Origin of the sequence: Demequina sediminis (genome assembly GCF_039545075.1) — a bacterium.
In the GTDB taxonomy this organism is placed as follows: domain Bacteria; phylum Actinomycetota; class Actinomycetes; order Actinomycetales; family Demequinaceae; genus Demequina; species Demequina sediminis.
The window spans coordinates 55,724-100,550 of record NZ_BAABRR010000011.1 but is presented as its reverse complement, the minus strand read 5'-3'; the positions used below and the strand labels follow the sequence as shown (position 1 = coordinate 100,550).

At 68.3% G+C, this 44,827-nt stretch carries 37 protein-coding genes (1 of these 37 only partly in view); 18 read left to right on the top strand and 19 right to left on the bottom strand.

Features of this window, described 5'->3' with window-relative positions; all coding sequences use genetic code 11:
- The 8 genes from ABEA62_RS10500 to ABEA62_RS10465 form a co-directional block, all read right to left on the bottom strand.
- Positions 1-1,297 (bottom strand): DUF222 domain-containing protein (locus ABEA62_RS10500; protein WP_345380020.1); only part of this gene is annotated, 1,297 nt, incomplete at its 3' end.
- A gap of 83 nt (positions 1,298-1,380) precedes the next feature.
- Positions 1,381-2,559 carry a Wadjet anti-phage system protein JetD domain-containing protein gene (locus ABEA62_RS10495; RefSeq protein ID WP_286216504.1) on the bottom strand — a complete coding sequence of 393 codons (1,179 nt, stop codon included), beginning with the start codon at positions 2,557-2,559 and terminating at the stop codon, positions 1,381-1,383.
- Entirely contained in the window at positions 2,556-5,864 is a 3,309-nt protein-coding gene (locus ABEA62_RS10490) for an ATP-binding protein (protein ID WP_345380017.1), read from the bottom strand. The genes ABEA62_RS10495 and ABEA62_RS10490 overlap by 4 nt, the downstream gene beginning before the upstream one ends.
- Positions 5,861-6,517 (bottom strand): DUF4194 domain-containing protein, encoded by a 657-nt coding sequence (locus ABEA62_RS10485; RefSeq protein WP_286216507.1) that lies wholly within the window; start codon positions 6,515-6,517, stop codon positions 5,861-5,863. Before ABEA62_RS10485 ends, ABEA62_RS10490 begins: the two co-directional genes overlap by 4 nt.
- Positions 6,514-7,989, bottom strand: a complete 1,476-nt coding sequence (locus ABEA62_RS10480; protein WP_286216508.1) for a DUF3375 domain-containing protein — start codon at positions 7,987-7,989, stop codon at positions 6,514-6,516. Before ABEA62_RS10480 ends, ABEA62_RS10485 begins: the two co-directional genes overlap by 4 nt.
- A gap of 87 nt (positions 7,990-8,076) precedes the next feature.
- Positions 8,077-8,280, bottom strand: a complete 204-nt coding sequence (locus ABEA62_RS10475) for a hypothetical protein (protein WP_286216510.1) — start codon at positions 8,278-8,280, stop codon at positions 8,077-8,079.
- Between the two features lie 297 nt (positions 8,281-8,577).
- On the bottom strand, positions 8,578-8,907 hold the full coding sequence (locus ABEA62_RS10470) for a HepT-like ribonuclease domain-containing protein (protein ID WP_286216512.1): 330 nt from the start codon (positions 8,905-8,907) through the stop codon (positions 8,578-8,580).
- A 32-nt stretch (positions 8,908-8,939) separates the two neighbouring features.
- Entirely contained in the window at positions 8,940-9,413 is a 474-nt protein-coding gene (locus ABEA62_RS10465; protein ID WP_286216513.1) for a nucleotidyltransferase domain-containing protein, read from the bottom strand.
- A 98-nt stretch (positions 9,414-9,511) separates the two neighbouring features.
- Between ABEA62_RS10465 and ABEA62_RS10460 the strand changes: the two genes are divergently transcribed.
- Positions 9,512-10,705 carry an exonuclease domain-containing protein gene (locus ABEA62_RS10460; protein ID WP_286216514.1) on the top strand — a complete coding sequence of 398 codons (1,194 nt, stop codon included), beginning with the start codon at positions 9,512-9,514 and terminating at the stop codon, positions 10,703-10,705.
- Positions 10,706-10,748: 43 nt separating this feature from the next.
- Here ABEA62_RS10460 and ABEA62_RS10455 read toward each other — a convergent pair whose 3' ends face one another.
- The 3 genes from ABEA62_RS10455 to ABEA62_RS10445 all read right to left on the bottom strand — a co-directional run bounded on the left by ABEA62_RS10455 (position 10,749) and on the right by ABEA62_RS10445 (position 13,096).
- Entirely contained in the window at positions 10,749-11,867 is a 1,119-nt protein-coding gene (locus ABEA62_RS10455) for a hypothetical protein (protein WP_286216515.1), read from the bottom strand.
- A 196-nt stretch (positions 11,868-12,063) separates the two neighbouring features.
- Entirely contained in the window at positions 12,064-12,621 is a 558-nt protein-coding gene (locus ABEA62_RS10450; RefSeq protein WP_345380010.1) for a PIN domain-containing protein, read from the bottom strand.
- A gap of 40 nt (positions 12,622-12,661) precedes the next feature.
- Positions 12,662-13,096 (bottom strand): helix-turn-helix domain-containing protein, encoded by a 435-nt coding sequence (locus tag ABEA62_RS10445; protein WP_286216518.1) that lies wholly within the window; start codon positions 13,094-13,096, stop codon positions 12,662-12,664.
- Between the two features lie 106 nt (positions 13,097-13,202).
- Here ABEA62_RS10445 and ABEA62_RS10440 point away from each other — a divergent pair, with 106 nt between their 5' ends.
- Positions 13,203-16,664 carry a TM0106 family RecB-like putative nuclease gene (locus ABEA62_RS10440; protein WP_345380007.1) on the top strand — a complete coding sequence of 1,154 codons (3,462 nt, stop codon included), beginning with the start codon at positions 13,203-13,205 and terminating at the stop codon, positions 16,662-16,664.
- Between the two features lie 106 nt (positions 16,665-16,770).
- Here ABEA62_RS10440 and ABEA62_RS10435 read toward each other — a convergent pair whose 3' ends face one another.
- Positions 16,771-17,034 (bottom strand): hypothetical protein, encoded by a 264-nt coding sequence (locus ABEA62_RS10435; protein WP_286216519.1) that lies wholly within the window; start codon positions 17,032-17,034, stop codon positions 16,771-16,773.
- 147 nt (positions 17,035-17,181) lie between these two features.
- Positions 17,182-18,408 carry a DUF2130 domain-containing protein gene (locus ABEA62_RS10430; RefSeq protein WP_345380004.1) on the bottom strand — a complete coding sequence of 409 codons (1,227 nt, stop codon included), beginning with the start codon at positions 18,406-18,408 and terminating at the stop codon, positions 17,182-17,184.
- 192 nt (positions 18,409-18,600) lie between these two features.
- Between ABEA62_RS10430 and ABEA62_RS10425 the strand changes: the two genes are divergently transcribed.
- The 7 genes from ABEA62_RS10425 to ABEA62_RS10395 all read left to right on the top strand — a co-directional run bounded on the left by ABEA62_RS10425 (position 18,601) and on the right by ABEA62_RS10395 (position 33,458).
- Positions 18,601-20,577 (top strand): hypothetical protein, encoded by a 1,977-nt coding sequence (locus ABEA62_RS10425; RefSeq protein WP_286216525.1) that lies wholly within the window; start codon positions 18,601-18,603, stop codon positions 20,575-20,577.
- Positions 20,578-20,628: 51 nt separating this feature from the next.
- Positions 20,629-22,197, top strand: a complete 1,569-nt coding sequence (locus ABEA62_RS10420) for a class I SAM-dependent DNA methyltransferase (protein ID WP_425558023.1) — start codon at positions 20,629-20,631, stop codon at positions 22,195-22,197.
- Positions 22,198-22,313: 116 nt separating this feature from the next.
- On the top strand, positions 22,314-23,384 hold the full coding sequence (locus tag ABEA62_RS10415; RefSeq protein WP_286216527.1) for a restriction endonuclease subunit S: 1,071 nt from the start codon (positions 22,314-22,316) through the stop codon (positions 23,382-23,384).
- Entirely contained in the window at positions 23,384-24,442 is a 1,059-nt protein-coding gene (locus tag ABEA62_RS10410; RefSeq protein WP_286216528.1) for a 5'-nucleotidase, read from the top strand. Before ABEA62_RS10415 ends, ABEA62_RS10410 begins: the two co-directional genes overlap by 1 nt.
- An 88-nt stretch (positions 24,443-24,530) precedes the next feature.
- Positions 24,531-27,707, top strand: a complete 3,177-nt coding sequence (locus tag ABEA62_RS10405; RefSeq protein WP_286216529.1) for a type I restriction endonuclease subunit R — start codon at positions 24,531-24,533, stop codon at positions 27,705-27,707.
- A 514-nt stretch (positions 27,708-28,221) separates the two neighbouring features.
- Positions 28,222-31,479, top strand: a complete 3,258-nt coding sequence (locus tag ABEA62_RS10400; protein ID WP_345380027.1) for a DEAD/DEAH box helicase — start codon at positions 28,222-28,224, stop codon at positions 31,477-31,479.
- Positions 31,476-33,458 (top strand): AAA family ATPase, encoded by a 1,983-nt coding sequence (locus ABEA62_RS10395; RefSeq protein ID WP_286216531.1) that lies wholly within the window; start codon positions 31,476-31,478, stop codon positions 33,456-33,458. The genes ABEA62_RS10400 and ABEA62_RS10395 overlap by 4 nt, the downstream gene beginning before the upstream one ends.
- Positions 33,459-33,656: 198 nt before the next feature.
- Here the strand turns inward: ABEA62_RS10395 and ABEA62_RS10390 are convergent, their stop codons facing one another.
- The 3 genes from ABEA62_RS10390 to ABEA62_RS10380 form a co-directional block, all read right to left on the bottom strand.
- A complete protein-coding gene (locus tag ABEA62_RS10390) occupies positions 33,657-34,622 on the bottom strand; it encodes a restriction endonuclease (protein WP_286216532.1) in 966 nt (321 codons plus the stop codon).
- A 130-nt stretch (positions 34,623-34,752) separates the two neighbouring features.
- A complete protein-coding gene (locus ABEA62_RS10385) occupies positions 34,753-35,118 on the bottom strand; it encodes an HNH endonuclease (RefSeq protein ID WP_286216699.1) in 366 nt (121 codons plus the stop codon).
- A 116-nt stretch (positions 35,119-35,234) separates the two neighbouring features.
- The gene (locus tag ABEA62_RS10380) at positions 35,235-37,325 is read right to left on the bottom strand and encodes a nuclease-related domain-containing DEAD/DEAH box helicase (protein WP_286216533.1); all 2,091 of its coding nucleotides are present in this window, start codon (positions 37,323-37,325) and stop codon (positions 35,235-35,237) included.
- 236 nt (positions 37,326-37,561) lie between these two features.
- On the opposite strand from ABEA62_RS10380, the gene ABEA62_RS10375 reads away from it, so the two are divergent.
- Positions 37,562-37,747: a hypothetical protein gene (locus tag ABEA62_RS10375; protein ID WP_286216534.1), complete on the top strand. Its 186-nt coding sequence runs from the start codon at positions 37,562-37,564 to the stop codon at positions 37,745-37,747.
- Positions 37,748-37,875: 128 nt separating this feature from the next.
- On the opposite strand, the gene ABEA62_RS10370 is transcribed toward ABEA62_RS10375, so the two are convergent.
- On the bottom strand, positions 37,876-38,265 hold the full coding sequence (locus tag ABEA62_RS10370; protein ID WP_286216535.1) for a DUF2510 domain-containing protein: 390 nt from the start codon (positions 38,263-38,265) through the stop codon (positions 37,876-37,878).
- A 375-nt stretch (positions 38,266-38,640) separates the two neighbouring features.
- On the opposite strand from ABEA62_RS10370, the gene ABEA62_RS10365 reads away from it, so the two are divergent.
- Genes ABEA62_RS10365 through ABEA62_RS10350 form a run of 4 tightly spaced genes read left to right on the top strand, consistent with a single transcriptional unit; the run spans position 38,641 to position 41,119 of the window.
- A complete protein-coding gene (locus ABEA62_RS10365) occupies positions 38,641-38,928 on the top strand; it encodes an SAV_915 family protein (RefSeq protein ID WP_345379993.1) in 288 nt (95 codons plus the stop codon).
- Positions 38,925-39,224 (top strand): hypothetical protein, encoded by a 300-nt coding sequence (locus tag ABEA62_RS10360; protein ID WP_286216539.1) that lies wholly within the window; start codon positions 38,925-38,927, stop codon positions 39,222-39,224. Before ABEA62_RS10365 ends, ABEA62_RS10360 begins: the two co-directional genes overlap by 4 nt.
- Positions 39,221-40,345 carry a hypothetical protein gene (locus ABEA62_RS10355; RefSeq protein ID WP_286216540.1) on the top strand — a complete coding sequence of 375 codons (1,125 nt, stop codon included), beginning with the start codon at positions 39,221-39,223 and terminating at the stop codon, positions 40,343-40,345. The genes ABEA62_RS10360 and ABEA62_RS10355 overlap by 4 nt, the downstream gene beginning before the upstream one ends.
- Before the next feature lie 12 nt (positions 40,346-40,357).
- Entirely contained in the window at positions 40,358-41,119 is a 762-nt protein-coding gene (locus ABEA62_RS10350) for a hypothetical protein (protein ID WP_286216542.1), read from the top strand.
- Positions 41,120-41,141: 22 nt separating this feature from the next.
- Here ABEA62_RS10350 and ABEA62_RS10345 read toward each other — a convergent pair whose 3' ends face one another.
- A complete protein-coding gene (locus ABEA62_RS10345) occupies positions 41,142-41,615 on the bottom strand; it encodes a hypothetical protein (RefSeq protein ID WP_286216543.1) in 474 nt (157 codons plus the stop codon).
- A gap of 136 nt (positions 41,616-41,751) precedes the next feature.
- On the opposite strand from ABEA62_RS10345, the gene ABEA62_RS10340 reads away from it, so the two are divergent.
- Positions 41,752-42,729 (top strand): zinc-binding dehydrogenase, encoded by a 978-nt coding sequence (locus tag ABEA62_RS10340; RefSeq protein ID WP_286216544.1) that lies wholly within the window; start codon positions 41,752-41,754, stop codon positions 42,727-42,729.
- 36 nt (positions 42,730-42,765) lie between these two features.
- On the opposite strand, the gene ABEA62_RS10335 is transcribed toward ABEA62_RS10340, so the two are convergent.
- Complete coding sequence (locus ABEA62_RS10335; protein WP_286216546.1) at positions 42,766-43,977, bottom strand: mechanosensitive ion channel family protein; 1,212 nt, start codon at positions 43,975-43,977, stop codon at positions 42,766-42,768.
- Between the two features lie 109 nt (positions 43,978-44,086).
- Between ABEA62_RS10335 and ABEA62_RS10330 the strand changes: the two genes are divergently transcribed.
- The 3 genes from ABEA62_RS10330 to ABEA62_RS10320 form a co-directional block, all read left to right on the top strand.
- On the top strand, positions 44,087-44,353 hold the full coding sequence (locus ABEA62_RS10330; RefSeq protein WP_286216549.1) for a DUF7218 family protein: 267 nt from the start codon (positions 44,087-44,089) through the stop codon (positions 44,351-44,353).
- A 116-nt stretch (positions 44,354-44,469) separates the two neighbouring features.
- Positions 44,470-44,703 carry a FitA-like ribbon-helix-helix domain-containing protein gene (locus ABEA62_RS10325; RefSeq protein ID WP_286216550.1) on the top strand — a complete coding sequence of 78 codons (234 nt, stop codon included), beginning with the start codon at positions 44,470-44,472 and terminating at the stop codon, positions 44,701-44,703.
- Positions 44,700-44,827 carry the beginning of a type II toxin-antitoxin system VapC family toxin gene (locus tag ABEA62_RS10320; protein WP_286216551.1) on the top strand. The gene runs 298 nt beyond the window's last position, so 128 of the gene's 426 nt are visible here — the first part of the coding sequence; it begins with the start codon at positions 44,700-44,702; its stop codon lies beyond the right edge, outside the window. The genes ABEA62_RS10325 and ABEA62_RS10320 overlap by 4 nt, the downstream gene beginning before the upstream one ends.

Here is a 44,827-nt window from a genome sequence, read left to right as displayed (position 1 = left end):
TGCCTCCCTGGATGGGGGTGCGGGTGGGGTCGACCGATGCTGGTGGGATGAACCACACTTCGGTGGCCGACGTGCGGACGGTCCAGCCGTCGTCGTGGAGTCGATGGTGGCAGCGGGTACACAGCATCAGCCCGTCGCGCAGGTTGGTTTCACCGTGGTCGCGGTCCCATTCGTTGACGTGGTGTGCGTCGCACCACGCCGCCGGGGCGTGACAGAAGGCGCATCCCCCGTCGCGTTCGATCAGTGCGAGGCGTTGCGCAGGCGTGAAGAACCGCACCGCGCGGCCCAGATCCATGGGTAGCGAGTCGCCGCCGCACACCATCGGCAGGATCTGGGCGTCCACCGCCATCAGCCTCAACTGCTTCGCGGTCAGGGGTGTCGCCATCGAGTCACAGTCCCCTACCCCCAGCCCGGTCCGTAGTGCCTCTTCCGACACGCGCACCACCACGGTCGTCGATGCCGCCGTGCCGGGCTGGGTGCAGCGCAGGCCGTGCCTGGCCAAGTCCGCCAGGGCGTCAACACGCATCCAACCGGCCTCCCGCGGATCACGCGACGTGTCACCGGCATCGCGCTTGTGGGCGAACCCTGCCCGTACCCGGGCATCCAGGAACGCGATCAACGGCGCCGCGCAGACAGGATCAAGGAGCCCGTTGACGGCGACCATCCCATCCACGGTCTCCTTGAAATGCAGAAACCTGGCTTCGTGGACGCGTTGTTCACGCTCGAGCGTGTGATCCGCATCCCACGAGGCAAGAACCTGGCGACCGGCGTGACGCAGATCCTCCAGCGACACCTTCCTCGCCTTCACGACCAGCGCCTGCTCCACCTCGGCGCGTTCACCGTCACGTCCCTCACCGGAACACTGGGCAAGGACCTCACTGACCAGTGCCGCCTTCGCCGCCGACACCTCACCCGCCGCGAACGCGTCAGCCACCACCGCACCCCGCGAGCGAGCACCGTCACCGTCACCGTCAGCATTGAGCAGCGTCCCGGCGGCGATCAGATCACGCGCCCCACCCCGCGTCCCACCCATCCCCGCAGCCACCATCGCCACCGCATTACGAAACCCCTGCTTACGGGCCAGGCCGCCGCCGACCTCGGGAGAAGACCTCCGCGCCACCTCCCCCGCCACCATCGCGACCGGCACCTCCACCACACGAGCCAGACGCGCCACCGTGCCCTGCAGAGACACCACCTCCGCATCCGACAACGAGCCCAACTCCCGCCCCTCAAACACGCGCAACCCAGCCACAGCATCGGCCACATCGGCGGCCACGGCAGCGAGGGAAAGTTCCATAAGAACAGTCAACACACAGGGTCAGACAATCACGACAAAACGGACGCCGCCCCGCGCAAAGTCACAGAAATAGCAGGCAGAACTCAATCCACAAGCGCGGAAACGGCAGCCCGCAGCGTGGCGAGCGCCACGTCCCACGGGATCCGCTCCTGCTCGAGCCGCACCCCACCGTGGCGCCGCAACTCCGCGAGCGTGGAAAGTTCGGCCCCGCTGAGCAACCCCAGCTCGCCCGTGAAGGGCACCGGCTCGCGCACCCACAGGTCGCGGTACGCCACAAGCGTCGAGGTGTCCATCAACAGCGACGCGGCCTCGAGCCCCGCCGCACGTGCCCGGTTGAGAATCGCGAACCCCTGCGAGTCCAGGTCCCCCCAATAGAGCACCCGCGCACGCCGGAGCCACGGAATCGCGGCAAGAGCGTCGACTGCGTAGCCCGCTCCGTGAAACGCGATCACCCCGTCAAGATCGGGAAGCTCGAGCAGCGTCTCGAGATTCTCCGTCACTAGAACCACGCGCGGCGCCACCTCGAGCCCAGCCACCTCCCCCACCGGAGCGGTCACGTCGCGCAGTCCGCCCACCGCGAGCGCGGGATCGAGCACGCGCAGGCGCACCAGCACCGGCGCGCCCAGCAACCCCAGCCCAGACCTGCCCGTCACCGCCGATACCAGCCCCGTCACCATGCCTCGATGACGCTCCAGCCACTTCGTGTCGATCCCGCGAATGGGCAGCGACCGCACGCGACGCCCGGACACCGGATTCTCTGCGAGCCACATGACCACGTCGGCCAGCACCGCAAAGTCCGCCGCGGGCAAGAGTGCAACGGAACCCGCATGCCGGCGCAGCGCCGTCTCGACCGCCGCAGAGTCGTCGGCCAGCGGCATCAACGACGCCCGCAGATCCACGCATCGCGACCGCATCACCGCCCACTCGTCCCCCACCGCCTGCCGGGCACGCGACGCGACCAAGACCACAGCATCGGCCCCCTCGACGCGCACGCGCACGGGAACTTCCTGCGCGCCCACGCGCGCCCAGTTCCGCACGCCCCACTCCACGGACACGGGCCACTCCACATCGGCCGTCCGCCACCGCGCGACCCACGCGCGGGCTGCCTCGAGGTCGTCCAGCGCCGCACGTTCCGTTGGCGGGCGCAGTGGCAGCTCGAGCACCGGCCACGGCGCGGCCGCCGCCGCCCAGCCCCGCGCCTCGCGCGCATAGAGGGACGATGCCCGGGTCGCGACATCAAGAGGCGTCACGGGGGCGCTCACTCCCCCTCCGTTTCGAACCGCACGTGCGCCATGCTCGAGGCCCGGCGCGACGGATTCGACACCGACGTCACGGCCCCCAGATAGGGCTCAAGCGTCTGCAGCAGCTTCTGGGGCGTCGCGAGGACCATGTGGAAGCCGAACTCGACGAAGATGTCCATGGCCATGCGCGTGTAGGTGGAGTCGGACTTGTCGAAGGCCTCGTCGAGGACGATGGTCCCGTAGCGCGGCACCGACTCGTCCTCGGACGCGAGCTGATACCTCAGGGCCGCTGCCAGGCAGAACACCACGAGCCGCTGACGTTGCCCGCCCGACAGTCCCGCGGAGGAGTCATGGACCGACCTCACCGTGCCGTCCGCCTCGAGCTCCCGCGCCAGGAACGTCACGTGCTCGCGGGTGTCGAGCACCCTGGCGCGCCACGCGCGATCGGCGGACTGCGAGGACCCGAGCCGAGTCATCACCCGCTGCAGGACTGCAAAGCGCTTCTCGGCGGAAGCGAGTGTCTCCTCCGCCCACGTCCCGTCGACCACCGCACGAAGGTCCGCGAGGAAGTCCTCCACTTCGCCCGTGCGGCGTGTCTTGACCCTGATCTCGAGGTGGCTGCCCGCATCGAACGGCGACCGCAGCAGCGACGCATTGACGGGTTCGACGCGCTCCTCGACACGGCGGGGCGCGCCCAGGATCTCGTCCCGCAGGTGGATGAGCGTGTCGCGCGAACGCTCCCGCAGCAGCCGTTGGAAGTTGCCCTCGTGGTCGGGAAGACCCCGCGCGACAATCCCGTCGAGCAACGCTGAGAAGCCCGCGCGGTCCGCGATGTCGGCGGCAAGGTCGGCCCCCTGTGCGGGCCAGGTCGCTTTGTAGGTGGCTGCCTGTGCGACAAACCGCGACTCGGCGGCGCGCACCCTGCCCTGGGCCTCCTTCACCTCGCGCGCCAAGGCCGCGCCCACCTCATTCGCCGTGCGGTCAATCGTGTCGATCGAGCGTGATCGCCGCACCGCCGCGAACCGGGCGTCCACCGCCGCGGCGTCGCCGGGGTCGAGAGCATCGACCTCGGCGACGGTCGCAAGGATGTGGGCGTAGCGGTCGCGCTCGCTCTCCGCGCGCAGGTGCGCGGTCTCGGCGGCACGCGCGACCACCAGAAGCTCCTCGTAGGAGGCCTGCGCCTCGCGCTCATGCTGCAACGCTCGGTCGAGGTCGCTGTCGGGCCTCACGAGAGTCTCGAGCTCGCGGCGCAACGCCTCGACCGCGCGTCGCGCCTGGTCAGCATCGAGGCGCGAGTACTCCATGGCGGCCACGTCCTCGAGGGTGCGGCGGCGCTCGAGCACCACCTGACGGGCCCGGTCCGCGGAGGCGACCGCCGCCTCGCGCGCGGCCAGCTCGCGGCGCGCGGCGCCCAGACGCTCCTGCAGCACCTCGACCTTGGCGTCGTTGGAGCCGCCCAGCACCCACGTCGCACGGTCATCCACGGCGTGGCGGTCGTTCTTCTCGTAGCGATGCGAGGAACGCTTGTAGAGCCCGGCGCGCGTCACGCCGCGCGCGACGGCAGCGAGCCCGTCGGGCCCGTCGACGCATGCGACGTCGAAATCCCGACCGATGCGCCGATTGAGGTAGGCCGCATAGGGACCGTCCGCGACGGTCACCTTGTGCACCAGCGAGGAGGGATCGGACACCCGGGGCGGGGCCTCCACCTCGAGCGGGACCTCCTCGAGGACCAGGCGCACGCCCAGGTGCCTGCCGTCGACCAGGCGGCGCACCGCGCTCATCATGTCGGCCCGCACCAGGAGCGCGGTGGACAGCGGCGCCAGCACCCGCTCGATGGCGCCCCTCCATTCCCGATGCTCGTCGCGCACGTCGATGAGCTCGCCCGCGAACGGCAGCGAGCCCTCCGGCACCCCGACCTCGCCCGCGATCCATTCGCGCACCCGCAAGAGTCCGGCGTCGAGGTTGGAGCGGCGGTGCCTCAGCGCGTCCAGCTCCGTGACCAGATGGTCGACGGCACGCCGCGCGGCGGAGTGTGCGTCGTGAAGTCCGTACTCGATGGCCGAGGGCGGCGGCTCCTCCAGCTCGCGCCGCGCGGCCACGACAAGTTCGGAGAACTCGGCCGCCGAGCCGGGCACATCGATCCCCGACGCGCGCAGCCGCGCCGCAAAACGCTCGTGCTCCGCCGCGACCTCTCCCACCCGCCGCGACGCATCCTCGATGCGCGCGCGCAACTGGGTGGCCTCAGTGCCGCCCATCCGCGCCGCCGCTATGCGCGCGGCATCCCACGCGCCGTGCGCCTCGCTCGCGGTCGCACGGGTGCGCTCCACGTCCTGGGCGGTGGTCGCGAAGGCCACCTCGGCATCGTGCAGCGCCTGCTCCGCCAGATCCCGCTTGACCTGGTCCGCGTAGCGCTGGACCAGCTCACCCAGCCGCTCAGCCTCGACCACCGTCGCGGAGGCCTCGGCGAAGTCACCGGCTGCATCCACCGCGACCCGCAGGTGATCGGCCTGGCGGCGCAGGTCCACCACGTGTTCGTAGGCCTCGCGCAGCTCACCGAACTGCTCGACGGCGTTGTCCGCACGCTCGAACGTGCGCGGCAGGTCGAGCATGAACTGGCGGAACAGCGTGTCGAGGGTGCCCAGGTTCTTGGCGGCCTGGGTCTTGTGGAGCAACTTGAGTGCGTTGTCGCTGGAAATGCCCAGTAGCGTCCGCATTCTCGCGTAGAACCCGCCGTGGGAGCCCCCTGACGTCACCACCACGGGACTGAGCGCAGCCTTCAGCTGGCGCACCTCGAGGCCGCGAGCCGCGTAATCCCTGAAGTCGAGCAGTCCCTCGCGCCCGCGCGTGATCACGCACGCATCGCTGACCGCCTTCTTGTCGGTGCCCGTGCCGCGCGCGTGGAACAGTCGCACGAGCGTGACCGGCTCCGACTCCAGGTCCTCGAAGCGCAGCAGGATGCCCGACCACGTGGCGCCCCCGCGCAGGTACGAGGAGACCGTGCGGTCCTCGAACTCGTCCGCCTCCTTGCTCCACGCTCCGCGCACGTAACTGACCAGGCTGCGGTCCTCGCGGCCCGCACCCTGGTCAAGGGCGGCCGCATTAAAGGTGATCCATTTGTCAGGAGTGAGCACGGCGGCGATCGCGTCCAGGATCGAGGACTTGCCCGATCCGGAGGCGCCCGTGAAGAGGTGACCTTCGCGTGCCACGTCCACACCATGGTGGCCATCGAACGTTCCCCAGTTAACGAGTTCGACGCGCGCGAGCCGCCACTGCGGATGCCGCGCCGCGTTCGCAAGCCCCAGCCCCAGATCGAGTTCGGCGGTCATCGCTCCTCCTCGCGCACGGACTCAAACGCCGCGCGCAGCTCGCGCACGCGGTCCGCATCGATGAGCAGCCGCACCACCGGCGAGATCTCCGCCCTCCCCTCCTCGACGGTGTGCAGGACGCGCAGGCTGGTCACCATGGTGCCCCACGAGGAGTTCAGCCGCTTGACGAAGTCGGCCTCGTCGCGGTCGGGGGTGCGGAACACCTGGAGCTCCTCGTAGAGCTCGTCCTGTCCCACGATCACGCGGCCGTGACCGTCGTCGTGGATGAGCCGCTGTCGCAATGCCAGCAGCATGACCGTGTCGAGGTACGTCAGCGACCTCGAACGCACCGCGACCGGGGCATCGTTCCCCTCCCCCGCCACCGACCTCACGAACGCCACCTCGGCGTCGGTGTCGAGCACCAGGTCCAGGAAGAGGTCGTTGAGACGGGAACGGATCTCCGTCACGTCGGCGAGCAGCGCCGCCCAGTTCTGGGGCTCGCGGTCGCGCGACAGGTACGGGCCACGGACCAGGGACAGCAGCGCGCGCCGCGAGCCATCGACGAGCGTGCCGGTGTCGCCCGGCCACAGCCGCGGCCGCGCGTTGAAGGCCTCGCCCGCCGCAGTGAGATCGGGAGTGAGAGGCGACGTGGGGTCCTGCTCGGCCTGGCTCATGGGATCCTTCCGGTGAAGACGTGGCGGGCGACGCGGGCGCGGCGGCGGGCGCCGTCGGCACCGGTCCAGTGGAGTTCCTCTGGCTCGGCTTCGGCAGGGACGATGCCCCAGCGCGCAGCGAGCGCGAGGAGCCCGACCACGCTCGCGACGCCTTGGGTAGCGGGGTTCACCGCAAGCACGTCCCCCACCGACACGACGGCCGTGGCGTCGTGTGCGCGGGCACGGCCGAGGGCGGCGTTGACATCATTCGTGAGCTCGTCGAAGTCGATCTCCGTGGCGCGCGCCAGCGCGCGCAGCGCGGCGAGGTCAGCGACCTCACCCGCGTGGGCCTCGACCTCGCGCGGCGCGTTCATCTCGGCCGGGTCGTGGAGGGTGAGGGCACCGGCACTGCGGATCTCGACGTGGGTGAGCGCGAGCTCCACGCCCAGCTGCGCCCACGGCTTGATCGCGGACGCCGACTCCCTCGCCTCGCCCAGTGCCTCCTGGATCAGCCCGCGAAGCACGCGATCACGCTGGTAGTCCTGTGAGCGCACGTAGCGTCGCAGGCCGCGCGCGAACTGCGTGATCACGTCGTGAATCTCGGCGCTGCGGTCCTTGAGGGTCGTGAGGAACTCTCGCAGGGCGCGCCGCTCGGCGATGCTAAGCGCGCGGGCGAAGTCGCGTTCGAGCACATGGCGCACGTCCTCCTCGAAGGCCGTGCCCAGCGCGGGATCGAGCACGAGCGCCGAAAAGCCCGCGAACGAGCGTCCCGCGTCGGACTCCGCGATGAGGTCCACACCGCGGAACACGTCGTCGAGCACTTCCCGTTGGGACTCCCCCGACTCGAGGATCCGCCGCCGCAACAGGGTGTTGAGCTGCTCGAACTCGGTGCGAACGCGCGCAAAGTCGTCGGGGACCTCGGCCGCTTGAGCCAACAGGTCCTGAACTCGCTCCGTCGCGCGCTCCCCCGCCAGGGCATCGTCCCGACCCTCCTCGATGGCGGCGATGCGTGCGTCGATCGCGGCGCGCTCCTCTCGCAGGCGCGCGAGCCTGCGCTCAGAGGAGGGATCGGTGTCGATCGCGAGTTGGCGCAACTGCGCCGACAGGCTCGCGAGGCGCGACTCTGTGAGCGACCGGCGCGGCGCGTCGCGCGACTCCAAGAAGCGCAACGCCGCCAGGCCCGCGCCGGACAGCTCGAGAGTCTCGGTGCGCGTGTCGGGGGTGGTCCGGCGGACCAGGAACCCGGCGTCGCGCCACGCCTTGACGTAGGCCTGCGCCGTCTGCGGCAGGCTCAGCCCGTGGGTGCGCAGGTCGTCGAGATCGGCATCGATGCGTTCGTAGAGGTCCTCGGCATCGCGCCTATTCGCGTCGCCGTCGAGGTGTTCCTTGAGGAGTGCGGCAACGATCGCGGCGTTGTCGGCGCGCAGCAGGCGCCACGCGGCATCCTCCTCGAGACGTTGGAGGAGGCGCAGGGCGCGTGCGGTCGCTGGCACGGTCGCCATTGTGGCGCACGGGTGTGACAGGCCGGTAGCGCGGGACGATGCGCCGCGAACCCAGTCGCTCGGCGGCGCGCGCCCTCGTCATGGACCGAAGGCGCCGATCGCGACCACAGTGACCCCATCCGCCCACCGGTCTGACTGACCAGTGCCGGTGATCACCGTGAGCACCGGCTCTTCGGCGTCGACGCTGCGCACGAAGCCGCGCAGGCTGGCGGCGGCAGCGTCGACGGTGTCGGCGCTGACGAGCGCGGCGCCAGCGCGCCAGCACATCGTCAAGTTCAGCACCGGCAGTACTCGGAATGTCGCGCACCGAGCCTGCCCAGTCGTCGATGTGGGCGACCCTCAGTCGTCAATGTGAAGAGCGATGAGTAGTCGATGCGTGACCGCCGCCGGGGCGAAGCCCCGGCCCTCGAGCTCTTTGGGCACGCCTCCCACCGCGCCACTACGAGACCGTTCAGCCGGTCGCCGACGCCGCGTGGAAGGTCGCTGTGAGGTCAGCGGCGCCGCGGATCTCCGTGGTGATGATCGCGTCGGCGTGCGCACGGGCCCAGTGACGTAGCCAGCAGGTCAGTTGCCCGCGCGCTACGGAGGAGAACGTCGGATCTCCGCGGCTGCGGCAGCGATCAACGGCGCGAGCGCGACCCTCCACCTGGGCAGGTCAGTGGCCAGCGTCGCCCACGTCATCGACCGGTTGATCTGGTCATATTGATGGACGACGAAGTTGCGGTTGGCGATGGCCAGGGCCCAATCGACCCCTGGCGGCGCGACCACGCCAAGCCGCGCAAGCCGGTTGGCGGACTCACCGAGCTTGATCATGAGCGAGTCCCCAGCCTCCTGAAGGATGTCGTCGCAGTGGTACGCATCGGGTCCGCGCGCGACGATCTCCTCCGCGCGGTGGAGCCACGCCTCCATGTGGAGGATCTCCTTCGCGGCGCGCAGGTGCATTACAGCGGCACGGCTTCACGAGTGACATCGTCGTCGATTCCGGGGCGAATCCCTCCATAATCGACCAGGTCAATCTCCCGTCCAAGTATGTCGACCAGGAGTTGTCGAAAGCCCACGAACTCCAGCGACGACGTCCCCTCGGGCGCCTGGACCAGGAGGTCGATGTCGGACTGCTCTGTGGCAACTCCGCGTGCAACCGACCCGAAGACCGCAAGTCGTGCGTAGCCTCGCTCGGCCGCGAGTGCCTTGATCACCGGCGTCGCCGCCGCCAGCAGCTCGCGTGGATGAACGCCATCGAGTGCAGGAGCCGACTTCAGTTGCTGGCTCACCGCAGGCTGCGAGATTCCTAGGGTGGCGGCGATCTCACGCTGCGACATCCCAGTTGCCGCCATCGCCCGCAGGACGAGGATGCGACGCACGCGCGCAGTCGCCTCGTCGCGTCGCGCGTCGCGGTACTCGGACTCGAGGCTCATAAGCCCAACTTATCAAGCCCCGCGCGCGACGGACAGCCTTGGGGATAACTCCCCCGCTATTCTCGCCCTATCGGGCACCACACGCTGAGGGGGCTGGAATGGCCGGATTCGCCGTCGTCGATCTGGAGACCACCGGCTTCGCATACAACCACTCCGACCGCGTCTGCGAGATCGCGGTCGTGCTCGTCGACCCAGAAGGCAAGCGGGAGGACTCGTACACGACGCTGATCAATCCCCAGCGCGACCTGGGCGCGCAGCACATCCACGGAATCGACGCCAGGGACGCGCGTCTCGCGCCCACATTCGGCCAGATCGCCGGCGACCTCACGGGCATGCTCGCGGGACGAGTCCTCGTCGCGCACAACAGCGCGTTCGATGCGTCGTTCCTCACGGCCGAGTATGCGCGCGCCGGCTGGCCGCTGGACCTCACCCGCGACATGACGCTGTGCACGATGCGCATGGCGCGTGAGTTCGGCGCACCGGCCAAGCTCAGCGCGTGTTGCGACCACTTTGGCATCCCGCTCGACAATGCCCACGCCGCACTGGCGGACGCGACGGCCACCGCCTCCCTGCTCGCCGCCTACATGGAACGCTCGCCCCGGCGGGACGTGTGGGACCAGTGGCTCGCCTTCGGAGAGTCGATCGCCTGGCCCACGCCCCCGCGACTGGCCACGCGGGCGGTCCCGAGAGGGGCATCGTCCCCAGGAAGCAGCCTGCTCGCGGACGTGACGCGACGCCTCGCAGCAACCGCGCACTCGGACGTCCCGGGCGGCGACGAGTACCTCGACCTGCTCGATCGCGTACTGCTCGATCGAAGGATCTCCACGCCTGAGCGCCGCGCGCTCGAGGGACTCGCGGGAGCGCTGGGACTCGGCGTGCACGATGTCGCGGTCCTCCACCGCAAGTACCTCCTGGGTGTGGTGGACCTTGCGTGCGAGGACGCCATCTTCAGCGCCGACGAGCAGGCCGCGGTCATCCAGCTTGCCTCCCTGCTGGAACTGCAGGACCTTGAGGTCGAGGCGCTGCTCGCGGATGCGGCCTCCCGAGTGGCGACCGCATCGACCCAGGTAGAGCTGCACGCGGGTGACATGGTGGTACTTACCGGGATGTCGATGGACCGCAAGCGCGAACTCACCGCGATCGCGCAGTCGCGCGGGCTGGTGGTGTGGCCCGGCGTCAAGAAGGGCGTGCGGGCCGTCGTGGCAAAGGATCCCGCGTCGCAGTCGGGTAAGGCAAGCAAGGCTCGCGCGTACGGGATTCCCGTGGTGGGCGAGGACGTGCTCACGGCGTGAGGGCGTCCTGGCCAGAGGGGACGATGCCGGGCATGCCCCGGCACTACTCGCCGGGGGCGGGCTCGCCTCCCGCCTGCGTCCTGGTCCGCGAGGGCGTGGCTCGCTTGATCAGCCCTCCGATGGCACCCGCCGCGTCGCCGGCCTTGGCGGCGGCGGCACGGGCAGCCCCTCCGACCGCCGCGCCCGTGGCGGCCCCCGCGGACTTCACCGCCGTCACGGCACGCGCCTCCTCGGGTTCGCCGTCACCGTCGACGTCGACCTTGCGGAATGCCTCGGTGGCCTCGACCACCCGGCTCCACACGCTCTCGCCGAAGCCCTTGGCGGAGTCCGCCGCCGACCGCATCGCGACCACCGCCTTCGAGGGGTCGGGGATTCCGTCGCCATCCGAGTCGGTGAGCTCAAGCCACTCGGGCCACTGCTCGGCGGGTGCGGAGAAGCCCTCGCGGCAGGACTTCACGACGCCGCTGCCGAAGTAGTACGAGGTGACGCCACCCGCCACGGCACCGATCACGGGGACGGCCTTCGAGCCGACCCGCACTCCCGCGATGGTCGCGCCCTTGGCGATCGCCTCGCGCGCCAGCACCATGGTGACTGGCACCAGTGCGGAGTCGGGGAGCTGCTGGGCGAGCAGGTCGCCCCACTTCGCGCCGCCCGCGGGGACGGCGGCGCCCGCGACCGCGCGCGCACCCGAGATGGTGGCCCCTGCCGGCAGCGCCGACATCACGATCTCCGTCACACGGCTCTTGCGCTTCTCCCCCAACAGCGCGCCCAGCACGACGGCCTTGGCGCGCTCGGGGTCGTCAATGGGGATGCCACGCAACTCGGCCATGCACAGGGCAAACAGCGCGGTCGTCTCGTAGAAGAACAGGAGGTCCGCGACCCCGAGCCCGATCGCGACGGGGATCCCGACCACGGGGATGCTCGCGGAGGCACCCGCAGCGGCGCTCGCGGTGGTGGTGGTCGCCACGTACTGCGACTCAATCTTCTTCATGATCGCGACAGGAGACGCGGTCGGGTCCTTCCGGCGCAGCTCCTTGATGTACGCCGTCGCCGCGGGCCGCTGCACGGCGATGGCCTTGAACACTCGCTCTTGGAAGTCGGCGGGCAAGGCGATGGCGGAAGTCGACGGCTCGTTGGCCCCATCGGTTGTCGTTGCGGTCATCGTGGTGCGCCCCCTCGGCAAGGTGTCCGTTTCACGCCCGCGCGCCTGTGCCCGGGCTGGTGGTGAACACCGTAGCGGGCGGGTGCGACAGCATGCCCGTGCCCCGCTGATCACCCCGTCCCCGGGCGGCAACCTTGTCCGCGGCGGCATTGCGCGCGGATCGGTGACGCCTTGACGGGAAACGGCCCGATGAGCGTCAAAGCTCACGGATGTGGCCCGCCACGCGTTCTGCAAATGCCGGGCAACCAGCAGCCACGAATCGCGCCGGCAAGTCCGACGCGGGATCGCGCCCTCGCCAGTACTCCCACTGCCTGCGCACCATGCGACGCACGGCGTCCGGACCGGAATCATCAGCGAGCACCAAGAAGCCGTCTGCGCTGACGATGTCGTACGAGAGTGCACCCATCGAGGCGGGGTCGAGGTCGAGGAAGCCACGGTCGTCGGTCACGAGGATGCCCACCTGACCTGCGACGGCGGCCGAGTGGACATGGCGATCGTCTCTATCCGCCAGACCGGGCATCTCGAGAATGGGATAGCCCTCTATCCGCTCGCTCATGACCTGGGACACCTTGTCACGCACAGCCGCGACGACGCGACCATCGAGCCGGGGGTTGCGTCGTCGCAAGTGATAGAGCGTCTCCGCGAGGATGTCCTCGGTCCAGCAGGTCGCAAACATCCCGGGCGACTCGATCTGAATCAGGAAGATTGCGTCTCGCAAAGTGCGCGACATCAGCACATTCGCATCAAGCAGCACCCTCGTCGGCATGTCGAGACGCTATCGCACCGCCCCGACATCACTCGATGTCGAAGTCATCCTCGAGAGCGAGCAACTCTTCGAGTGCCGCCCGTTGCGCCCGGATCCGCCGGTTCCTCAGCGCGACCACATCGGCGGTCTTGACCCGCGTGTGCGTACCCACCTTGTGCGAGGGGAGTTCACCCGTGCGCACCCACTTCATCAGAGTCGTCCGGCTGACACCCAACTGCTCAGCTGCCACTGTGGTCGTGAGTTCGGGTGGAATGCTGCCCACCGTCACGGTGTGCCCATCGGCGATCTCGCGAAGGACACGCGCGAGAAGGTCGGCGAAATCGGGCGTCAGTTCGGGCGCTCCGGCCAGGGCGAGTCGTTCACCGCGCTCCGGCATGGACCGCTCGAGAAACGCAACCAACCGCGCGGCCTCTCGACGCTCGGCCGGATCCGCAAACACTGTCGACGAACCGAGTTCCGGCATGTCCTCTCCCCACTCACTGAAGTTGCAAGTGTGCCCTACTTTCATTCATAAGTGCAACCCTTCTTGCCCGTCGCTAGGCTGAGCGCCACAGTCTGAGGGGACCCACATGCACATCGAAGGCGACGTGATCACGTGGAGCGCGAGCGAGCTCGCTCGCGCCTCCGCGTGCGAGTTCGGATTCCTGCGAGACCTGGACGCGAGGCAGGGTCGCATCGCCCCGCTCCCCGACAACCCGGACGCGATGCTGGAACGCACCAGCGTGCTGGGTGCGCAGCACGAGCAGCGCGTCCTCGAGCGCTACAGGCACCAGCACGGCGACGCCGTCGTGGTCATCCCCCGCCCCGATCGCGCGGCGGGCGTCACCACAGCGGAGGCCCACCGCCTCACCCGCGAGGCCCTCACACACCGCGCCCCGGTGGTCGCCCAGGCCGCGCTCGAGAGCGTCCACGACGGCGCCCGCTACGTGGGTTACGCGGACTTCGTGGTCCTCGAGGCGGACGGCACGTACAGGGTCGAGGACACCAAACTGGCCCGCAGCGCCAAGGTCACCGCGCTACTCCAACTCGCCGCCTATGCGGAGGCGCTCGAGGCGATGGGCATGCGGGTGCACCCCACGGTCTCGCTGGTGCTGGGCGACGGCACCCGCACCGACTACTCGCACGCGGACATCGCTCCGGTGCTGCACCTGCGCCGGGACCGGCTGCTGGCGATGGTCCGCGAGCGCCAACGCGACGGCGCCACCAACGGACCGCCCGTCGCCTGGAACGACCCTCGCTACACGATCTGCGGCGCGTGCCCGCACTGCGAGACAGAAATCGAGGCGACCGACGACATCCTCACGGTCGCCACCCTGAGCCGCGGCCAGCGCGAGCGCCTCCACGCCGCGGGAATCGTCACCACCGCCGACCTGGCGGCACGTACGGGACCCGTCCCGGGCATCGGCCGGGAAACCCTCGACCGTCTGCGCGAGCAGGCCCGCCTCCAGGCCAGCGCCACGCGGGGCGCCCCTCCCCCGTATGAGGTGGTGGATGCGGAGGCGCTGCGCATGATCCCCGCACCGAGCCCCGGCGACATCTTCTTCGACTTCGAGGGCGACCCGCTCTATTCCGAGGGCGAGGGCGCCACCTGGGGGCTCGATTATCTGTGGGGCTGGGTCGACGCCGCGGGCGAGTTCCACCGGCTGTGGGCTCACGACTTCGCGGGCGAACGCGAGGCGCTCACCGCCTTCCTCGCTCACGTGGCTGAGCTGAGGGCCGCACACCCGGGCATGCACATCTACCACTACGCCCCCTACGAGCGCACGCATCTGTTCGCGATGGCGGCGCGCTGGGGAATCGGCGAGCATGCCGTGGATGACCTGCTGAGGGCCGATGCCCTGGTGGACCTCTATCCGATCGTCCGGCGGGCGCTGCGGGTGGGTTCGGCGTCGTATTCGATCAAGAAACTCGAGCCGCTTTACATGGGCGACCAGCATCGCGAGGGCGTGGACAACGCGGGCGACTCGATCGTGGAGTACGCGGAGGCGTGTGCCGCGCGCGAGGCAGGCGACACCACGGACTACACCCGGCGCCTGGCGGACATCGAGCAGTACAACGCCTACGACTGCCGCTCGACCCTGGCACTGCGGGACTGGCTGCTGGAGCGCGCGGCCGAGCACGGCGTCACCCCGCACGCACCCGACGTCCCCGCCGAGGCCGGGGCGAGCGAGGACACGGACGCCGATGCCGGCCCGTCCGCCCTGGAGGTCGCGCTCGAGGCGCGCGCGGCGCAGGCGAGCGACGCGACCGATGCCGCCGCCTACCGGATCGCGGGCGCGGCGGTGGATTACCACCGCAGGGAGCGCAAGTCCTTCTGGCACGACCACTTCGCACGCCTCACCGATCCCAAGGAGGACTGGGCGGAGACGCGCGACGTGTTCGACGTCTCCCACGGCGAGGTGCTGCGCGACTGGTTCAAGGAGGGCAAGCAGCGCGTTCTGCGCCGTCACGTGAGGCTCCACGGGGTGCCCGCGCCGGGCTCGCGCTTCGCGGGCGCCCAGCCATTCGCCCTCTATGACGATGCCCCCTACGCGTCGCGCGCAGCCGTGGGCGAGCGCACCGCGCATGTGGTGACGGTACTCGCCGAAGGCGACGACTGGGTCGACATCGAGGAGACCGAGAAGCAGGGCGAGACGTGGACCTCCATGCCGACCGCGCTCACGCCCGCCAAGCCGCCGAACACGGCCTCGATCGAGGCGGCCATCGCGGCCTGGGGCGACCGCGTGGCGGGCGCGGACCGGTGGCCGGCGGACCCGGCATCGGACCTGTTGCGGCGCGTGCCGCCGCGAGTGAGCGGCGCGGAACTGACGCCGGCGAGTGATCCCGACGACACCGTCGGGCCGCTCGTGGACTCACTGTGGCGCCTGGATCGTAGCTATGTGGCGGTGCAGGGGCCGCCTGGCACGGGCAAGACCTACGTGGGGTCGCACGCGATCGCCGCGCTGGTGCGCCAGCACGGATGGAAGGTGGGCGTGGTCGCGCAGTCGCACGCCGTCGTGGAGCACATGCTCGACGCCGTGGTCGAGGCGGGCGTGGACCCTCGCCTGGTGGGCAAGGTGCCCAAGGATGCGGCCGCGCCGGTGCGGTTCACGGCCATCGCGAGGGACGGTCATGCCGCTTTCGCCGCGGAGCGCCCGGGCGGGTACGTGATCGGCGGCACGGCGTGGGACATGACCAACCCCAAGCGCATCACGCCCGGCCAGCTGGACCTGCTGGTGGTGGACGAGGCCGGCCAGTTCGCGTTGGCGGACACCATCGCGGCGGCGCAGTCGGCGTCGCGCCTGCTGCTGTTGGGCGACCCGCAACAGCTGCCGGCGGTGACGCAGGGCGTGCACCCGGCGCCCGTGGACACGCCGGCGCTCGACTGGCTGAGCGCGGGTCACGACGTGCTGCCGGCGGAGTTCGGCTACTTCTTGGGGCAGAGCAGGCGCATGGCCGATGCGGTGGCCGGGCCCGTCTCGCGCCTCTCCTATGCGGGGGCGTTGGTGTCGCACGCGTCGACGCTGTCGCGGATGCTCGCCGGGGTGGAGCCCGGGCTGGTCGCGGTGCCCGTGCCGCATGCGGGGTGTTCGACGTCGTCTCCCGAGGAGGCCGCGGAGGTGGTGCGGATGGTGCGCGAGCTGCTCGGGACGTTGTGGACCGATCCGGCGGCGGGGCGCGTCGAGGATCCGCTCACGCAGGCGGACTTCATTGTGGTGACGCCGTACAACGCTCAGCGCGGCGAGGTGATGAGCGCGCTCGCCGCCGCAGGGCTGGGGGAGGTGCGCGTGGGCACGGTCGACAAGTTCCAGGGGCAGGAGGCCGTGGTGTCGATCGTGACGCTCGCAGCCTCCTCGGCGGCGGACGTGCCGCGCGGCATGGAGTTCCTCATCAACCGCAACCGGCTGAACGTCGCCATCTCGCGCGCCAAGTGGGCCGCGAGGCTGGTGTACTCGCCGGGGCTCTTGGGGCATATGCCGGGGACGCCTCAGCGGTTGGTCGAACTGGGGCGGTTTGCGAGGTTGGTGGAGGTGGGGCCGAGCCGCGACTGAGCGGAGCGATTGTCGGGCGCGTGCCTCGGGCAACCGCGGCTATTCGGAGTCAGGCTCCGGTGGCTTCGTTCGCTTCCTCAACCGCCGGGATGCGACAGATGGCCTCCTAGACCGGGAAGAACACAGGCTTGGAGGGCTGAGCTGGCGCGGCGAACCTGGAGAACTTGCCGTCCTGGCGCGGTGCAACGCGGCACGCGCCCGGGTCGTGCCGGACGCCGACCCCGCGTAGGAGGTCGGCAGCGCCGCAGATCTCCGTGATGACGATCGCGTCGGCGCGCGCGCTGGGCCCCATGCCCCGGTAACCGCGCGCGCGGGTTTCCTGGATGAGGGCGTCGAGCCCGTCGGTCGAGAGGATTCGGATGACGTCCATGACACGCCTCCTCTTGCGACGGTAGGCGTGTTCTGCGGGGAGGCTAGGGACTTCGGTCCTTCAGAGGGACGATGCACGGAATAGCCGGGCTCTCCGTGTCGACCGTGCCGGGCGGCACCGCCTCAACGCGCCGCCCGACCTGCGTCGTCAGTCCGCGATCCGCTGCTCGGACGCCTCGATTGCGGAGAACTTCTGCTTCATCGTCTCGTTACCGCGAGTGAGCTTCTTGACGGTGAGCGCGGTTGCCTTGTCGTTGGCCAGCCGGAGGTTGTTGCCCGAGCCGAGCAGCGCGTCCTTGACCTTCTGCAGGCGGTCGATCGCCTTGTCGATCTCCTCGATCGCGGTGTCGAACTTGCGCTTCGCCAGGTCGTAGTTGCGACCGAAGGCCGCCTTGAAGTCCTCGAGCTCGTTCTCAAAGTTGGTGACGTCGATGTTCTGCTTGGAGAGCTGCTCGAGCTCCGCCTTGACCGTGATGGTGTCCTGGGCGGCGTTGCGAAGCAGCGCGATCATCGGCAGGAAGAACTGCGGACGGATCACGAACATCTTGGGGTACGCGTGGGAGACGTCCGTGATTCCGGTGTAGAGCTCGGAGTCCTCCTCGAGCATGGAGACGAGCACCGCGTACTCGCAGCCCTTGTCGTTGCGGTCCTTGTCGAGCTTGGCGAAGAAGTCGCTGTTCTTCTTCCTCGTCGAGGAAGCGTCCGACTCGTTCTTCATCTCGAACATGATCGAGACATATTCGACGCCGTCATCGCTGAAGTCGCGGAACACATAGTCGCCCTTGGTGCCGCCCGATGCGTCGTTGTCCTTGGCGAACTCGGCGTTGGGAAACGCGAGGGAACGCATGCGGTTGAACTCGATCTCGCAGTGCTGCTCGAGAGTCTCGCCGAGCAACTTAACCGAGAGCTTCGCCTTCATATCCTTGTAGCGGGCGATGAGCTCGTCCTTCACGGCGAGTTCCATGGCGTGCGACTCCTTGAGCGCAGCTTCCCTGACCTTCTGCTCGGCCGCCTGCAGTTCCAGCTTGCTCTTCGCCTCGAGGAGGCCCTTTTCTGCGGCCGACAACGCCTTCGCGACAGCCAGCTCCTGGTTCGCCGCTGCGGCCTTGAGCTCGCCCTTGAGCTGCTGGATCTCGGTGTCCTTCGTAGCGCTCGTCTGCTGCGCCTGCTGCTGTGCGCTCGCGACGGCGAGCGCAATCTCGGTCTCCTTGGCCTTCTCAGCCGCGGCGAGACGCGCGTGGAGCTCGCCCTCGAACTCGGCGGTGCGGACCTGCTGGACGATGTCGGCGTACTGCGCCTCATCGATGGTGAAGAGGGTGCCGCAATTCGGGCACTTGATCGTGTTCGGCGTGTGGTTCGGCGTGATGTCAGTCACGGGCGTCTCCAAGAGGTGTGTCAACGGATGCCACAGGCGGGGCGTCCCCCAGCGGCGCCCCGCCTGTGGCTGCGACGTGTGCCGCTAGCTAGATGCTGCATCAGGCACTGACCGCGCCGGGCAATGCGCTTGATAAGCCGTCTTATCAGTCAATCCAGACCACAAATGACCCACTACCGGTACCTTGGTCTCATGCCCACTGCGCACTCGCACCTGATCGACCTGGCCGGCGTTGCCCGCCTGGCTGGCGTGCAGCGGCCTGTGGCCTCGATGTGGCGTACACGCTTCGCCACCGCACGGGATCCCTTTCCTGCTGCGGTGCATCAGATGGGCGGAAGGCCCCAGTTCGCGGTTCAGCAGGTGGCCGAATGGCTCGTCCGCACTCGGCATGGCAACAACCCGGCAGCACGCGAGGATGCCGCTGCCGCGGCAACTCCGACGGACTTCTCCTTCTCTGACGAGGGCGCGGTCGCGGAACTGGAGGCCCTCGTCGCGCTATTCGCCCTCTCCGAGGACCTGCACGGACCCGGGAGCCACAAGCTCGAGGAGGTCGCTGCCACGATCGACCCTCGCGACGGCCTGCTGCGAAGCGAGATCACCGCGCACGTCCGTCGTGGTGCGCCGTGGCTCGACTACGCCATTCTCCTCATCGACGCGTGCTACTCACCGTCCGCCGCATTGGCGCTCATCGCTCAACGTTCGGCGGCGTCGAACCGGTCGGCAGGGTCCGCCGGACCGCTGGTGAACGATGCGCTTGCCCTGGTCATGGAGGCCACGCGCGCCCTCATGGCTCCCGACGCCACCGTGGTGCTGGACCCCAGCGATCCCGCGCTCTCCTCGACGATGGCGGCGAGTCTCGGCGACGACGTGCGTCTGACCCTCCCTGCGGAGGCCGATGCGCGGCGGGTGCGACGCAGGCTTCGCGTCGACGGGCACTGGCTCGCCGACCCCGACGATGCGACGGCTCGTGGCATCGCTGTGGCGCGCGTTCCGTCTCGCCGGGACGACGATGTGGCCGCGATGCTACAAGCTGTCGATGAGGTCGCGCTGTCGCTGCGCGATTCAGACGCAGCGGTGGTGATCGGCCCTGCGAGGGTGCTCACTGACCCATTGACGTCTGAGGATGAGCAAGCACGCGCCCACATCCTTCGTTCCGGTCGCGTCCGCGGGATCGTGCGCCTCCCTCCGGGACTCGTCGACAGCGCCTCACGCGAGCCACTCGCCATGTGGGTGCTCGGAACGCCGGCGGGGAACGTTCCGGCCTCGGAGCGATTCACAGCCGTAGCCGACCTCAGCCAGAATCCCCTCACCCCCGCCGCCCGCGCCGATCTGGTCTCGGATGTGATCGCCGGGATGGGTAGCGGTCGGGATGTGCGCGCCCACCACTTCCGGTTCGCGACCTTCGTGCGGACGGCGTCGCTGCAGGCTCGCAGCGACTCGCTCGTCGCTGCCGCATCCCGGAAGCGCCCGTTCGCTCCCAACGACGTGGCAGATCTTCCCGCGCTCCTAGATATCGCGGCAGAAGCCGTGCGTGATGACGTCGCCCCGATCCCGATCGCGCCCGACTCTCATGCCGCCCCGCGGGCCGCATCCGTGTCCGAACTGATTGGCGCTCGACACTTGCGACGCATTCGCGGTACGAGGCTCAGCCCTGACTTGCTGGGACGCGAGGGACTAGTTGTTGTCACGGCATCGGACCTCGATCACCCTTCAACCATCGGGACCACGCGTGTCGATCAACTCGCGTTCGCGGCACAGCATCCGTCCGCGACGCTCACCCGACCCGGTGACGTGATCTTCCGCACGTCCCCCACCGCTGCCGCGTGGGTCGATGCCGACGGCTCGAAGGTGGTTGCCTACCCCGCCCGCGTGCTGCGCATCACGGCGAGCGACCCCGGCGGACTCGTCCCCGAAATCGTCGCGGCCGACATCGCGAGTGCCCCCGGCGGTGCCGGAGCATGGAAGCGATGGATGCTGCGCCGCGTCGCCCCGCACACCGTTGCGCCTCTACGCCAGGCCCTGGCTGAAGTCGCAAATGCCCGCAGTGAACTCGAGGCGCGCGCGGCTCGCCTCGAAGAGTATTCCGCCCTGATCGTCGCCGGTGCGACGTCGGGAGCGGTGACCATGATTGAGACCAACCACGCTGCAGCAGCGGCGTCCACGCAGTAAGGACCCACCATGCCCCGCGCACAGAAAGTCGTCCCACAGGCGCCGTCAACCATGAAGGAGCTGAAGGACACGCTCTGGAAGGCCGCCGACAAGCTCCGCGGCTCTATGGATGCGTCCCAGTACAAGGACGTCATCCTCGGGCTCGTGTTCCTGAAGTATGTGTCCGACGCGTTCGACGAGCGCCGGGCCGGCATCCGCGCCGAACTGGTCGGGGAAGGGTATGACGAGGACCAGATCGCCGAGCTCATCGACGACACCGACGAGTACACCGGCCGTGGCGTGTTCTGGGTGCCCGCGAACGCCCGCTGGGGATTCCTCGCCGAGAACGCCAAGGGCATCGGCCCTGCGATGGGCCAGGCGGAGAAGTCGATCGGCCTGCTCATCGACGAGGCGATGGATGCCGTCATGCAGGCCAACCCGCAACTGTCCGGCACCCTCCCCCGCATCTTCAACCGTGACAACGTCGACCAGCGCCGCCTCGGCGAACTCGTCGACCTGTTCAACACCGCGCGCTTCGCCGCCCAAGGCCAGGGTGGGACGGACGGGCGCCGCGCCCGCGACCTGCTCGGCGAGGTGTACGAGTACTTCCTCGAGAAGTTCGCCGCCGCCGAAGGCAAGCGCGGCGGAGAGTTCTATACCCCCGCTGGCGTCGTCCGCGTGCTCGTCGAACTCCTCCAGCCGACCCGCGGCCGCGTGTACGACCCCGCATGCGGGTCGGGCGGCATGTTCGTGCAGGCCGAGAAGTTCATCGACGCCCACCACGGCGAGGGCAGCGACATCTCCGTCTACGGGCAGGAGCTCAACGAGCGCACCTGGCGCATGGCGAAGATGAACCTCGCCATCCACGGCCTCACCGGCAACCTCGGTCCCCGCTGGGGCGACACGTTCGCCCGCGACCTGCACCCCGACTTGCAGGCCGACTACATCATGGCCAACCCGCCCTTCAACATCAAGGACTGGGCCCGCAACGAAGAAGACCCCCGCTGGCGCTACGGCGTGCCCCCAGCCGGCAACGCGAACTACGCGTGGATCCAGCACATCCTCTCCAAGCTCGCCCCCGGCGGACAGGCCGGCGTCGTCATGGCCAACGGTTCCATGTCGTCGAACTCCGGCGGCGAGGGCCAGATCCGCGCCGAGATCGTCGAAGCCGACCTCGTGTCCTGCATGGTCGCCCTGCCGACCCAGCTGTTCCGCTCGACCGGCATCCCGGTGTGCGTGTGGTTCTTCGCGAAGGACAAGGGCGCGCGGGCGGGCGAGGTGCTCTTCATTGACGCTCGTGGCCTCGGGCACATGGTCGACCGCGCAGAGCGCGCCCTGTCAGACGACGACATCGCGAAGATCGCAGGCACCTTCCACGCGTGGCGCGGCGTCGAATCGGATGCTGCGCCCGACGAGTACGCGGACATTCCGGGGTTCTGCTACTCGGCAACGCTCGCCGAAATCAAGGCCGCCGACTACGCGCTCACCCCAGGGCGGTACGTCGGCGCGGCCGAGGCCGAGGCCGACGGCGAGCCGATCGAAGAGAAGCTCGCGCGGTTGCGGGCCGAGCTCGAGGCGAAATTCGTTGAGTCGGCGCGGCTAGCCGAGGCCGTGCGCGAACAGATGGGGCGGCTCTCGTGACCGCGTTCGCGGACTTGCTCGAGTCGCCGCTACGAAGCGGATTCACGATTCCCGCGGCATCTCGCGGGACCGGCGTACGAATGCTCAACATGGGCGAGCTCTTTAAGTATCCACGCGTGCCCGACATCGAGATGGTCCGGGTAAACGCTCCAAGTGCGGCCGAGGATCGGGCCTACCTGAAGAAGAACGATCTCCTTTTCGCGCGCCGCTCCTTGACGCTCGAGGGCGCGGGCAAGTGCGCGATCGTCGCTGAGGTCACTACGCCGACGACTTGGGAGAGTTCGATCATTCGCGCTCGCGTAGACGCCAACAGGGCGAGCGCCCCCTTCCTGTATTACTACTTTCGATCACCGCAGGGCCGCCGTCAGATGGAGACAATCGTCGAACAGGTGGCAGCGGCCGGCATCCGCCTCACCGATCTCGCCAAACTCAACGTCCCTAGCCCTCCCCTCCCCGAGCAGCAGGCGATCGCCGAGGTGCTGGGCGCTCTCGACGACAAGATCGCCGCCAACACCGCCCTCGCCGCCACCGCCGAGCGCATCGCCTCGGCCACCTACGACGCGATGACTCGGACGTGGCCACGCGTATTGATGAGCACTGTGCTCGACCCGATTCTCGGCGGCACGCCCGCGCGAGCGCGGGAGGACTACTGGGCCGGTGGCGACCAGCTTTGGATATCGGCCCGCGACATCACGTCCGCCCCTAGCCACGTTGTGGTCGATACCGCCGAGAAGATCACGTCAGCGGCCCTTGCTGAAACCAAGGCCAAGGCGCTGCCCGCGGGGTCAGTGATCTTGACGGCACGTGGAACGGTAGGTGAGGTTGGCCGCCTGGCGCGACCCGCTTCCTTCAACCAGTCGTGCTACGGCTTCCGCCCAGACGTCTTGCCGCCGAGCCTCCTCTACTTCGCGGTTCTTCAGGCTACCGAACGTGCCAAAGCCGTCGCGCACGGATCCGTGTTCGACACAATCACGAAGGCCACGTTCGACCACCTCCATCTCGCATGGGACGAAGTGCAGGCACCCCGCGCGGAGGTGCAAATAGCACCCCTGCTTCAAGTCGTCGCTACGTCGATCGAAGAAAACCGCACCCTCGCAGCGACCCGCGACGCGCTGCTCCCCCAGCTCATGTCGGGCAAGCTCCGCGTTCGCGACGCTGAGGCTGCGGCATCCGAGGCGGGAGCCTGATGCCATACGAGCTTGGGCATCGGCTCGTCATCGGAATCGCGTCGAGCGCGCTCTTCGACCTGACGGACTCCGATGCATACTTCCGCGCGCATGGCGAAGAGGCGTACCGCACCTATCAAGCGGGCCGAATCGATGAGACGCTCGGTCCCGGCGTTGCCTTCGGATTCATTCGCAAGTTGTTGGGCCTCAATGATCTACGCCCCGATGACCCGCTCGTCGAGGTGATCGTCCTCTCCAGGAATGATCCCTCGACCGGGCTTCGCGTCATGCGGTCGATCGAGGCGCACGGCCTCGCGATCAGCCGCGCCATCTTCACCCAAGGCGAGTCACCCTACGAGTACATCGGGGCGTTGTCGATGTCACTCTTCCTGTCGGGTCAGGAGCAGAGCGTGCGTGATGCCATGGCTGCCGGCTTTCCCGCCGGGCTTGTACTGGCGTCAGCCGATTCCGGTCGTGACGATGACACCGTGCGAGTCGCGCTTGACTTCGATGGTGTGATCGCAAGCGACGAGTCCGAGCAGGTGTTTCAAAGCGGCGGCGGACTGCCCGCCTTCCACCAACACGAGGTGGAGAAGAGGACCGTCCCGCTCGCGCGCGGCCCCCTCAGCGAGTTCCTGCGCGACCTCAACATGATTCAGAGCGTCGAGCGCGAGCATCGTCAGACGAATCCCGACTACCAGCCGCGGCTCCGCGTCTCGATCGTCACCGCCCGAAACGCGCCCTCGCACGAGCGAGCCGTCAACACTCTCGAGGAGTGGGGCGTCACCGTCAACGACGCCTTCTTCCTCGGCGGTATCGACAAGGGCACCATCCTGCAGGTCATGCGACCCGATATCTACTTCGATGACCAGCGAGGCCACCTCGAATCCACGTCGAGGCATGCGGCGAGCGTGCATATCCCTTACGGCATCGCGAACGAACGGCCAGCGACGACGGCTTCCGCGAATCGGGTGGGACCGGCCGTTGCCAGCGGCGAGGCACCACAGCCCGAAAGCCAGGCCACCGACACGGCAACGGGCCGCATCGTCTCTCGCTCGATAGAAAACACCACCACATGAGCAGCACTGCGACGCCGCGAGCGGCCAAGGGTCGCGCGGGAGACGAACCATCCATGAACCATCGACGCCGAGGACCTGGAGAACTGACGTGACCGCACTGTCTGAAGCAGATTGGGAACAGGACGCGCTCGAAACCCTGGCCGAGCCCCTTGGCTGGCGCCCAGCCAGGGGCGAAGACATCGCGCCCGGGACGAGCGAGCGCGAGACGTGGGACGACATCCTCATCAGACCGCGCCTGCTCGACGCGCTGCGTCGCCTCAACCCCGGCGTCCCCGGCGAGTACCTCCAGCAGGCGGTCGCTGAGATCGCAGCGCCGAAATCGCAGGATGCGATCACCGAGAATCACCGCATCCACGAGTACCTGGTCGCCGGATACCCGTTGTCCTACATCGACTCCGATGGGGTCGAGCGAAACCCGCGGCTCCGGCTGCTCGGCTCCGACCCTGCGGAGAACGACTGGCTGGCCGTGAACCAGGTGACGATCCGCCAGGGTGATCTGCACCGCCGGTTCGACATCGTGCTTTTCGTCAATGGCATGCCCCTGGTCATCGTCGAGTTGAAGCGGGCGGGCTCCGCATCCACCGGCGTCGCGCCGGCCCACGCACAGCTGCAGACCTACTTGCGCGAGTTCCCCATGGCGTTTCGGTTCTGCGTGCTCACCCTCGCGAGCGACGGGCTGGAGGCGAAGTACGGCACTCCCTTCACCCCGCTCAACCACTTCGCGCCGTGGAACGTAAATGACGATGGCGCACCGCTCCAGCAACCGCGCATTGAGGACGCCGTCTCCGTGGAGCCCATTGACGACGCGCTCAACGGGCTCTTCAACCAGGAGCGGTTCCTGCAGTTGGTACGCAACTTCACCGCGTTCGATGAGGGCGCGGACGGGCTGGTCAAGCGCATCGCGAAACCCCACCAGTACTTCGCAGTCACCAAAGCTGTCGGAAGCACCGTGCAGGCCGTTGAGACGAACGGCAAGGCCGGCGTCGTCTGGCACACCCAGGGCTCCGGCAAGTCCATGGAAATGGAGCTGTACACGAACCTGGTGTCGCGGCATCCGAAGCTCAAGAACCCCACCGTGGTGGTCGTCACCGACCGCACCGAGCTCGACGGCCAGCTGTTCCAGACCTTCGACCAGAGCCTTCTTCTCGCCGAGAAGCCCGTGCAGGTGCGGGAGCGGGCGCACCTGCGCGACGAACTACGCAATCGGGTCACGGGCGGCATCTACTTCACGACGCTCCAAAAGTTCGGGCTGACCGAGGTGGAGAAGCAGTCCGGTACCCAGCATCCGCTGCTCACCGACCGTCGCAACGTCATCGTCATCGTCGACGAGGCGCACCGCAGCCACTACGACGACCTCGACGGGTACGCCCGACACCTCCGCGATGCGCTGCCGAACGCCACTCTGATCGCCTTCACCGGCACGCCCATCTCGCTCGCCGAGCGCGACACCCGGGCGGTGTTCGGCGACTACATCGACATCTACGATCTCACCCGCGCCGTGGACGACGGCGCGACCGTGCCGGTGTACTTCGAGCCGCGACTGATCAGGGTTTCGCTCGCCGATGGCGCGACCGAGGAGGCCATCGACCGCGCCGCGGACGAGTACACGGTTGGTCTCGATGACACTGAGCGTGCCCGGCTTGAGGCATCCGTCGCCGTCGTCAATGCCGTCTACGGCGCCCCCGAGCGCATTGAGAAGCTTGCTACCGACATCGTCGAGCACTGGGAGGAACGGCGGGCACGGATGTTGCCGTTCCTCGAGTCCCCGGGCAAGGCGCTGATCGTCGGCGGCACCCGAGAGATCTGCGCCCGTTTGTACTCCGCGATTGTGGCGCTGCGACCGGAATGGCATTCCGACTCGCTGGACGCAGGCCGCATCAAGGTGGTCTACTCCGGCTCCGCATCGGACGTGCCGCCGGTGAGCGAACACGTCCGCCGTGACTCCGAGAACAAGGCCATCAAGGCGCGCCTGAAGGATCCCGCGGACGAGCTTGAGATCGTGATCGTCAAGGACATGATGCTGACGGGCTTCGACGCCCCGCCGCTGCACACGCTCTACCTCGACCGGCCGCTCAAGGGCGCACTGCTGATGCAGACCCTCGCGCGAGTGAATCGCACCTTCCGCGGCAAGGAGGACGGCCTCCTCGTCGCATATGCGCCACTGGCCGACAACCTCGCCAAGGCGCTGTCGGAGTACACGGTCACCGACCAGGAACAGAAGCCCATCGGCCGTGACGTCGACGAGGCCGTGGCGATCGCGGGCGACCTCGTGGCTGCGATCCGCGACATGCTGGTCGGCTGCGACTGGCGTGCGATCCTCGCGAAGGGCGGCCCGCGAGCGCTACGCACGGCCGCGACGACGGTGACGAACCACCTGCGCGACCCGCTCAACCCGCTGAACGCGGAAGACCTCGGTCCGGAGCGTCTTGCCTCCCGCTACCGGACGGCGACGGGGCAGCTCGCGCGCGCCTGGGCGCTCGCCTCAGGGCGCACTGGTCTCGCGGAACTGCACCACGAGATCGCGTTCTACGAAGAGGTACGGGTGTGGATGGCCAAGTTCGACGCGATCGAACGCCAGTCGCGCGACGAGCCCGTGCCAGAGGAGATTTCGCGCCTCCTCGGGGCGCTCGTCGCCGACTCGATCGCGCCGGGCGATGTCCTCGACATCTACGACGCCGCAGGCCTCCCACGACTCGCACTGGATGACCTCGGGCCCGAGTACCTCGCGAAGGCGCAGGCCGCCCCCAACGCTCACCTCGCGATCGAGGCACTGCGCAAGTCGCTGACGGATGCCGGCGCGGCTGTAACTCGCGGCAACCTGGTGCGCCAACGCGCGTTCTCACAGCGCATCGCAGAGATCATGAACAGATACACCAATCAACAACTCACGTCTGCCGAGGTGATCGCTGAACTCGTAGAACTGGCGAAGGAAGTCGCGGCCGAAGCGTCCCGGGGCCAGAACTTCTCACCGCCGCTGTCGGACGATGAGCTCGCGTTCTACGACGCGGTCGCGGCCAATGAGGCGGCGGTCAACGTCCAGGGCGAGGACGTGCTCGCGCAGATCGCGAGGGAACTCGTCGCGGTCATGCAGCGCGACGTGCGAACGGACTGGACCGTGCGCGACGACGTGCGCGCGAAACTGCGTTCATCGATCAAGCGACTGCTCGTGAAATACAAGTACCCGCCGGATAAGCAGCCCGAGGCGATCAAGCTCGTGATGGATCAGATGGAGGCACTGGCGCCGCGCTACGCGGACGAGCGGTGAACCCGAACACGCCCGTGTCGTAGGTGTTGAGAGCGGACTGACGGTTTCTGGTGATCGAGGGCCAATAGAGGTGCCCCGGTGGGCTGGCCGCATGATATGTATGCAGCAGCCATGGGAATTGCCTTGGTGCTGGCGGTCGCGGGCCGGCAGAGTGGTTTCATCATGACTAACTCGAGCAAGACACATATGCTGGCGTAGGTCTTCCGCAGGCTCGCGCGGTCCGACCGGAAGGCGGCCGACGACGCCGTGGTCGCGGCAGTCTGGGATGCGCCGCCGCCAGAGAGTGTCCGAGCAACTCCCGGGAGAATCCGCGAGCGCGGTCACGTGAGATGGGCCACTGAATCTTCCTTATCTCAGACATATCCAATACCTTCTCTAGGAACAAGATCCACGCCGTGGCGGATCGAGTGCTGAGGGGCATAGAGACTTGCACAGGGACCATTTCACCTACACGCCGTCGCTCGATCTGAACGCCGACGCTTTGGCTTCAGCGGGGCTGACGCGGTTGCTGATCATGGACACAGGCGTACCGGACATCGTCGAACACTTCGCCTCGACCCGGTGGAGCGGAGCGACTGACGTTCCCTTGCCCGCAGGCACGTACATCTTCTCGGGCATCGACGAACCGCTCGCCGTCGTCATTCCGTTCGGCAACGGCTTCGCCGACAGCGCATTGGTCCCGGTGGCCGAACTCCGAGACGACCACCCGCTGGCAGAAGCTTGGCGGTGGGGCGAGCACTGGTGGGAGCAGGCCCAGATGGTCGCCGTGCCGGAGTTCAGAGTCATGGAGCGGCTTCAGCAGGGCCGCACGGGCATCGAGGTCACGCCTACGCAGCGGCGTTTCGCGCACGGTCGCTGGACCTACAAGATCACCGTCGACGGCGCCACCATGTGGGAACCGGAGTCCGGCTTGACGCGGGCCGAGGTCGCCGACGATCCCGAGGATTGGGTCGCGGGGGTACCCGCGCCCGTCGCACGGTTCGCCGCCACGCTCAGCCGGGCCAAGTTGAGCAGCCGACTTTCGGACACGCTGTACTCCTTCCGCGCGACACGCACCATCTTCCGGCCGTACCAATTCAAGCCGGTCCTCAAGCTGCTCCAGACCGGCAAGGATCGCTTGCTGATTGCCGACGAGGTCGGCCTCGGAAAGACCATCGAAGCGGGCTTGGTATGGACCGAGATGGAGGCACGGGGGCAAGCGAACCGCGTGCTCGTCGTATGCCCGTCATCGCTCGTCGGCAAGTGGCAGCAGGAGATGGACGAGCGGTTCGGCTTCGACCTCGAGGAGCTCGACGTCAAGGGCCTGAACCGCTTCCTGGCCCGGCACCTCGAGAACCGCTTGCCCAAGCGCTTCCAGTACGTCACTAGCCTCGAGAGGCTCCGCACGTGGTCCGGGCTCGAACCTCTCGCCGACAACCCGCCTGACCTTGACCTGGTCATGGTCGACGAGGCCCACGCGATGCGCAACACAGGCACCAAGTCGAACAAGATGGGCGCGCTCCTGCAGGGATGGAGCGACGCGATCGTCTTCCTCACAGCCACCCCGATCAATCTCCGCCAGTCCGACCTCTACAACCTGTTGGACCTGCTGGTGCCGGAAGACGTCAGCGATCCCGAAGACCTCGAGCAGCGGCTCTTGCCCAACGCCGCACTCAACGCCACGGGCAGGCTGCTTTCCGATCCGAGTGCCACCGCACGGGATCGACTCGCACCCTTGATGGACCTGCCGGAATCGCGCTACAGCACCTACCTGGCCGGCCGACCGGACTTCGCCAAGCTCAAGTCGATCGTTGGCAAACCGGCACTGACACCGGAGAACGTGGTCGAGGCACGTCGACTCATCGCCGACCTCAACTCCCTGTCCACGGTGATCACGCGAACCAAGAAGGCCGAGGTCGACGAGAAGAAGCCTGTGCGCGAACCTCTTTGGCGCCCCGTCGAGTGGACCGCCGAGGAGTCCCGGTTCTATCGCGAGTTCCTCACCTGGTGCGAGGACCGTGCAGCGGCGGTCAACATGCCGTTGCACTTCGCACAGCAGATGCCACTGCGCCTCGCCAGTGCCTGTCTGCCGATGGCTCGGCGCGCCGTACTTGAGTGGACCCCCGACGTCCTCGAGACCGACGAGGCGGGCGAGGACCTCCGGCGCGACGATCTGTCGCCGTCGAAACTTGTCAGACCGCACCGCGAATTGATCGCGGCAGCGGAAGCGCTCTACCCGACGGTAGATACCAAGTTCGACCACCTGGTGCCGGTGATCGAGCAGATGGTCGCCGAGGGGCGACGCACGCTTCTCTTCACCTTCTCGCGCCCGACCTTGGCGTACCTCAAGAACCGGCTCATGACGCGCTTCCGAGTCGCGGAGCTCCACGGCGGCGTGAATCGCGACGGCCGGCGCAAGGTGATGACCGAGTTCCGAGCGGGCGCGTACGACATTGTGCTCGCCAACAAGGTGGCAAGCGAGGGCCTCGACTTCGAGTTCTGCTCGGCGGTCATCAACTACGACCTGCCGTGGAACCCCATGGAGATCGAGCAGCGCATCGGTCGCATCGACCGCATCGGCCAGTGCGAAAGCAAGATACTGGTGGCATCGTTCCGCAACGACGAGACCATCGATGAGCGGATCGTGGCGCGCGTGCTCGACCGCATCGGCATCTTCGAGGAATCCATCGGTCAACTTGAGCCGATCGTCAACAGCCAGATGAAGGTCCTCCGCGAGGCGTTCGACTTCTCCCTGACCGATCAGGAGAGGGCACTGAAGGAAACGCAGTTCCTCACGGCGGTCGAGGAGAACAAGGCAGGTCTGCGCGACGTTGCCGACGCCACCACGGGGCTGATCGTTGGCAACGATGTCGAGGTTGCGGGGCTCGCTGACGAGCTGGAAAAGTCGGGCCGCTACGTTGGGCAGACGGAACTCGCGCACCTGATCGCCGACTGGGCCGAGACCGATGGCGGCGCCCGCGTCGAGGTGTCGCCGGACGGCACGATGGTGACCGTCCAGGGCAATGCCGAGATGGCACGCCGTGTCGAGGCGCTGGCCTCGTCGGGGCGCCGCACCCGGCATGAGACAGACCCGTACGCAGCTCGACTCAAGAGCGAGCTTGAGCTGCACTTCGCACTCGATCAAGAGGTCGCACGTTCCGGCGCCTACGACCTGCTCACCGCGAACAACCCACTAGTGATGGCCGCCGTCGACGTACCTGGGAACAAGCAAGCACGCTTCGCGCACGCACGCGCGCGCCGCCACGACAGCAGCGTCCCAACCGGCACCTACCTTGTGGTGCTCGCACACGCCCAGGTCAATCCGCGAGGGGAGTCCGAGCTCTGGGCTACCGCGGTAGCTCCAACGGGGCAGGTCGATGAAGGCCCTGTCGCCTCCGCGCTTCTGGCGGCACTCGCTCGTGGAGACTTGGAGCAGTCAGCGAGCGCCATCCAGTCGGCACTACTGCCTCGTCTCGCGCAACGGGGGATGGATGCCCTGCACGACCGACACGCGCGGCAGATCGCCACCATCCAGGCGGACTACGCGGCGATGTCGCAGCTCCGCCGCGAGACCCTCGAAGAACAGCACGCTCGCCGTCTCGCGTCCATCCGCCGACGGATCGCCACTGCGCTCGAACGCGGGTCGCAGGACCGCTCGATCAAGGGCTTCCAGGGCATGGAGCGCAAGGCCGTGGCGCGGTATCAGGATCTTGTCTATCGCCTGGAGAACGAGGCCCCTCCGACCATCAAGCTCTCTCCCCTTGCCGTGTGCGCGCTGGAGGTGACGGAATGAACAGGGACGAGGAGATCGTCAACGAGCGCGCGCGCGAGGAGATCTACCGCCGAGCTCTCGACAAGAAGAACCGCGCTCGAATTGAGATCGCCGGAGCCGCGAGCTTCAACTGGACCGGCACCGGGCGCGCGCACGTGGCGGTCATGCCGCGCGGCGAGGTGGCGGGTCGCGTGAAGCTCACTCAGGCGCAAGCATCGATCCCGTCCGGGGAGTACTACATCGGCACTGCACACTACGAGGACGACGCGATCACGGTATTCAGCTGGGCCGCTCCGATCGCAGCTACGTTCTACAGGGAAAGCGGCCACGCACTGTGCGATTCCGTGGCGGGGATTCGAGCATTCGACCGCCGAAGCGACATGATCGCGGACTTCCAGGACTCGTGGCGCCTCGCGGAGCCCGGCACACGTCTGTTCGCGGGGCGGGCCCTCTCCGCACCTCGCGCCCCGAGTAGGCCGCTACCGGCGCCACCTCGCCCGCTTCCCATACCCGCAGCCACTTCTCAAAGAAGCGACTCCGAGGAGACGGGTAGTCCGATCGACGAAGCGGCACCTACGCCGCCGCAGCCCTCGGAGCCGCGCCCCGCATCGTCGCGCACGCTTCGCTCTGGAGACCTCCTGCGCCGTCGCCTCGCCGCACCCCGATCCGAGCGACTCGGTTCGGTTCTCTCGACTCTTCAGGCGGAGCAGTACAGCCTGGTCACGCGGCGTGGCGACGAGGACCTGATCATCGACGGCCACCCTGGGACCGGGAAGACCATCATCGCCGTGCACCGAGCGTCATATCTGGTGAGCGAGGACTACAACGCGCATGCAGACGAGGATGCCACGGTTCACAAGGTGCTGGTCGTCGGCCCGACTGACGAGTACGTCGAGCATGTGTCCGGCGCGATCGACCACCTCAACCAAGGGCACGACCACGTGCGCACGATCTCGCTCCGCCGGCTTCTCGCCATGCTCTCGGGCTTGCAGGAGGTCCCCGAAGGCAAGGCGATCACCACGCTCGAGGACGGTGACGGCTACCTGTGGACCTTGGCTCACAGCGCCGTCTCGATTCTCAAGCGACGACCGGCGCAGATCGACCGGCGCTCCACGCGAGTCCGCCACGCGTACGAGATCCTGCGTGCCAACGGTGAGCACGGCCGGGTGGTCACGCGCGACGAGACGTGGGCTCGGTACCTGCGCAACCTTCCGACGTTCGAGATCGCCAGGACGATGCGCAACCATGTGCCGCTTCTCGCGGCGCTTGGCTGGCATGTCGAGAAGACGCGCGACTTCGCGGGATTCGACCACTTCATCGTCGATGAGGCCCAGGACGTCATGGAGATCGAGTGGACGCTTCTCGACGCGATCAACACGACCGAGCGCTGGACCCTGCTCGGCGACATGAATCAGCGGCGGTCGGACGCGGCGCTAGGTAGTTGGAAACTCGTGGGGAACGCTCTGGGGCTCCTCGACGGAGCCGATCAGGCGCCCGTGACCAGGATCCGCCTCGGGTACCGATCGACAGGGCCGATCATGGCGTTCGCGAACCGCCTGCTACCCAAGGAACAGCGCACGCTCGAGTCGATCCAGGCTGGCGGCCCGGAAGTGGGCGTGCTGCGTGTGCGTGAGGCGGCCGTCCATGAGCAAGCGCTCGGCGAGGCCGTCAGTCTGCTGGGAAACAACCCGGAAGGCACCGTCGCGATCATCGGAGTGGAAGGCGCCGTCACCGAGACTGTGATGCGCAGGAAGGGATGGAAGAAGCACCCCCAGCATGCCTACCGATGGCGTCGCGAGAACCGCTCGCTCGATGTTCTCCATCCCGATCACGCACGCGGGCTGGAGTGGGACGGGGTGGTGGTGGTCGAACCCGCCCGGTTCCCCGTCAACTTCCTGCGTCACGGGCTGCTCTACACCAGTCTGACGCGCGCGAATCGTGAGCTTCGCGTGGTACACGCTCAGCCGCTACCCGAACCGCTTCGCGGGCGCGAACGGTAGATTTCATGCGACGCGGCGCCGCATAGGAAGTGCGCGCCGGCGGCCCTGAAGGCTGCGCGCACACGGATCTATTTCACAGGCCCGTGTGGACGCGAGAAGATTGCATGGTGCTAGTTGTTTGGGGCAGTTGACGGCGATGTGCGCGCGACCGAACTCGGCGGTGGTTCCGCGTTGCGGCGCTCTCGACCCTGGCTCGGGTCACGAGAAGAAGTCTTCGTCGATCTCCACGATGCTGACCGTCTCACGCACTTGAACGCCGATACCGTATCTGATCATGAGATCCGTCAGACGCGCGCCGTCGATCAGGATGATCCGCGTCGGCACCGCCTCCGCGTAGGTCTTCGCACCCTCCGAAAATCGACTGGTCGTGATGAACACGCCACGGTCGGCCTTGCCTGCGAGCGCTCCGACGAACCCCTGAACGTCAGGCCTTTGCACCACGTTGTGGCCTGCGTAGCGCTTCGCTTGGATGTAGACCTTGCTCAAGCCCAGGACGTCCTGGTCGATCACGCCGTCGATCCCACCGTCATTGCTCAGCTGAGTTACTGAGCCTCGACCTCCAGTACCCCCGTAGCCCATGGCGAGCAGCAGCTTGACGACAGCATCTTCAAAGAAGCCCGCGTCCTTGCCCTGCAACCTCGCCAAGAGTTCCTCGGCAACGTCCTCGTGAATGCGAGAGACACCACTCTGGACTTGCTCAGTTGGCGTCATCGACACCGCTTCAGCCGGCGCAGTAGGTACTTCCTTGGTCGCCGACCGTGTGGTGGGCTCGTAAGGGCGGATCGGTGTGGACGGATCTTCCGCGACAGCGTTCACATCGCCTTCTCGCATCCCGTCCGGGAAGCGATCGAGAAGATAGCGACCGCCCTCAGTCATGACGTATCGACCTCGGGACGGCCGCTCGAGTCCACCCACGATGGCAAGGAACGACAGCCCCCACCCGATGCGGTTCTCATAGAGCAACTGACCGGACGGCAACGTCACCGAGCGCTGCTCCGCCGTGAGTCCTACATACTCGGCGACGAGGGGGCACAGGTCGCGTCGGTGCCTAATCTCACCGTCCGCCATCACGCGGAGCGTGGGAACCATGAACTCCTCCCACGTCGGCATCTGGTTCATCGTCGCCCGCCCTCCACACCACGCGTCCGTCAGCACCTTGCTCATGACACCCTAGGGTGGATTCTGAGCACCGGGTGGCATCTGTCGTTGCCTGCCTCGCATTCCTTCCCACAACAAACAGCTACGCATACGTCGGAGACCACGCAATCCCGATGATCTGGAGAGCCGCCGGCAGCTACCGGCGCAGTTGGGCTTCAGCCTCGCTCATCACCGCACGAACACGAACATCTGCCCCCACTGGGAAATACCCGCGCCGCCGCTTCTCCAATGCGAGGACGTACCACCACGGCGGGGTCATGTCGCGCTTGCGGCGGTTGTGGTCTCGGCACAGCGCCTGACCATTGCTGACCACCATGGGACCGCCTTTGGAGTGCGGGAAGATGTGATCGATCTCGGTGGCTAAGTCTGGACACCGCCCCCAGGCGACGGACACCGCTCCCTCGCATCGTCCACCCGCGCGTTCGAAGACTGTGGCGCGGGCACCGTACTTGTATCCTCGCCACGGGTCGCGACGCGAGCTCACCGGTCCCCTGCCCAGCATCGGGAAGGAAGTCACGATCGCGAATGCCACGGCTGGAATAATCAGCGGTAGGAACGGGCTCATCGTGGCCCAGAGCGTGTCTAGCATCGCTCCCGCCACGTCGACCTGTGCTTTCACTACGACGCCACCCCGAGCCACAGCCCATCACGCGCACGGGTCGCACCGACAAAGAGCTCGCGCCGCTCCAGCTCCCAGCGTTCGCGCTCCAGGCCATCAAGCGGCGGCTCGCCCCCGCCCAGTGCCGCTTCGCGCAGATACGGCAGCAGCACCTGTTTGAACTCAAGCCCTTTGGCCCGCTTGATCGTGCCCACCTTCACCGCGTCGACCGGCACGCCGTCGTACTTGTCGAGCTCGAGCACGGGCAGACGCGCGGCCTTGAGCGCACCGACCGCCTGCCGCACCGCCCACGTCGACGAGCAGAGCACAGCCACGTCGCCGAGCCCCGTGCCCATTGCCTCCGTCGCCGCCCGAACTCTCGCGACCATCACACGATCATGCTCGCCCTGCGTCGCGCATCGTGCGACCACCGGCTCGGGACCGTGACGCGGCACGTCCGCGGGGCGCTCGCCGCGTGCGACCTCGCCCTCGATGTCCGCGTACTCGCTTCCTGCGATCACAGTGTGTGCGAAGCCGAGCACCTCGGCCGTGTTCCGGTAGTTCACATCCATCACCACGCCGCGGCCGGCCACCGAGACCCCCGCCTCGGCAAGCGTGTACCCGCCGGGATAGATGGACTGCTGACCGTCGCCGATCAGCGTCAGCCCGTCTGTCGCGTCCCCCACCACCGTGTGCAGCATCCGCACCATCGCGCAGGACAGGTCCTGCGCCTCGTCAACGATGACCGCCACGTACGGGTCCTCGAGCGGCTGACGCTTGAGTTCCGCCTCCGCCAGCAGGATCGCGTCCTCGAAATCGTGCACCCTCGCCTCCCGCAGCAGCCGGGTGTACTCCATATAGAGATCCCACACCGCGCCGCGTTCAGCCAACCCGAGACGATGCGTGCGCCCCGTCCGCGTCAGGTCGGAGTACTCGTGAAACTGGGTCAGGCCACGCCCCTTGATGACGTAGCGGAGTTCCTCTTGCCAGTACCGCTTGGTCAGGCCCTTGGCACGCAACGGGCTACTCGGTGGCACCGCCGCCCAAGCCCGCTCGAATGCGCCGTCCGCGCGACGGCTGTCGATCCGGCATGCGACCCCACGGTTCGCCAGGACATCGAGCGCGAAGCGGTGCACGCCGGTGAACTCCACCCGATCCACGGCGTCGGGCGCCATACGGCGTAGGTTCTCGCGCATCACGTCCGGCAGCGTGCGGATGAAGGTCGCGAATAGGATTTTGCCTTGCCGAGTTCCGGCGAGGTAGGCGGCACGATGCAAGCCCACGACTGTCTTGCCGGTGCCTGCCGCACCTCGGATGCGAGAGGGTCCGTTGAAACTGCGGCGCACCAGCTTCGCCTGATTGGGGTGGAGGAAGCTCATCCAGTCCTCGATGGGTTGCGCCAGGATCCCCTCGAGCAGGGCAGCCTCGACCTCGTCAGACGTGATGAGCTCCTCGATCACGGACGTCGGCGCGGGCGCCGACGCAGCCACCACCGGCTCGGGAAGAGTGGGCGTGGGGGCGGGAGCCGCGTGCACCTGAGGGAGCAGGGCGAGCGCGCGACCCAACACCACGTCCACCTGCGCCTCAGTCAGGCGCGCGCCGCGCGACGCGATGTTGCGCAGGATGTCGCCCTCGCCCACCACTAGTACGGGACCGATGCGCTCGCCAATCCCCTTCTGCCCCGCCAGCACCGCGACGGCGTGGACTTCGCCGGGTGCGAGCCCGACCTCGGCAAGGTCACCCTCGATGGTGTCCGCCAGGTCCGCGAGCGCCATCAGGTCCTCGGTGACGTCCTCGTCACCGCGGTGGATGCGCCCCTGGCGCATCGACACGTCCTTCCACGCCTTGGTGTCGACAATGAACACGCCCTGCGGGCCGATCACCACGAGATCCACCTGGGCACGCCTGCTGCCAGGCCAACGGCGGTCGGCCAGGAAGTGCACACCGATCGCGGCGAGCGGCGCAAGCACCTGCATCGTTCGCTTCTCGGTCACCGCGGCCACGCCGTAGCGGGCGGCCGCCGCGCGCGCCTCAGCCGCCGCAGCCGTGTACTGCTCGGCTAGAGCCGCCTGGCGTCGCGCCTCGGCCTCCGCCGATCCTCCAGCAGTCATCACTGAACCCCCTGGCAGGAGACTACTCACACAACCGTGGGGGACGTAGCCCGCGTCGCCAACTGCGCGCTCGCGCTCACGAATTCGGGGGGTGTTCGGCGCCGGAGAACTGCCCGTCCTCTGTCAATACACGCGAATGCGGGGTTCCCGGCACTGCGCGCCATCACAGGTCCACCGGGCCAGCATCGGGTCGGCAGCGGTGGCGTAGGTGAACCGCCTGTGCTGAGGAACGCCCTATGGCCAACAGCTACAAGACCCCCTTCCCCTCTCCCCGCGCCGCGATGCGCCCGGGCGCCGACCTCCTCGCGAAGTGCACCGCGCGCGGATCACCCAAGCCACCTCACGCCGTGCACCCGTGCAGGCAAAGAGACGCGTGCCACGTGACGTCGCAGCCGACCAAGTCCGAGGAACTCAACCACTGACCCAGGACTCGGCGGGTGCTCGCGACCTCGCCCGACGCAATTCACCGCGATCGACGAATCACGTCGTCACCAAGTTCGCACTCGGGGGCGCGGACCCTCCGGCCCTGACTTCGCCCACCACGGATCGTTCAGGACACCTTTTCAAACACCATCGTCGCTTGGATACGATCGCCACCGCCCATGCCCTTGCTCCCGGAAGCTGCGGTCGAGATCGTATGCAACCGATAGCCGAGCGCCGCTTGGCGGTTGATGACACGCTCGAGTTCGGTCAAATTCCCGGAACCCGTACCCCACAGCTTCTCTTTGAGAATCACCTGAAGCACGACATAGGTCATCCCCTGGGGCGCGGGTCGTGGCCGTGCGCCCGATACCGCCTCAGCCTCAATCCTGCTGACGACTCCGCTGAGGCCCTGCTGCTTCGGCTCCTCGGCCTGGAACTCGTCGGTCCACTCGCGACCGTCCCACCACCGCATCTTGCCTGAACCATCGTCGTACCATCCCGCTACGGCGTTTGCCATGTTCCGCCCCTCAATCAGGGAGCGCCGGGCGCTCCACTCATAGCCTGCCCCATCGTGGCGCAGAGCCTCGCCCGTACGCGCCGTTGTGCCTGCTCAGGGTGCGGCCGACATCGACGCACTGTCTTCGCGCTTGCAACCCGTGTACTCGACGGCACTTGACCCCGACCTCTCGATCGGTGAGCCACCATCGGCACCAGCCGCGCCCACCCGACGCGACGTGACCACGGCCCGGCATGGCCGCAGCGTCACGGCAGCCTGGCCGAGCCTCGCGCGAAGCCGAGCCGCGTAGCCCCCCACAGCATCGGCCCTCTCCCGCGAAGCCGCGCTAAGGTGGCTCCCACCACCTACGAGTCCGCACCAGGGGGGATGCCACTCATGGACCTTCAACCGTCCGTGATTGTGCCGCCGGTTCTGTATCTGTCGGTGCGCGAGCACCCCGAAGGGGGATCGTTCCCCGAGGTGCGCGCGCTGCGCGACGGTCGCACCGCGCTGCTTGCGTACACCGCGCTCGACCGGCTCGCGGACGGCTGCGGCGAAAATCAGCCGTGGGCGCTCCTCCACACGTCCCACTTGGGCGAGGTCAAGGCGCAGCAGCCTTTCGATGTGGTCGCCTTCGACCAGAAGATGCCCTCCCATCTGGTCAAGAACGGGCGTCTCGCATGAGTGAGATCGCCGTCAGCAAGGACCAACTGAATGTGCGTTTTGACGATGCCCTGGTGCACGTCGACGCCCTCGACACCACCCTCGCGGGCGTCCCTGACGCCCCGGACGGCGGGATTGCGTCGGAGCTGATCGGCTTCGCGATGGCCGCCGCGCTCGACGCGGCAGGAACCACGGCGGATGGCTATCGGGCGCTGATCGCCGTCGCGAAGGACGTCCTCGAGGACTTCTCCTCCAACGAGCAGCGCGCCGTGGAGGAGCTCGCAGACCTGAAGTCCGCCGTCCAGGACGAGTCATGAGCATCAGCCTCACCATCCCCGGCGATCCCACCGCGATTCGCGCCGCCGCCCAGTGGCTGGACCCGACGCTCAAGGACGCCGTGGTCACCGCGGATCTCGAACTCGCCTACGTGGTGGGCGACGCTCAGTACCTGTGGCAGGGCCAGTCGGGATACGCGTTCAACTCGGCGGCGCAGGCGGTGCGCCGCGCGAACGACAACGTGCACAGCTACATCGCCGATGTCGCCGAGGTCATGCGCGCCTACGCCGGCCGCCTCGAGCGTGGTGCCGAGGACTTTGCGGCCCTCGCCTCACGCGCCCGCGACGAGGGTCTCACGGTGGTGGGCGACGCGATCTCCCCGCCGTCGACGTGGCTGCAGTTCTGCCCCGATCCGAATGGTCCCGACTCCCCCGAGCTCGACGAGTGGAACCGGTACATGGACCGGGTGAAGGTCTACCAGGAGATCTCCGCGGAGGTCGGCACCTGGTGGGGCGACCTCGAGACGTGGATCGCGGAGCACTTCTCCCCTCTCGTGGGCCGCGTCAACGATCTCAAGGAGGGCGCGACGGCCCTCGAGGGGCTCACCAAGGGCAACGAGGAGGCCGTGGGCCTCGCCTTTGAATATGCCGATGCGCGAACGGCCCGCGATCTCGCAGGCTTCCGCGCCCACGTGAGCGATCTGCAGCTGCAGGCGGATGCGTTCCAGGCCGGACTGCGCTCGGGCAACCCCGCGATCCGCGCTGCCGCGGAGGCCGCGGATCCCGCGGCGGTGCGCCAGGGCATCCGCGCCCTCAACGAGACGATTGCGGGCGTGTCGAAGTCCTCGCGCATCATCCCGGTCGCGGGCACCGTGATCGACGTGGTGAGCGCAGGCGTCGAGGTCGCCGCGGGTGGTTCCCCGTCCAGCGCAGGAGTGGGACTCCTCGGCGGCGCCGCCGGCGCTGGGCTCGCGGGCGGAGCAATCGCCGCCGCCGGCGTGGCCGTCCCGCCGCTGGGCGTCGCGATCGTGGTCGCGGGCGCCGCGGTGGCCGTCGGCGAAGGCGCCAAGTGGGCGTGGGAAGCCTGGGTCCCCCTCGATACACGCGAATCCATCGACGCGGGCCTGCACGACTTTGGCAGCTGGCTCAACCCCTTCGACTGAATCGGATCATCCGTGGCAGACCTGCAGACTCACATCCGACTCTCCGCACGCACGCCCGCCGGCGCGGGGCACGCGGCTTCGGGGGCGCGCCCCGCCTCACCCGCCATGCTCTACGTCGCGATCGGCGTGCCGGCCCTCATCGCGGCCGGCGTAGCCCTTGCGACGGACGATCCCGCGCTGCGCCTGGTGCTGGCCGCGGTCGCGGTGATGATGGCGATGTTCCTCGGATACATGCGCACCCTCGTGAGCGCGACTGCCCCGCAGCGCGTGCGTGCCCGCGCAGACGGACCGCTCACCTTCATCCCACCCGCCGCGCTCGACCGATGGCCGTTTCCCATCGCCGGCACGGGCCTCCTGCCCGGGATCATCGCCGCCACGTTCGACCCGACCATCCTGTCGGGACAGGGCGCGGTGTGGATCTGGGCGATCACGGGCCTCTCGATCGGCTGGCTGGCCCAACAGGCGATGGCGCTCCGCATCCCGCGGGGGCTCGAGGTCTCCGAGTCCGGCCTGGTGGGCGTGCGCGGCGCGACCCGCCTGCGCCTCACCTGGGACCAGGTGGGCGAGGTCACGACCCGACCCGCAGGCCGTGATGGCGAGCTTGTGATCGACTCGACCGAGGGTGGCACCTTCATCAACGCGTCACGGCTGGGTTCCGACCCGGCAGTGGTCGCGGCCGTGATCGCCCACTACCGCGACCACCCGCAGGATCGCCACCTGCTCGCGGCCCCGCTGCCCGCTCTTCGTCACGTCGAACAGACGCACGCCTCCTGATCGCGGGGTGACTCGGCACCCGTCAGTCGTCGCACCCGCACGAGCCCGCGGCGGTGCGTGACTGCCAGCACGTCTCGCACACGCCGTAGTCGCGCTCGACTGGTCGTGCGGGAGGGACGATGCGGCGCGTGGGGCCCGCGGCCGCCGGCGCCGTGGGGGTAGGAGACGTGGGGGAAGAACTCGCCGGCGCCTCCGCCCGGGGAAAGACCACTCCCCAGTTCTCGACCCCCGCGCGGTTGACCTTCGACCACACCGCATCGGCCAGCCCGGTCGCGGACACCGCCTCGACCTGCGAGGCGAACCTCTCGATCCCGCGGCGCGTGACGTGCAGCGGCGGTAGCCCGTCGACGCGGATGAGCTTGACGTAGCTGGCCTTGACCTCGGCGCTGGAGATCCCAGCGCGCAGCGCGACTTGCCGCACCAACGGCCGGTGCGCGACCTCCAGCGCAAAGGTCTCGAGGGCGGCGTCCACGGTCATGAGGCTGGCGTCGATCACGCCGACAAGGATGCCACGACACCCAGTGGCGGAATGCCCCGGGGCGCATCGCCGTTGACGGAAATCGGCACCCGACGAACGTCGGCGCACCACACCCCGGCCCACAAGGCCACCCTTCAGACGAAAGCAGGCACCCATGCGCGCGCTGATCCACCACACGTTCGGCGACCCGGCCCAGGTCCTCGCCCCCGAGGACGTCGCGACCCCCGAGCCCGGCCCCGGCGAGGCGCGCGTGCGCCTGCTGCTGTCCCCCATCCACAACCACGACGTGTGGACCGTCCGCGGCACGTACGGCGTCACGCCCGAGCTGCCCGCGCGCGCCGGAACCGAGGCCGTCGGAATCGTCGACGCGCTCGGCGAGGGCGTGACGCACCTCGAGATCGGCCAGCGGGTCGCGACCGGCGGCACCTTCGGCGTGTGGGCCGAGCAGTTCATCGCCAACGCCGCCGCGCTCCTGCCCGTCCCGGACGGCATCTCGGACGAGGCCGCCGCACAGCTGGTCGCCATGCCCTTCTCCGCGCTCAGCCTGCTCGACTCGCTGGGGCTCGAGAGCGGTGACTGGATGATTCAGAACGCCGCCAACGGAGCGGTCGGCCGCCTGGTGGCGCAGCTCGCCCCCGCGCGCGGAATCAACGTGATCTGCCTGGTCCGCCGCGCCGAGGGCGTCGCCGAGCTCGCCGCGCACGGCATCGAGCGGATTGTCGCGACGGACTCCGAGGGCTGGCAGGACCGCGTCGCGGAGCTGACGGGCGGGGCACCCGTGCGGGTGGGCATCGACTCGGTGGGCGGTCAGGCCAGCGGCGACGTCCTGTCGCAGCTCGCGGAGGACGGAACGCTGGTCGTCTTCGGCGCGATGGCCTCGCCGACCATGGAGATCGCGTCGGGCGACGTGATCTTCAAGCAAGCCACGGTGCGCGGCTTCTGGGGCAGCAAGGTCAGCGCGGCGATGCCCGCGCAGGACCGTGGCCGCCTGATCGGCGAGCTCCTCGCGCGCCTCGCCGACGGCACCATCACCCTCCCCGTCGAGGCCACCTACCCCCTGAGCGAGATCGCCGATGCCGTCCGCGCCAACGCCGCACCCGGCCGGGCGGGCAAGATCCTCCTGGCGCCCTGACGGGAGGACGATGCCCCGGTCACCCGCGCGCGTCCGTCACCGGGCGGCCGGGGCATCGTCCCCTTCGTCCTCGGCCCGCGCGTCGCGCGCCTCCCGCGACTCGCCGTGGGCAAACTGGCTCGCGCGTTCCTCCGCTTCCGCACTACCGGAGAAGAGGCCGCCCTCCCCCGCCTGCTCGGACGGCCGCGCCACGCCACCGCGCTCCGGCGCGGACGCCGCGGCGTGATCGGAGACCAGCACACGCTGCGCGGGGGCGGCCTCGGGCATCACGCTCTGAATCCACAGCACCATCGCCTCGCGCACGAAGCAGCGCAGGTCGTACAGCGTGGGTGCGTCCTTGGCCGTCACCAGGATCCGCACGCGCACGAAGCCCGCGGTCGCCTCGGTCACCTGCAGCACGGAGGTCCGTCCGTCGTAGAGCGGGGTGTCGGCCAGCACGGCCTCGAGGTGTTCACGCATGCGCTGCGGCGAGACCCGCCAGTCGAGATCGAACTCGACCGAACCCAGCAGCTCGCTGCCGTGGCGCGTCCAGTTCTGATACGGCGTGGTGGTGAAGTACGTGCACGGCAACACCAGGCGGCGGTCGTCCCAGAGGTCGAGCACGACGTAGCTCAGCGTGATCTCGCCGACCCTGCCCCACTCGCCGTCCGCGACAATGACGTCGTCCACGCGCAGCGCGTCGCTGAACACCAGCTGAATCCCGGCGAACATGTTGCCCAGCACGGACTGCGCCGCGAGGCCCGCCACGATTGACGCGATGCCAGCCGACGCCAGCAGGCTCGCGCCGACCGCCCGCACCGCGTCGAACGTGAACAGCGCCGCGCCGATCCCGATCACCACGATCAGCGCGATCGCGACGCGTCGGAGGATGAGGGTCTGGGTGCGCAGCCGCCGCGCGAGCCGGTTGTCCGGCACGTCAATCCGATGCCGGCCCAGCGCCAGGTCGGTCACGAACTGCACGAAGGCGACGAGCAGCCACGCGAAGGCGGCGATCGCCGCGATCGTGAACAGCCGCGAGAACACGGTCAACCAGTCGCTGCCCATCAGCGCCGCGCGTAGCCCGAGCCAGAAACCGAGCACCAGCGCCAACGCCCAGAACGGCCGCCGCGCGTATCCCATGAGTTGGCGCGCCCACGTCTGCCGTCTCGCGACCAGCCGCATGACGGTTTCGACCGCGAGCGCGGCGAGGACCGCCACCCCCACGCTGATTGCCACGGCCGTGCCGCCCTCGAGCCAGTCGTTGAGCATGGGTCTCCTCCTTGGTTGGCGCAGGTCTTCCACCCTACGAAACGCAAGGTGGAGGCATCTCGAGATCGCGCGTACCGTGGAACGGGTCCCCAATGCAGAGGAGGCACTCATGCCCGATCGCAGCACCCCCAGCCTGAAGGATCCCGAGCTCTACGAGAAGCTGCGCGACGACGGCGCCAGCAAGCAGAAGGCGGCCCGGATCAGCAACGCCGCCGCCAAGGAGGGCCGTTCACGCGTCGGCCGCAAGGGCGGCAAGGCCGGCGACTACGAGGACTGGACCGTGCCCGAGCTCCGCGAGCGCGCCAAGGAGATCGGCCTGACCGGCTACTCCAAGAAGCGCAAGGGCGAGCTCATCTCCGCTCTCCGCAACAGTTGACGGTGCAAGCGCTGACGAAACACTAGCTTCGCCTACCTGATCGGGTGAGCGCTGAGAGCCGTGGGTCGACCGCCGGTGCGGTGATATCGTTATTGATATCAACGGAGGTGACTGCCATGCCGTCCATCATTGTGCGGGGGCTCGACGAGTCCGTGAAGAGGCAACTCGCGGCTCAGGCCAGGGAGCACGGACGTTCCATGGAGGCCGAGGTGCGCGAGATCCTCACCAAGGCCGCCAGGCGGCCCCACATCGGGATCGCGCTCCTCGAGGCCGCTCGCGACGCAGGCGAGGGCGTCGAACTGTGCGTTCCCGAGCGGGGCGATGTCGCGCGCGTGGCGGACTTCGAGTGATTGTTCTCGACACCAACGTCATCTCGGAGATCTTCCGTGCGCGCCCGGATCCCGGCGTCATGGCTTGGCTGCAGGCACTCGAGGGCGATGTCGCCATCACGGCCGTGACCATGGCCGAGATGTG

What these genes read in the sequence shown, in the direction of transcription:
- ABEA62_RS10420 (WP_425558023.1), top strand. Translation starts at nt 20,629, where the DNA reads ATGAAGGAGCTGAAGGACACGCTCTGGAAGGCCGCCGACAAGCTCCGC.
- ABEA62_RS10485 (WP_286216507.1), bottom strand. Translation starts at nt 6,517, where the DNA reads ATGAGCCAGGCCGAGCAGGACCCCACGTCGCCTCTCACTCCCGATCTC.
- ABEA62_RS10380 (WP_286216533.1), bottom strand. Translation starts at nt 37,325, where the DNA reads ATGACTGCTGGAGGATCGGCGGAGGCCGAGGCGCGACGCCAGGCGGCT.
- ABEA62_RS10440 (WP_345380007.1), top strand. Translation starts at nt 13,203, where the DNA reads ATGCACATCGAAGGCGACGTGATCACGTGGAGCGCGAGCGAGCTCGCT.
- ABEA62_RS10490 (WP_345380017.1), bottom strand. Translation starts at nt 5,864, where the DNA reads ATGACCGCCGAACTCGATCTGGGGCTGGGGCTTGCGAACGCGGCGCGG.
- ABEA62_RS10375 (WP_286216534.1), top strand. Translation starts at nt 37,562, where the DNA reads ATGGCCAACAGCTACAAGACCCCCTTCCCCTCTCCCCGCGCCGCGATG.
- ABEA62_RS10370 (WP_286216535.1), bottom strand. Translation starts at nt 38,265, where the DNA reads ATGGCAAACGCCGTAGCGGGATGGTACGACGATGGTTCAGGCAAGATG.
- ABEA62_RS10445 (WP_286216518.1), bottom strand. Translation starts at nt 13,096, where the DNA reads ATGCCGGAACTCGGTTCGTCGACAGTGTTTGCGGATCCGGCCGAGCGT.
- ABEA62_RS10325 (WP_286216550.1), top strand. Translation starts at nt 44,470, where the DNA reads ATGCCGTCCATCATTGTGCGGGGGCTCGACGAGTCCGTGAAGAGGCAA.
- ABEA62_RS10385 (WP_286216699.1), bottom strand. Translation starts at nt 35,118, where the DNA reads ATGCTGGGCAGGGGACCGGTGAGCTCGCGTCGCGACCCGTGGCGAGGA.
- ABEA62_RS10460 (WP_286216514.1), top strand. Translation starts at nt 9,512, where the DNA reads ATGGCCGGATTCGCCGTCGTCGATCTGGAGACCACCGGCTTCGCATAC.
- ABEA62_RS10365 (WP_345379993.1), top strand. Translation starts at nt 38,641, where the DNA reads ATGGACCTTCAACCGTCCGTGATTGTGCCGCCGGTTCTGTATCTGTCG.
- ABEA62_RS10465 (WP_286216513.1), bottom strand. Translation starts at nt 9,413, where the DNA reads ATGAGCCTCGAGTCCGAGTACCGCGACGCGCGACGCGACGAGGCGACT.
- ABEA62_RS10410 (WP_286216528.1), top strand. Translation starts at nt 23,384, where the DNA reads ATGCCATACGAGCTTGGGCATCGGCTCGTCATCGGAATCGCGTCGAGC.
- ABEA62_RS10355 (WP_286216540.1), top strand. Translation starts at nt 39,221, where the DNA reads ATGAGCATCAGCCTCACCATCCCCGGCGATCCCACCGCGATTCGCGCC.
- ABEA62_RS10330 (WP_286216549.1), top strand. Translation starts at nt 44,087, where the DNA reads ATGCCCGATCGCAGCACCCCCAGCCTGAAGGATCCCGAGCTCTACGAG.
- ABEA62_RS10360 (WP_286216539.1), top strand. Translation starts at nt 38,925, where the DNA reads ATGAGTGAGATCGCCGTCAGCAAGGACCAACTGAATGTGCGTTTTGAC.
- ABEA62_RS10390 (WP_286216532.1), bottom strand. Translation starts at nt 34,622, where the DNA reads ATGAGCAAGGTGCTGACGGACGCGTGGTGTGGAGGGCGGGCGACGATG.
- ABEA62_RS10435 (WP_286216519.1), bottom strand. Translation starts at nt 17,034, where the DNA reads ATGGACGTCATCCGAATCCTCTCGACCGACGGGCTCGACGCCCTCATC.
- ABEA62_RS10470 (WP_286216512.1), bottom strand. Translation starts at nt 8,907, where the DNA reads ATGGAGGCGTGGCTCCACCGCGCGGAGGAGATCGTCGCGCGCGGACCC.
- ABEA62_RS10395 (WP_286216531.1), top strand. Translation starts at nt 31,476, where the DNA reads ATGAACAGGGACGAGGAGATCGTCAACGAGCGCGCGCGCGAGGAGATC.
- ABEA62_RS10455 (WP_286216515.1), bottom strand. Translation starts at nt 11,867, where the DNA reads ATGACCGCAACGACAACCGATGGGGCCAACGAGCCGTCGACTTCCGCC.
- ABEA62_RS10400 (WP_345380027.1), top strand. Translation starts at nt 28,222, where the DNA reads ATGGACACAGGCGTACCGGACATCGTCGAACACTTCGCCTCGACCCGG.
- ABEA62_RS10335 (WP_286216546.1), bottom strand. Translation starts at nt 43,977, where the DNA reads ATGCTCAACGACTGGCTCGAGGGCGGCACGGCCGTGGCAATCAGCGTG.
- ABEA62_RS10340 (WP_286216544.1), top strand. Translation starts at nt 41,752, where the DNA reads ATGCGCGCGCTGATCCACCACACGTTCGGCGACCCGGCCCAGGTCCTC.
- ABEA62_RS10425 (WP_286216525.1), top strand. Translation starts at nt 18,601, where the DNA reads ATGCCCACTGCGCACTCGCACCTGATCGACCTGGCCGGCGTTGCCCGC.